Source organism: Streptomyces sulfonofaciens (assembly GCF_014656295.1).
Taxonomy (GTDB): Bacteria; Actinomycetota; Actinomycetes; order Streptomycetales; family Streptomycetaceae; genus Streptomyces; species Streptomyces sulfonofaciens.
Map to the genome: position 1 here is coordinate 405,826 of NZ_BNCD01000003.1, position 57,671 is coordinate 463,496.

Consider the following 57,671-nt stretch of genomic DNA (forward strand, 5'->3'; position numbering starts at 1 on the left):
GCTCACCGCACTCTGACACGAGTCACCAGTACGGAGCGGGAGGCGGAGTTGTCCGGAGGGTCGGCGCGGGGGTAGGTGCCGGGGGCTCCGGCCGGGGCGGCGGTGGCCCCGTCATCGGCTCGGCCGGGCGGCGGCGACGCTTCAAAACGACACTTCAAAAATACCCGATAGTAGGTCTTTCTTCGCGGTCTCGGTGGTGCATACGGTGCGGGTATGACTGACACCACGGGTCGGGACCACGGTGCGTCCGGGACGGGCGCGGGAACGGGTACGGGGCTCGCGGGGCTGCGGGGTGACTGCGCCCGGATGGTGCCGCACTGGGTGACGCCGCCACCCGCCGCACCAGGCCCGGTACCTCCGTCCCGCATCCACCCGATCGTGGTGCCGCCGGGTTCCGCCCGGCTGCTGGACGCGATGTCCGACTACGGCGACTGACCAGGCACTCCACCTCGGGCAGGACGAGGCACCGAGTGCCCCTGCGGGCCCGGCGCGCCCCTCCCCGGCGGCCTGGCGCGCCCCTCCCCGCCGGGCCGTCGGCGCACCCCGCACAGGTCCGCCGCCCGCGGGTGAACGGAGGTCCAAGGGGCCCTGCGCGTCACCCGGTTGGCGGACGCCCGGGAACCGCACGCCCCGCTCCGCCGTCGAATTGCCGTCCCCCGCGAAGGGGCGCGGCCCACGGCCGGGGCCGCGCGACCTGTCGTGGCGGGGGACCGCACGGCAGTCGAAGGAGCGAGGCGTGAGCACCGAGCGATCAGTGAACGACGACGGAGCGAACGAGGCCGCGAAGGACGCCGGGACGGACCCGGCACGCGGCGGTGCGGGCCAGGGCACCGGATCCGGCGGTCCCGGCGGCGCACCGCCCGGCGGCCGCGGCGCGGCGGAGGCGGACGGCCGGAACACGGCGGGGGCGGACGGCACGCGGCCGCGCAGGACCCGGCTCGCCGTCGCCTCCGTGGCCACGGCGGTCCTGTTGGCCGGAGGCGGCGGGGCCTATGTCGCCGCGACCGCGTCCGGCGGGAGCGGTTCCGACTCCCCGGGCGCCGCGTCGGGCGACGGCCATCCCCCGCCGCTCAGGCTCGACGGCTACACCGGGGGCGGCGCTTCCACCGGCAGCGGCGGCTCCTCCGGCGGTGCCGGCATCGCCCCCGGCGAGCCCGATCCGAGCGGCGCGACGTACCGCGCCGAGGGGGCCCTGCCCGACGGCCCGTCCTCGGCACCCGTCTACCACGCCCAGGGATCGGTGACGGCCCGGCAGGTGAAGGACCTGGCCGAGGCGCTCGGCGTCGGCGGCAGTCCCCGTTCCTCGGACGGGAGCTGGCTGGTCGGCTCGGCCAAGGACGGCTCGGGGCCGCTGCTGCGGGTCGCCGAGCAGGCCCCGGGCACCTGGACGTTCACCCGGTACGCGGCGGGCGGCAGCGACGACTGCCCGCGCGGCAAAAAGTGTTCGGGAGCGCCGTCCGGATCCGGGCGGGCGGTGAGCGAGCGGGAGGCGAAGGCGGCGGCCGCGCCGGTGCTGAAGGCGCTCGGCCAGGACGGCGCCGCGCTCGACGCCGGCCAGGTGATGGGCGCCGAGCGGGTCGTGAACGCCGATCCCGAGGTGGGCGGCCTGCCCACCTACGGCTGGTCGACCGGCATCCGGGTCGGCGCGGACGGGACGGTGCTCGGCGGCAGCGGCCGGATGGCGGCGCCCGTGAAGGGCGAGACCTACCCGGTGCTCGGCGCCGACAAGACACTGGACCTGCTGAACAAGTCCCGGCACGGCACGGTCGGACCCGGCGGCCCGGGCGGCTGCGGGACGGTCGTCCCGCAGAAGGGGCGGGCGTCCGCCCAGCACCCGTGCGTACACCTGGACAGCGGCGCCGGGGGCCGTCCGGATCCCGGCTCGGGCCCGGGCACGGCCTCGCGGGTACCGGTGCGGGGTGCCGCGTTCGGGCTCGCCGCGCACCTGGTCGAGGGCCATCAGGCGCTGGTGCCGTCCTGGCTCTTCGAGGTGCGGCCGAAGGGCGCGGGGACCAGCTTCACGGTGACGCAGCCGGCCGTCGACCCCGCTTACCTCACGGGCACCGGCGAGCCCGGCAAGCCGACACAGCCGGGCACCAAGGACGTGCGCGTCTCGTCCTACACGGCGGACGGCCGGTCGCTGACCGTGCGCTTCTGGGGCGGGGTGTGCACCGACTACACGGTGTCCGCGCAGGAGGACGCGGGCAAGGTGGCCGTGACGGTCACCCAGCACCGCAAGGACCCGGACAAGGTCTGCGTGATGATCGCCAAGGAGCTGGAGAAGACCGTCACGCTGCACCAGCCGGTGGGTGACCGGAAGGTCGTGGACAGCACGGGGGCGACCGTCGAGCGGGGCTGAGCCCGACCCGCACGCGCCGAACCGGCGAACCCGGCTGAACCGCTTGAAGCGGCTCCAGCGGCTCCAGCGGTGGTGCGCATTCCCCGGGCTCCAGCGGCTCCAGCGGCTCCAGCCGAGCTGACCGGCGAAGCCGAGCCAACCGACGAAGGCGGTGACCCCGAGGGGTCACCGCCTTCGTCCGTACCGTCCGCCGAACGGGCGCGCCGTGGTCGCCCGTGCGGTCCTCCGCGTCCCTACCGGGCGCGGCGGCGGCTCAGTGGAACGAGTCGCCGCAGGCGCAGGAGCCCGAGGCGTTCGGGTTGTCGATCGTGAAGCCCTGCTTCTCGATGGTGTCGACGAAGTCGATGGACGCGCCGCCCAGGTACGGGGCGCTCATCCGGTCGGTGACGACCTTGACTCCGCCGAACTCCTTGACGACGTCACCGTCGAGGGAGCGCTCGTCGAAGAAGAGCTGGTAGCGCAGGCCGGAGCAGCCACCGGGCTGGACGGCGACGCGGAGCGCCAGGTCGTCGCGGCCTTCCTGGTCGAGCAGGGCCTTCACCTTGGCCGCAGCGGCGTCGGACAGGATGATGCCGTCGGTGGCGGTGGTGGTCTCGTCCGATACGGACATCTACATCTCTCCCGGGTTGTACGGAGACTGCTTGCCGACGGATGCAACCGGCGGGGCCGCGAATTCATTCCGGGGCCGGGTGACCGTCTTCTGTCGCGGTTCTGGTGTCGCCGTTCCTGAGTCGCGGGGTTCTCCGCGCTGCTTGCCCTCCCATGCTCGCACACCGACCCGGGTCGGGTGGAGCGGTGCGGCGCCCCCTCGGATCACGTCACATCGACGCGATGGTCATCGTCAAACTGACATGAAGGGGATATGATAGATAACGTCAAATCGACGAGAAGTCGTGCCCGCCACCGAGAAAGGGTGTGTGCCGTGACCACCGCCCAGCCCCTGGACGTCCAGCCCACGCCGCTGGCCCTGCTGTTGCTCGGACGGGGGTCCGATCCGCGGAGCGAACGCGGTGTCGAGTGCCCCGGCGACCTGCCCGCCCCGTCCGACCCGGACCTGGTGGCGCGGGCCCGCGCCGCCAAGGAGCGCCTCGGGGACCGGGTCTTCGTACTGGGCCACCACTACCAGCGCGACGAGGTCATCCAGTTCGCGGACGTCACGGGCGACTCGTTCAAGCTGGCCAGGGACGCGGCCGCCCGCCCGGAGGCCGAGTACATCGTCTTCTGCGGTGTGCACTTCATGGCCGAGTCGGCGGACATCCTGACGTCCGACTCCCAGCAGGTGGTGCTGCCGGACCTCGCGGCCGGCTGCTCGATGGCGGACATGGCCAGCGCCGAGCAGGTCGCGGAGTGCTGGGACGTGCTGACGGAGGCCGGGGTCGCCGACCAGGTGGTACCGGTCTCGTACATGAACTCGTCGGCCGACATCAAGGCCTTCACCGGGCGGCACGGCGGCACGATCTGCACCTCGTCCAATGCGCAGCGCGCCCTGGAGTGGGCCTTCGGCCGCTCGGCGCCGGGTGCGGGGAAGGTGCTCTTCCTGCCGGACCAGCACCTCGGCAGGAACACCGCGGTGCGGGACATGGGGATGTCGCTCGACGACTGCGTCGTCTACAACCCGCACAAGCCGGGCGGCGGGCTCACCGCCGAGCAACTGCGGGCCGCCAGGATGATCCTGTGGCGGGGCCACTGCTCGGTGCACGGCCGCTTCTCACTGGACTCGGTGGACGAGGTACGGGCCCGCATCCCCGGGGTGCAGGTACTGGTGCACCCCGAGTGCACGCACGAGGTGGTGGCGGCGGCGGACCACGTGGGCTCGACGGAGCGCATCATCAGCATCCTCGAGGACGCGCCGGCCGGCTCGAAGTGGGCGGTGGGCACGGAGCTCAACCTCGTCAGACGTCTGGCGAATCGTTTCGCGGACCAGGGCAAGGAGATCGTCTTCCTCGACCGGACGGTCTGCTTCTGCTCGACGATGAACCGGATCGACCTGCCGCACCTGGTCTGGGCGCTGGAATCGCTGGCCGACGGCAAGGTGGTGGGCCGCATACGGGTCGACGCCGAGACGGAGCACTTCGCCAAGCTGGCGCTGGAGCGGATGCTGGCGCTGCCGTAGCCGCCGGGACGTGCGCCGCACCGCGCCGGCAGGTGCCGGACCACGCCCGCGCCGGCGTGGTCCGGTCAGGCGTGTCCCGTGCCGGCTGCGCAGGCGCGACCTGTGCGACCTGCCCGGGCGCGCCCGGTGCGGCCTGCGAGGCGCAGGGAGCCGTTGCAGATACCGGGCGTGCCCGGGTACGGCGACGCCCCGCGGCCAAAGCGGCCGCGGGGCTTCGTGCGCGGTGGGTCAGACTCCGGACGGCTCCGGAGCGCGGGACTCGCCCGCGCCGTCCCGGTCCGGGGCTCCCTCCGCCTTGCGGGCCCTGCGTGCCGCGCGCTTCGTGCGGCGGCGGTCCTTGCGCAGCTCGATCATCGCGTAGAGCGTCGGCACCAGCAGCAGCGTCAGCAGGGTGGAGGTGATCAGGCCGCCGATCACCACCACGGCCAGCGGCTGGGCTATGAAACCGCCCTCGCCGGTGACGCCGAGGGCCATCGGGAGCAGCGCGAAGACGGTCGCGAGCGCCGTCATCAGGATCGGGCGCAGCCGGTGCCGACCGCCCTCGATGACCGCCTCGATGGTGTCGTAGCCCCTGCTGCGGTACTGGTTGATCAGGTCGATCAGCACGATCGCGTTGGTGACCACGATGCCGATCAGCATCAGCATGCCGATCATCGCGGGCACGCCCATCGGGGTGCCGGTGAGGACCAGCATGCCGATGGCGCCGGTGGCCGCGAAGGGGATCGAGACCAGCAGGATCAACGGCTGCACCAGCGAGCGGAAGGTCGCGACCAGCAGCATGAAGACGATCGCCACGGCCGCCAGCATCGCGAGGCCCAGCGACGAGAACGCGTCGTCCTGGTCCTGCGAGACACCGCCGATGTCCGCCGTGGCGCCCTGCGGGAGTTTCAGCGCGTCGATCTTCCTCTGTAGCGCGGTGCTGACCTGGCCGGTGTTGTCACCGGTCGGCCGGGCGGTGATCGTCGCGGCGCGCTCGCCGTCGATACGGGTCATGGAGACCGGTCCGGCCACCAGCTTGACGTCGGCGATGTCCCCGAGCCGCACCGGGCCGAGCGGCAGCTTCCTGAGCTGGTCCAGCGTGGTCGCGGGCTTGGCCGAGCGCACCACGATGTCGCGCTCGGTGTCGTCGAGGGTCGCCTTGCCCGCCTTGGTGCCGCCGACGGCCTCCGCCACGGCCTGGCCGAGGGTGGCGTCGTTGAACCCGGCCGCGGCCGCCTTGGCGTTGGCCTTGACCGATATCCGGGGCACGGACTGCGAGAGGTCGCTGTGGACGTCACTGACGTGGTCCAGGCTCGCGACGGCGGCCTCGACCCGGTCGGATGCCGTGCGCAGCACCGTCGCGTCGGATGCCTTGACCACCACGCTCAGGTCCTGGCTGCCGAAGCCGTCACCGGCGCTGAGGGTGGTCTTGCCGACCCCGGAGAGCCCGGCGAGCCCGCTCTCGATGCGGTCCTGCGCGGCGTCGTAGTCGGCCGAGTCCTTCAGGGTCACCTGGTACGAGGCCTGGTTGGTGTCCGTGCTGCCGCCGAAGGCCGCGAGGAAGCCGGAGGAGCCCACGGTGACCTGGTAGTCCTTGATGTCGTCGATGCCGTCGAGCAGCTTCTCGACCTTCCCGGCGGCGGCGTCGGTCGTCGCCAGGCTGGTGCCGACCTTCATCTCCTGCTTGATCGAGATGACCTCCTGGTCGCCCTGGTCGAAGAAGTTGGTCTTCAGCAGGGGCGCCATGCCGAAGGTGGCGACCAGCACCACCACCGCGATGACCACGCTGGTGAGGCGCCGCCGGGTGGCGAACCGCAGCACCGGCACGTACACCCGCTGCAGCCGGCTGCGTGCCTCCTTCTCCTCGGCCTTGCGCCGCGCCTCGTCGGGGTCGACGCCGCGCATCGCCTTGGGGGGCCGCACGAACCAGTAGGACAGCACGGGCACGACGGTCAGCGAGACCAGCAGCGAGGCCAGCAGGGCCGCCGTGACGGTCAGCGAGAACGAGCCGAACAGCTCGCCGACGATGCCGCCGACCAGGCCGATCGGCAGGAAGACGGCGACCGTGGTGAGGGTGGAGGAGGTGACGGCTCCCGCGACCTCCTTGACGGCGGCGAGGATCGCGCCGGCGCGCTCCTCGCCGTAGCCGATGTGGCGTTTGATGTTCTCCAGGACGACGATCGAGTCGTCGACGACACGGCCGATCGCGATGGTCAGCGCGCCGAGCGTGAGCACGTTGAGCGACAGGTCCCGGGTCCACAGCACGATCAGCGCGAGGACCACGGAGAGCGGTATGGAGACCGCGGTGACCAGCGTCGAACGCACCGACGCCAGGAAGACCAGGATGATGACCACCGCGAAGAGCAGCCCGAGCCCGCCCTCGGTGGTGAGCCCGTGGATGGACTTGGAGACCGCAGGGCCCTGGTCGCTGACGACCGTGAGGGTGGCGTCGGAGCCGAGGGAGCGCCGGAGGTCGGGCAGCAGGTCGTGCACCGACTTGGAGATGGCGACCGCGCTGCCGTCCCGGTCGGAGGTGATCGACACGGACAGGCTCGGCTTGCCGTTCGTACGGGTGATGGAGTCCGCGGGCGCCTCCTCCTGCTTCACCCGGGCTATGTCGCCGAGGCGCACGGGGTGCTGGACGCCCTCGCCCCCGACCATCAGGTCCTGGATCTGCCGGAGCGAGGTGAAGCCGCCGCCGACCTGTACGGTGCGGTTCCTGCCGCCCTCGTCGAAGGAGCCGGCCGGCACGGTGGCGCCGCCCGCCTGGAGCGCCTGGCCGAGCGCCGTCGGGCTCACACCGGCCCGCGCCATCTTCCGGCTGTCCGGGGTGACGGTGATCTGGATGTCCCGCACACCGTCGACGGAGACACGGCCGACGCCGTCGATGTCCTTCAGGCCGGGCACCACGGCGCGGTCCAGCCGGTCGGCGAGCGCCTGCTGGTCGTTGCCGGGGGCGGTGGCGGCGAGCACCACGCTCGGCAGGTCGTCGGTGGAGCCGGCGATGACCTGGGGGTCGACGTCGGCGGGCAGCCGGGCGCGGTTCACGGCCTGCTGGACGTCGGCGACGATCTGCTTGGTGTCGTTGCCGTAGTCGAACTGCGCCCTGACGACGGCGTTGCCCTCGCTCGCCGTCGAGGTGACGCCGGTGACACCGTCGACCGCCTTGATGGTGTTCTCCAGCGGTTCGACGACCTGCTTGTCGACCACGTCGGGAGACGCCCCCTGGTACGGCGCGAGGACCGACACCATGGGCAGTTCGATGGTGGGCAGCAATTGCTGCTTGAGCTGCGGGATCGCGATCGCGCCGAACACGAGCGCGATGATCGACATCAGCCCGATCAGGGCCCGTTGCGCGAGGCTGAATCTGGACAGCCAGGACATGGGTGACGGTCTCTCTTCTGTGGCGTGCGTCGGTGGCATGCGGTTGTGGCGCCCCGCCGGGCGGGCCCCGCGCCGCGGTGGGCGGCGGGCGTACGGCTTCGCGTACGGGCCTGGCGTACGGACCCGGCGTACGTAACGGGGAAGCGGCAGAGGAGGACGGAATGAACCCCCCTTGCCTATACCCTCCGCCATGCGAAGGCCCCCGTTCGTCGCTCCCAGGTCCCTTTCCTCACCCGGGGCCTACTGCGGCCGTAGTACGCCTCCTACACCTTGGGGTCTAGGGTCTTTCGCTTGGGCCGGGCCGGGCCGGGCCGGATCGGGGAGCGGGGACCGGTGCCTTCGGCCCCGGGGCGGAGGGGGAGTCGGCGGGCGGGGCGTCGGGGACCGACGGCAACGCCGCAGACGCACGTGCCAGGGCTCGCGAGTCCGGCCTGGTCGAAACGACAGGCCCCAGCCGCGGCAGGGGGCACGGCGGGGTGGCGGGCCCCGTGCCCGCCGTGCGTCAGGACGCCCTCGGCCGCACCAGGCCGGTCTCGTAGGCGATGACGACGAGCTGGGCGCGGTCGCGGGCGCCGAGCTTCGCCATGGCGCGGTTGACGTGGGTCTTGACGGTGAGCGGGCTGACCGTCAGGCGCTCGGCGATCTCGTCGTTGGACAGTCCCCCGGCGACCTGGACCAGCACCTCGCGCTCCCGCCCCGTCAGGGTGCCCAGCCGCTCCGAGCCGGCGGTGTCGCGGCCGTCGGTGCCGTCGTGCTGGGCGAGGAACGTGGCGATCAGGCCCTTGGTGGCGGCCGGGGACAGCAGCGCGTCACCCGCGGCGGCCACCCGGATCGCGTTGAGCAGTTCCTCCGGCTCCGAGCCCTTGCCGAGGAACCCGGAGGCGCCGGCCCGCAGGGACTGCACCACGTACTCGTCGACCTCGAAGGTCGTCAGCATCACCACGCGGACGTCCGCCAGCTCCGGATCGGCGCTGATCAGCCGGGTGGCCGCGAGCCCGTCGGTGCCGGGCATCCGGATGTCCATCAGCACGACGTCGGCGTTCCGCTCGCGGGCCAGCCGTACCGCCTGTGCGCCGTCCGACGCCTCGCCGACGACCTCCATGTCGGGCTCGGAGTCGACCAGCACCTTGAAGGCGCTGCGCAGGAGCGCCTGGTCGTCGGCGAGCAGCACCCGGATGGTCATGGCCGCGCCCGCCCTGTCCGACCGCTGCCGACGACCTGTCCGCCGTCCTGTCCGCGTTCCGCGCCCGGCGCACGTGCCGTACCCGTCGCGCGTGCCGCGCCCGCTCCGTGCGCCGTGCCCGTCCTCATGCGCGGTCCCCCGTCGCTTCCCCGGCCCGCTCGGCACGTGCCGTGACCGGCAGGATCGCATGGACGCGGAAGCCGCCGCCGTAGCGGGGGCCCGCGGTGCAGCTACCGCCGAGCGCGGTGGCGCGTTCGCGCATGCCGATCAGACCGTGGCCGCCGCCCCCGGCGCTCTCCTCGGCCACCTCGAAGGCGTCCGGCCCGCCGGGCCCGGCGGCCTCGGCGGGCTCCGCGGGCCTTGGGAGGGCCGGCCAGGCGGGACCGGTGCCGGGACCCGGGCCCGTGTCGAGCACGGTCAGCTCCAGGTGGTCGCCGATCCGGAGCACCGAGACCTCCGCGCCGGCCCCGGCCCCCGCGTGCTTGTGCACGTTGGTCAGCGCCTCCTGGAGTATCCGGTAGGCGGCCAGGTCGACCGCGGCGGGCAGGCCGGGGCCGTGGCCGCTGCGCGCCACCCGCACGGGCAGGCCGGCGCTGCGGAAGGTCTCGACGAGTTCATCGAGGCGGTCCAGGCCCGGCGCCGGCTCTGTGGGGGCCGCGGGGTCGCCGGACTGCCTCAGCAGGCCCACGGTGGCGCGCAGTTCGCCGAGTGCCGTGCGGCTGGCCTCACGGACGTGCGCGAGCGCCTCCTTGGCCTGGTCGGGCCGCTTGTCCATGACGTGGGCCGCGACGCCTGCCTGCACGTTGACCAGGGCGATGTGGTGGGCGACGACGTCGTGCAGGTCCCTGGCTATCCGCAGCCGCTCCTCGGCGACCCTGCGGCGGGCCTCCTCCTCGCGGGTCCGCTCGGCGCGCTCGGCCCGCTCGCGGATGGCGTGCACGAAGGCCCGGCGGCTGCGCACGGCGTCGCCCGCGGCCGCGGCCATGCCCGTCCAGGCGAAGATCGCGATGTTCTCCTGCGCGTACCAGGGCAGCGGCCCGGCGAGCATCGCGGCGGTGGTGAGCACGGTGCCGGTGAGCAGACCGACCCGCCAGGTGGTGGGCCGGTCGGTGGTGGCGGCGACGGTGTAGAGCGCGACCACGGCGCACATGGCCACCGGGACACGGGGCGCCCCGGAGAGCAGTTCGACCAGCGAGACGGCGCCGGTGGCGGCGAGGACGGGCAGGGGGGCGCGGCGCCGGAAGACCAGGGAGGCGGAGCCGAGCACCATCAGGACGATGCTGAGCGCGTCGGGGGTGTGCGAGGCGAGGAGCGGGCCGTGCCTCCCCCGCGGGTCGGCGAGGGAGCCGGCGGTCATGCAGATCAGGACTCCGGTCGCCACGGCGGCGTCCAGCGCCGAGGGATGGGTGCGGAGCCAGGCTTGGCCTGCGGTCAGGGGTCTCACGGTGTCTTCTGGAGCCGATGCATGGAGGAGCCGGAGTCCTGGGGGTGCGCTGCCGTGGTCCCGCCGTCCCGGACGTCAACCCGGGATCAGGCCGTCGTCCGTGAGGAGGGAGCGGACGTCCTCAAGGGTGGCGTCCGGGGCCGGGAGGATCAGTTCCGAGGGTTGCAGGGACTCGTCGGGCACGGGTTCGCCCAGCTCGCGGACCTTGTCGAGGAGTGCGTGCAGGGTCCGGCGGAAACCGGGACCGTCACCGCGCTCCAGCTCGGCGAGCAGATCGTCGTCGAGTGCGTTCAGCTCGTCGACGCGACTGTCGGCCAGCAGCAACTGGCCCTCCCCCATGATCCGGACGATCATGACGCCCTCCTCGGCGTGACCCTGCGTGGGCTACTGCTTGTCGAAGCGCGGGGTGTCCTGGGACTGCTGGGACTGCTCCCCGTTCTGCCTGCGGCCGCCCTCGATGGCCTGCTGCTCGGAGCCGCCGGCCAGCTCCGCCTTCATCCTCTGGAGTTCCAGCTCCACATCCGTACCACCGGAGATCCGGTCCAGCTCGGCGGCGATGTCGTCCTTGGCCATGCCGGACTGGTCGTCGAGCGCGCCGGAGGCAAGCAGCTCGTCGATGGCGCCGGCGCGGGCCTGCATCTGGGCGGTCTTGTCCTCGGCGCGCTGGATCGCCATGCCGACGTCGCCCATCTCCTCGGAGATGCCGGAGAAGGCCTCGCCGATCCTGGTCTGCGCCTGGGCGGCGGTGTAGGTGGCCTTGATCGTCTCCTTCTTGGTGCGGAACGCGTCGACCTTGGCCTGCAGGCGCTGGGCCGCGAGGGTGAGCTTCTCCTCCTCGCCCTGCAGGGTCTGGTGCTGCGACTCCAGGTCGGTGACCTGCTGCTGGAGGGCCGCACGGCGGGAGAGCGCTTCGCGGGCGAGGTCCTCGCGGCCCAGTGCGAGCGCCTTGCGGCCCTGCTCCTCCAGCTTGGTCGACTGGCTCTGCAACTGGCCGAGCTGGAGCTCCAGGCGCTTGCGCGAGGTCGCCACGTCGGCGACACCGCGCCGGACCTTCTGGAGCAGCTCCAACTGCTTCTGGTACGAGTAGTCGAGGGTCTCGCGCGGGTCCTCGGCCCGGTCAAGGGCCTTGTTCGCCTTCGCGCGGAAGATCATCCCCATACGCTTCATGACACCGCTCATGGGCTTCGCGCGCCCCCTTCTGACGGACTTCCGGCTCCAGCTCCAACAGAACCCACAGTACGGGCCCCGCATCCATTACCGCACTGTTCCGGCGTGGATGCGGTCATCCCCAAGGACGACTGCCACCCGCGCCGCTCCGGCGTAAGGAGTAGGTGCCTCCCGGGGAGTCCTGGAAGGGCGGCACGCGGATTACTCGGCTACGTCCGGTCTGCCCTGGTAAGGACGCCCGGTGTTGCCGGATCGTTCCCCAGTCGACCGCGGTCCCGCCTCTCCCCGGCCGCACCCACCCCGTACCCTTGGGTCCTGTGTTCCGTAGCCGTGCCAAGGATGAGAAGGCCGCCGCCGTGCAGGCGCCGGTGACCGACGGTAAGCCGTCCCGTGACCCGCAGGCCCCGAAGGGCCGCCCGACGCCCAAGCGCAGCCAGGCCCAGTCCCAGCGGCGCAGCGTGGCCAACACCCCGCTGACGCGCAAGGACGCCGCCAAGCGCCAGCGCGAGGCGCGCCGGGTGCAGATGGAGAAGCAGCGCCAGGCCCTCGCTGGCGGCGACGAGCGCTATCTGCCCGCGCGCGACAAGGGTCCGGTGCGCAGGTTCGCCCGTGACTTCGTGGACTCCCGCTTCAACGTCGCCGAGTTCTTCCTGCCGCTCGCGGTGGTGATCCTGGTCCTGAGCATGGTGCGGGTGGGCGCGTTGCAGAGCATCGCGCTGCTGCTGTGGCTGGTCGTCATCATCCTGATCGTCTTCGACTCGCTCGCCAGCACCGTCCGGCTGCGCAAGCGCCTGGCGGAGCGGTTCCCGGGCGAGTCCACCCGCGGTGCCGTGGCCTACGCCCTGATGCGCTCGCTCCAGATGCGCCGGCTGCGGATGCCGAAGCCGCAGGTCAAGCGCGGAGAGCGGCCCTGAGCGCAATACTCGACCAGGGTCCCGCCGAGGAGGCGGGAGCCACCGGCTTCACCGGTGGTGCGGATCTCTGGCTGGAGGGTCTCGGCGGCCTTCGCAACGCGGTGCGCCAGGAACTGGTGGCACGGCAGCTCGACGAGCAGATCGCCGGCCGCTTCCCGGTGGGCCGGCGGCTGCGGCTGCTGGACGTGGGCATGGGCCAGGGCACGCAGGCACTGCGGCTGGCCAGGGCCGGACACCAGGTCACCGGCCTGGAGCAGGACGCGGCCATGCTGGCGGCTGCCCGTGCTGCGCTGGACGCCGAGCCGGAGGGCATCCGCAAGCGGGTGCAACTGGTGGAGGCCGACGCCCGGGACACCGGGGCGCACTTCCCGCCCGGCAGCTTCGACGTCGTCCTGTGCCACGGCGTACTGATGTACGTGGCGGATCCGGACGCGCTGCTCGCGGGGCTTGCCCGGGTGATGGCGTCCGGCGGCCTGCTGTCGCTGCTGGTGCGCAACGGCGACGCGCTCGCCATGCGGCCGGGCCTCGCCGGCGACTGGGCGCAGGCCCTGACCGCGTTCGGCACGGACGTGTACACGAACCGGCTCGGGTTGCAGGTGCGCGCCGACCGGCTGGACGCCCTCACGGCGACGCTGGCCGGCATCGGCGCACCGCTGGCCGCCTGGTACGGGGTACGGGTCTTCACGGACACCGCGCCCGACGACGCCGTGCCGCCCGAGGACCCCGAGCGGCTGCTGGCCGCGGAGGAGCGTGCGGGGCGCACCGATCCCTACCGGCGGGTGGCGGCGCTGCTGCACCTGTGCGGGGTCCGGGGCTGACCGCGTCCGCCGCGGGGTCCCGTGGCGGACGGCCATGCCCCGGGGGCCGCGGTCCCCGACCGGCCTTCCCCGGCGGCTTTCCCGACCGGCCTTCCCCGGCGGCTTTCCCTGGTGGGGGACGCCGTCGCGGGCACTTCTCGGGCCGCCGGTGCCCGCACCCCCTGAACGGCCCCGCAGAGCGGGCCCGGCAAGGTGGGCGAAAGGGATACTCCGGGCATGGACCTCTTCTCTGCCCTCCTCCTGCGGCGCGGGGCCCGGGCGCCACGCGCCGTCCGGTCCCCGCGCTCCGGCCGCTCACCGCTGCGAGGGTGGCGGCTGCGCGCGGTGGTCTTCGGGGCGGGCTGCGCGGTGCTGCTCGGCGGCTGTACGGACGGTGCGTCGGGGTCCCGGGCGCCGGGCGCGGACGAGGACCGCGGCACCCCGTCCTCCCGTGCGGCCGACGGCGGGCGGACGGTACCGCTCGCGGCCACCGACCTGCAGAACGCCTACGAGCGGGTGATCAGGCAGGTGCTGCCGTCGGTGGTGCAGATCCAGGGCAGCAGGGCGCTCGGCTCCGGGATCGTCTACGACTCGCAGGGCCACGTCGTCACCAACGCCCATGTGGTCGGCCGTGAGAAGTCGTTCAAGGTCACCACAGCCAACAGCGAGCAGACGCTGACCGCGAGGCTGGTCTACGCCTACGCCGAGCAGGATCTCGCGGTGGTCCGGCTCGACCGGGTGCCGGCCGGGCTCAGGGCGGCCTCGTTCGGCGACTCGTCGTCGGTGGAGGTCGGCCAGATCGTGCTGGCCATGGGGTCGCCGCTCGGGCTGTCGTCCAGCGTCACCCAGGGGATCGTCTCGGCGACGGGAAGAACGGTCACCGAGGGCGGCGGGGGGAACCCGGGCGGAGGCACCGGAGCGACGATCACGGACATGGTGCAGACGTCCGCGGCGATCAACCCGGGCAACAGCGGCGGGGCCCTGGTGGGCCTGGACAGCAAGGTCATCGGCATTCCGACGCTCGCAGCCACCGACCCCGACCTGGGCGGCAGCGCGGCTCCCGGCATCGGCTTCGCGATCCCCTCGCGAACGGTCACCGCCATCGCCGGCCAGATCATCAGGAGCGGCCGGGTCACCGACTCGGGCCGCGCCGCGCTCGGCATCACGGCCCGTACGGTCCTCGGCAACGACTCGGAGCCGGACGGGGTCGCCGTGGTCAGGGTGCGCAAGGGCGGTGCGGCGGACCGGGCGGGCATCGGGGCCGGCGACATCATCACCCGACTGGGCGGCACCAGGGTCACGACCGTCACGTCACTCACCGAGGCCCTGGCCCGCCGAAGACCCGGGGCCGCCGTCCGGGTGACGTACGTGCGCGGCGGTGACGAGAAGACGGTGCGGGTCACCCTGGGCACGCTGTGAGGGCCCGTCCGCGGAGCTGTGAGGCTCACCCGGGCCCGCGGCACGGGCCACCGCACGGGCGACGGGCGCCCTGACGTCCTGTGTGTGCGTCCGGGGCCGGCGTGCACACCCGCTGGGGGCCACGTGTACGGACGCCGCCCGCGTGTACGGCGAGCGGCGGGAGCCGCCGGCCCACCCCGGCCACGGGCGGGCCTAGCCCCGGCCCGAGCCCTGAGCCGGTCCCGATCCCGGGCCCGGTCCCGATCCCGGGCGGGATCGGCTCAGGGCCCGGGGCCGGGTCCGTGTTCAGGCCCTGGTCGGCCCGCCCGGTTCGGGACCTGGCGATCCGGGACCGGGCGGGGCCGTCAGGGGTGCGTCAGGTCCCCGGCGTCTCCTCGGGGTGCAGGCTCATGGGCCCGTACACCTTCGTCCGGTCCTCGAAGAGGGTGGCCTGGTCGGCGCCGCCCTCGGCGATCGGCTTCCAGTACTCGCCGAGCCACGACTCCGCGTCCCCCTGCGTGGTGAAGTCCTCGGGCTGCACGGCCGGCTGCACCTCGGTACCGTCCGACGTCTCGAACCGCCACGTCCATGCCACCATGCGAGTCTCCCGTGGTTCTCTAGCCGCCTGTGTCCGCTGTCCGGACGAGCCGCCTGGTCAGCGGCCCGGGTCCGTGTGAAGCGTAGCCGGACGCGCAGCCCGTGCGGAGGCGCGGGAGGATCTTCCCGTGGAAGTCACTCTGCTCGGCACCGGCGGCCCCGAGGGCCTGCCCCGCCCCGGTTGCCCCTGTGCCGCCTGTGCGATGGCGCGCGGCGAGGACGCGCGCGCCGCGACCTCGGTCCTGGTGGACGGCACCCTGCTGCTCGACCTGACCCCGGGCCTCGCCCTCACCGCCGCCCGCGCGGGCCATTCGCTGGGCGGCGTGCGGCAGGTACTGCTGTCCCATCCGCACGACGGTCCGCAGGTGGAGACGCCCGCGGGCCTGCCCGAGCCCGGCCGGGTGCCCGACGGGCGCGAGCTGGCGCTGCTCACCGGGCACCGGGTGCGCGCGGTCGCCCTGGACGCTCCCGGCACCGGCTACGAGGTGCTGGGCCGCGACGGGGCACGCCTGCTGTACCTGCCGCCGGGCGGTGCGCCCGCGCGGCTCGCCGGGCGGCAGACACCGTACGACGTGGTGCTCGCCGACGTCCTCGGCCGCCCGGACGCCGTGGCGCGGCTGCGGGCCGCCGGTGCGGTGGGCCCGGCCACCGACGTGCTCGCGGCGCACGTGGACCACTCGGTTCCGCCCGGCGCGGAGCTGCGCCGCAGGCTGGCCGCCGCCGGGGCGCGCACGGTGCCGGACGGCACCCGGGTGACCGCGGGGTCGTACCGCATGGGCAACGGCGGCACGGGCCAGGGCACGCCGAACGTGCCGGGTGTGGCTGCCGTGCCCGACGTACCCGACCTGCCGACCGTGCCGCGCCGGACGCTGGTGCTCGGCGGGGCGCGGTCGGGCAAGTCGGCGGAGGCCGAGCGGCGCCTGGAGACGTTCCCCGACGTGCTGTACGTGGCCACCGGGGGTACGCGTGCCGGGGATGCCGAGTGGGCCGCACGGGTCCGGGCGCACCGCGAGCGCCGGCCGGCCACCTGGGACACCGTGGAGAGCTGCGATCTCGTGCCGCTGCTCGCCGGGGACGGCCCGGTGCTGCTGGTCGACTGCCTGTCGCTGTGGCTGACGTCGGTGATGGACGAGGTCGGCGCCTGGGACGACGACGAGTGGGCCGGGGGCGGCGAGCGGGAGCTGCGACGCAGGGTGGCGGAGCTGACGGCCGCGGTGCGGCGCAGCCCCCGCACCCTGGTCGCCGTCTCGAACGAGGTGGGGTCCGGCATCGTCCCCGCCACCGCGTCGGGACGCCGCTACCGGGATGAACTCGGCCGGCTGAACGCGGCGTTCGCCGCCGAGTGCGAGCAGGTGCTGCTGGTGGTGGCGGGCCAGGGCCTGGTACTGCGCGGCTGACGCGCGCCGGGCCCGTGCGCCCGCCGCGTGGCACCGGGCCCGCACGCCGTCGGCCGTGCACGCCGCCGGGCCCGCGGGTCACCGGCCCGCGCGCGGCGCGCACGGCCGGTGGCGCGACCGTGCGGGCGGCCCTGTGCGCGGCCGCGCCGCCTCACGTCCCGTCCTTGCGGGCGATGATCCGGTATGCGTTGGCGAGGCGGGTGCGGCGGGCCGCCGGGGCGAGCAGGTGGTCGGCGGCGCGGGCCGCGGCGACGGCGGGTGCGGTGGCGCGCAGCAGCACGGCACGGCGGGCCCTGCGCAGCGCGCCGCTCCGCTCGGGGCGGCGGCGGGGGCCGGCCGGGGGCAGGCACCGGTCCAGCAGCAGCACCAGCGCGGCCGTGAGGTCGTAGGGCACGTGCGCGGCGCGGCGCTCGGCGGCGACCACCGTGTAGCCGAGGTCCTCGAGTGCCCTGCGGAGATTGCGCAGCGGCACGAGGTGCAGATGCTGCGGCTGGAGGTGCGAGATCCACCAGCGGCCCAGCAGCAGGGCGAAGCGGCTCTCGGGATCGGCCGTCTCGATCAGCAGGTGCCCGCCCGTCCGCAGCACGGTGCGTGCCGCGGCCAGTTCCGCCCGCGGGTCGGGCGTGTGCTCCAGGTGGTGGAACATGCTCAGCGCGTCGTAGCGGCCCGCGAGGCGCGGCGCCAGTTCGGGCAGCGTGCCGCGGTGCGCCTCGTCGATGTGGCCGTCCGCGGCGGCGAGTTCGACGACGGCGCCCGCGTCGAGGCCGTCGAACGCGATGTACGGGTGGTCCTCCTTGGCGACGGCCGGGAAGAGCGCACGGCCGGTGCCGACGTCGAGCCAGCTCTCCGGCTCGCCGAAGCGCAGCAGCGCGTCGGCCGCCGCACGGTGCCGCCGGGCGCTGTGCCGTGCGCCGAGGATCCGTTCCGCCACGGCGGGTCCGAGGCCGTCGAGCAGGTCGCGGCAGTGGAAGTCGCGTCCCGCCGCGGTCAGGCACGGGTTCTGGAAGGTGTGGGCGCAGTCCTGGCAGCGGTCGAGAGCGAACCGGCCGGCCTTGTGCTGGAGCAGGTCGGGGGCGCGCAGCCGGGTGCGCAACCGCCGGGAGCCGCACCAGGGGCAGTCGGTGCGGCGCTGCTCCGTCAGCTCCTGCGCTGCCCCGGCCCGGGCGGCGTGCCCCGCCTCTCTCGCCCGCTGCCGCCCGGTGACGGCCTGCTCGCTGGGGGGCATGGCACCTCCGTGGTCCGCGCCGCGGCCCGGTGGGGCCGGCGCTCCGGTGTCCCGGTGCCCCGGTGTACAACGAGCCGTACAGCAATCCACAATTTCGGATGAATCGGAACGTATGGGATCGGTGCGGTGGACGCAACGAGGTGGACGCTCCGGACTTGCGTGGCGCGCGGGGCGCGGTGGGCCTGCGCCCCCGGCGCGGGGCGCGCCCGTGCGGCGCGCGGCCCCGCGGTACGCGGGGGTGCGATACCGGGCGGGCGCGGGGATGCCGTACCGCGACGGGGCGACGGTACCGCCTGGTGCGCGATGCCAGGGGCGGGCCCCGGGGGGCGGGGACGGCCCGTCGGGAGGTGCACCGGGGGGCTGCGGGTACTGTTCGGCGAATGAGCGCGCCGGGCCGGGCCGCCCGGGGACCGGATGCCCGCCGCCCCGCCGGGCGGGGGCCCGGCGCGGGCGGCCCGGGCACCGCCCCGGTCCCGTTCGCGGCGGTGCACCGGCCTGGGCGCGCCGGCGCGGGGCGGCCGCGGCGGTCAGCACGTCATCCGAGGAGAGGCTGAGTGAATCTCGACGACTTCACCGATCTGATCGAACGCCCCGACGGCGGGGTGCGCCGTGACGCCGAGGAGCGCAGGGCCCGGGTGGCCCTCGCACCGGGTGCACTGGGCCGCCTCGACGAGTTGGGCGAGTGGCTGGCGGCCGCCCAGGCGGCCTCACCGGTGCGGCCGATCGGACGGCCCAAGGTCATCCTCTTCGCGGGCGACCACGGGGTGGCGGAGCTGGGCGTCTCGGCACGCCCGGCGGGCACCGCGGACCGCCTGGTGCGGGCCGTGCTGGCGGGCGAGAGCCCGGTGTCCGTGCTGGCCCGCGGCCAGGAGGTGCCGGTACGCGTGGTGGACGTGTCCCTGGACTGCGATCCGGACACGTTGCCCGAGGACGTGGTGCGCCACCGGGTGCGGCGGGGCAGCGGGCGCATCGACGTCGAGGACGCGCTCAGCGCGGCGGAGGTGGAGGCGGCGCTGCGCGCGGGCGTCGCGATCGCCGACGAGGAGGCCGACTCCGGTACGGACCTGGTGGTACTGGGCGATCTGAGCGTGGGCGGTACGACGGCCGCCGCGACCCTGATCGCCGCGCTGTGCGGCACGGACGCCTCGGTGGTCACGGGCCGGGGCGGGGCGCCCATCGACGACCTGGCCTGGATGCGCAAGTGCGCGGCGGTGCGGGACGCGCTGCGCAGGGCCCGGCTCGTGCTGGGTGACCAGGCGGAGCTGCTGGCTGCGGTCGGCGGTGCGGACCTGGCGGCGGCGACGGGCTTCCTGCTCCAGTGCGCGGTGCGGCACACCCCGGTGATCCTGGACGGCGTGGTCTCCGCGGCCTGTGCGCTGGTGGCGCAGCGGGTGGCGTTCCGTGCGCCCGACTGGTGGCTGCCGGGCCACGCCAGCGGTGAGCCCGCGCAACTGAAGGCGTTCGACCGGATGGCCCTCGAGCCCCTGCTCGACCACGGCGTCACGGTCGGCGAGGGCGTCGGTGCGCTGCTGGCGCTGCCCCTCGTACGGTCCGCCGCGGCCCTGGCGGCGGAACTGCCCGCGTACACGGCCCCGGAGGACGGCGACACCGGGGCCGGGGCTCCCGGGGACGCGACTTCGGGGAGCGAGAACCCGGACGCGGCGGGCCGGTCCGGGGCCGCCGGGACGGCCGGCGCCGCGCCCGCCCCGTCCCCGGACCAGGAGTGACGGCCGGACCGGGGCCGGGCCCCGGAGGCGAGGCGGCCGCGGACGGAGCGACCGCGGGTGAGGCTGCCGTGGACGGAGGGGCCCCGGACGGAGGGGCCCCGGACGGAGCGCCCCCGGACGGAGCGCCCCCGGACGGAGCGCCCGCGGACGGAGCCGCCCAGGCCGAAGCGGCGCGGCGCAGCGGGGAACCGGCGCGGGACACCGTGCGCGCGACCGGCGACGGAACCGCGGCGGGCACCGGGCTCGGCGATGGCGCCGAGGCCGCGGCATCCGCCGAAGCCGCGGCGGACGCCGAGCCCGCGGACACCGCGGCCCGGGCGGGTGGGGGTGCCACGGGCACGGGCACCGCTCCCCCGCCGCCGCTCCCCCCGCCCACCCTCGCCGACGGTCTGCGGTACGCGTTCGGCATGCTCACCGTCGTACCCGTGGCGGTGCCCCGCTGGGACCGGGCCACCGCCGGGGCCGGGATGCGGTGCGCACCGGTCGCCGGGCTGGCCGTGGGGCTCGCCTCCGCCGCACTGGGCGGGCTGCTGCTCATGGCGGGTTCCGGGGCGCTGCTCGCCGCGGTGGCGAGCGCCGCAGTACCGGCCGCGCTGACCCGGGGGCTGCACCTCGACGGGCTCGCGGACACCGCGGACGGGCTGGGCAGCGGCGGCAGCGCCGAGAGTGCGCTGCGCATCATGAAGCAGTCCGACATCGGCCCGTTCGGCGTCCTGACCCTGGTGTTCGTCCTGCTCGCCCAGGTTGCCGCGCTCGCCGGCCTCTACGGCCGCTCGTGGGCCGAGGGGGCCGTCGCCGCGGCGCTCTCCGCGACCACCGCCCGTCTCGTGCTGACCCTGGCAGCGCGCCCCGGCGTGCCGCCCGCCCGCCCCGGGGGCCTGGGCGCCGCGGTGGCCGGGACCGTCTCGGCGCACCGCGGACTGGGCACGGCGGCGGTCACCGCGGTCCTCGCGGCGGCCGCGGGCGCGCTCTTCGGTGCGGCGGGCAGCGCCCGCTGCGCCCTCGCCGTCGTACTGGCCTGCGTCGCCGCCCGGCTGCTGCGGCAGCACTGCGTACGCCGTCTGGGCGGCGTGACGGGCGACGTGTTCGGCGCCCTGGCGGAGACCGCGGCCACCACCGTCCTCGTCGTGCTCACGCTCGGCCCCTGACGGAGCGGCGACCGGCCGCGGCGGCGCGCTGCGGCCGGCACTGCCGTCGCCGCTCCGGCCGCCGCTCCGTCGGATCGCCGGTCGAGCGTATGTGCCCACCCCGTCCCGCCGGGCCCGCGGGGGCGTGCGTACGGCGCCCCGGGCCGCCCGCGGCCGGGGCCGGGCAGGCACCTCCCGACGGGCGGCCGGCCGCGCCGGGTGGCAGGGAGCGTCCGGCCGTCGCGTGCCGGGCGTGCACCATGGCGGAGGCGGCCGGGGGATCCTGCGGTCAGGGGTTGGCGTCACCGAGCGTAGGCTCCTGGGGGTCCGGACCCGCCACCCGACAGGCCCGGCCGCCGTCGGACCCGGTCGGTCCACCCCTCGGCCAAGGAACTCAACGGAAGCGAGAATTCACCACCGTGACTGCTCTCACTCTCAGTACCGCCGCCGCGGCCGGCCTACGTGCCGACGCGATCGTGGTCGGTGTCGCCAAGGGCACCCCCGCCGCATCCGGGGGACCGGTCCTCGCGCCCGGTGCCGAAGCCGTCGACGAGGCGTACGACGGAAAGCTCGCCGCGGTCCTGGAGACCCTGGGCGCGTCCGGGGCGGAGGGCGAGGTGACCAAGCTGCCCGCGCCCGACGGGTTCCGCACCCCGGTGGTGCTCGCGGTCGGCCTCGGTCCGGCCCCGGGCCCCGGCGAGGACTACTCCGCCGAGGCGCTGCGGCACGCGGCGGGCTGCGCGGCACGCGCGCTGGCCGGAGCCAAGAAGGCCGGGATCGCGCTGCCGCTCGCCGACGCCGCCGCGCTCGGCGCCGTCGCGGAGGGCACGCTGCTGGGCGCCTACACCTTCGACGCGTACAAGGCGTCCTCCCGCGCCGGCTCGACCGGGCGGAAGGGGAAGAACGGCAAGAACGGGAAGAACGGCAAGCTGCCGCTCGGCGAGGCCGCGCTGCTCGGCGGCCGGCCCCGTGACAAGGCGCACAAGGCGGCCCTCGAACGCGCCACCGCGGTCTGCGAGGAGCTGAACCGCGCCCGCGACCTCATCAACACCCCGCCGAACGACCTCGACCCGGAGGCGTTCGCCACCCTGGTCGCCGCCGCCGCCAAGGAGCACGGCATCAAGGTGCAGGTGCTCGACGAGAAGGCGCTCGCCAAGGGCGGCTACGGCGGCATCCTCGGCGTGGGCGCCGGCTCCGCGGCACCGCCCCGGCTGGTGAAGCTCTCCTACACGCACCCCAAGGCGAAGAAGTCGCTGGCGTTCGTCGGCAAGGGCATCACCTACGACTCCGGCGGCATCTCCCTGAAGCCCCCGGGCCACAACGAGACGATGAAGTGCGACATGAGCGGTGCCGCCGCGGTGTTCGCCGCCGTCGTGGCCGCCTCCCGGCTCGGTCTGCAGGTCGATGTCAGCGGCTGGCTCGCACTCGCCGAGAACATGCCCTCCGGCTCCGCCGTGCGCCCCGGCGACGTGCTGCGGATGTACAGCGGCATGACGGTGGAGGTGCTCAACACCGACGCCGAGGGCCGGCTGGTGCTGGCCGACGCGATCGCCAAGGCGTCCGAGGACAAGCCGGACGCGATCGTCGACGTGGCCACGCTGACCGGTGCCATGATGCTCGCGCTGGGCAGCCGCACCTTCGGCATCATGGCCAACGACGACGCGTTCCGCACCGCGCTGCACGAGACCGCCGAGGAGACCGGCGAGCCGGCCTGGCCGATGCCGCTGCCCGAGCACCTGCTCAAGGCCATGGACTCGCCGACCGCCGACATCGCCAACATGGGCGAGCGGATGGGCGGCGGCCTGGTCGCCGGACTCTTCCTGCGGGAGTTCGTCGGCGAGGACATCACCTGGGCGCACCTCGACATCGCGGGGCCCGCCTTCAACGAGCAGGGGCCCTTCGGCTACACGCCCAAGGGCGGCACGGGCACCGCGGTGCGCACCCTGGTCAGGCTCGCCGAGCGCGCCGCCGCCGGCGAGGTCCTCTGAGGGGGGCGGTCCACCGCGGGGCGGGCCGCGCGCACGGCCCAGCACCCGCCGACCTCCGCTGCCCCACCGGCCCGGGAGGCACCACCCAGGGCGCGACCCCGGCGGTCCTCCGGCCGGTGAGGCCCTGCCCACCGGCCCCGCCCTCCGGGCCGGGCCGGTGGGCTCCGCCCTCCGGACGGTGGCGGGCCTGCCGCCACGGCAGGGCGCGGCAGGGCGCGCGGTTCCGCGCCCCTGCCGGGCGCACCGTGACCACGCGGTGACAGGCGGTTCCGATCGGCCCCGCCTCCCCGCTTTCGCCCCCGGCGCAATCCCAGGGGCCCCCGTACGCTGCCACGCGGGCGTAATCCTTGGTGAGGGCGTATCGCTCGTCTCAGTCACCGGCCCCGCGTCCCGCCACCCGTCAAGAGGTGCAAAGATGGGTTCCCGGCAGGACAGGGCCCCCACCACAGGGCCGGAGAACGAGCGGCCGAACACCAGCCGAACGGGCGGCCGTCCCGCACAGGCGGGACCCGTCGCACGGCACACATGCATGGAGGACGTGACGTGGCGAACGACGCCAGCACCGTTTTCGACCTAGTGATCCTCGGCGGTGGCAGCGGCGGATACGCCGCGGCGCTGCGCGGGGCTCAGCTGGGTCTGGACGTCGCCCTGATCGAGAAGGGCAAGGTCGGCGGCACCTGCCTGCACCGCGGCTGCATCCCCACCAAGGCCCTGCTGCACGCCGGCGAGCTCGCGGACCAGGCACGGGAGTCCGAGCAGTTCGGGGTCAAGGCCGCCTTCGAGGGCATCGACATGGCGGGGGTCCACAAGTACAAGGACGAGGTGGTCTCCGGGCTCTACAAGGGCTTGCAGGGTCTGATCGCCTCCCGCAAGGTCACCTACGTCGAGGGCGAGGGCCGGCTGTCCTCGCCGACCTCGGTCGACGTGGCAGGCCGCCGCATCCAGGGCCGTCACGTCCTGCTGGCGACCGGTTCCGTGCCGAAGTCGCTGCCGGGCCTGGACATCGACGGCGAGCGCATCATCTCCTCCGACCACGCGCTCACCCTGGACCGCGTCCCGAAGTCCGCGGTCATCCTGGGCGGCGGCGTCATCGGCGTGGAGTTCGCCTCGGCGTGGAAGTCGTTCGGCACCGACGTCACCATCGTCGAGGGCCTCAAGCACCTCGTCCCCGTGGAGGACGAGAACAGCTCCAAGCTGCTGGAGCGCGCGTTCCGCAAGCGCGGCATCAAGTTCAACCTGGGCACCTTCTTCGAGAAGGCGGAGTACACGCAGGACGGCGTGCGGGTCACGCTGGCCGACGGCAAGACCTTCGAGGCCGAGGTGCTGCTGGTCGCCATCGGCCGCGGCCCGGTCTCCCAGGGCCTCGGGTACGAGGAGGCGGGCGTCGCGATGGACCGCGGCTTCGTCCTCGTCGACGAGTACATGCAGACGAACGTCCCGACCGTCTCCGCCGTGGGCGACCTGGTCCCCACCCTCCAGCTCGCCCACGTCGGCTTCGCCGAGGGCATCCTGGTCGCGGAGCGGCTCGCGGGTCTGAAGACCGTGCCGATCGACTACGACGGTGTGCCGCGCGTCACGTACTGCCAGCCGGAGGTCGCCTCGGTGGGCATCACCGAGGAGCGTGCCAAGGAGGTGTACGGCGCGGACAAGGTCGTCACGCTCAAGTACAACCTCGCGGGCAACGGCCGCAGCAAGATCCTGAAGACCGCGGGCGAGATCAAGCTGGTGCAGGTCAAGGACGGCGCCGTGGTCGGCCTCCACATGGTCGGCGACCGGATCGGCGAGCAGGTCGGCGAGGCCCAGCTCATCTACAACTGGGAGGCCCTGCCCTCCGAGGTGGCCCAACTGATCCACGCGCACCCGACGCAGAGCGAGGCACTCGGCGAGGCCCACCTGGCGCTGGCGGGCAAGCCGCTGCACTCCCATGACTAGTCCGGCCGACGCATCCGGCCGGACCTCCTCGCCCGCCCGGCTCCCTGCCGGGCGGGTCTTGCTGCGCGAGCCGGCGTACCACCGGTTCCCCCGGGCGCCACGCCCCCAGACTTCCGCACTTTTCGTAAGGAGCAACTGAAACCATGGCGGTTTCCGTAACCCTTCCGGCGCTCGGGGAGAGCGTCACCGAGGGCACTGTCACCCGCTGGCTGAAGGCCGAGGGCGAGCGCGTGGAGGCCGACGAGCCGCTGCTCGAGGTGTCCACCGACAAGGTCGACACCGAGATCCCGTCGCCCACCTCCGGTGTACTGTCCGCGATCAAGGTCGCCGAGGACGAGACCGTCGAGGTCGGCGCCGAACTGGCGGTCATCGACGACGGCTCCGGTGCGCCGGAGGCGCCCGCCGCGCCGGCCGCCGAGGCCGCGCCCGCGCCCGCCGAGGCCCCCGCGCCCCAGCCCGAGCCGGCCCCGGCTCCTGAGCCCGCCGCCGCGGCTCCTTCGACCGAGACCGCACAGCCCGCTCCGGCGCCCACCGCCGAAGCCGCTGCCGGTGCGGGGTCCGCCGAGGGCACCGACGTGGTGCTGCCCGCACTGGGCGAGAGCGTCACCGAGGGCACCGTCACCCGCTGGCTCAAGGAGGTCGGCGAGTCGGTCGAGGCCGACGAGCCGCTGCTGGAGGTGTCCACCGACAAGGTCGACACCGAGATCCCGTCGCCCACCTCCGGTGTGCTGCTGGAGATCACCGTCGGTGAGGACGAGACCGCCGAGGTGGGTGCCAAGCTCGCGGTGATCGGTGCCCCGGGCTCCGCGCCCGCCGCCGCGCCCGCACCGCAGGCGCCCGCGCCCGCCGCCGAGCCGGCGCCGGCCCCCGCCGCCGAGGCCCCGGCAGCACCGGCCGCACCGGCACCGCAGGCCCCGGCACCGCAGGCCCCGCCGGCGCCCGCCCCCGGGGCCCCGCCCGCGCCGCAGGCCCCCCAGGCCCGGGCCGCCCAGCCCGCGCCGCCGGCTCCGCAGCCCGCGCCCGCCGCTGCCGCGCACGCGGCGCCCGCTCCCGCAGCGGCGCCCGCCCCCGCCGCTGCCGCGCCCAGCCAGGCCGCGGTCTCCGGTGACGAGGGCGCGTACGTGACGCCGCTGGTCCGCAAGCTCGCCGCGGAGAACGGGGTCGACCTGTCCAGCGTCAAGGGCACCGGCGTCGGTGGCCGGATCCGCAAGCAGGACGTCCTCGCCGCCGCCGAGGCCCGCAAGGCGGCCGCCCAGGCACCGGCACCGCAGGCCGCCCCGGCCGCCGCCGCACCGTCGAAGGCGCCGTCCCTGGAGCCGTCGCCGCTGCGCGGCCAGACCGTCAAGATGACCCGCATGCGCAAGGTCATCGGCGACAACATGATGAAGGCCCTGCACGGCCAGGCCCAGCTCTCCTCGGTCGTCGAGGTGGACGTCACCAGGCTGATGCGGCTGCGCGAGCGGGCCAAGGAGTCCTTCGCCGCCCGCGAGGGCGTGAAGCTGTCCCCGATGCCGTTCTACGTGAAGGCGGCCGCCCAGGCGCTGAAGGCCCACCCGGTCATCAACGCCAGGATCAACGAGGCAGAGGGCACCGTCACGTACTTCGACGCGGAGAACATCGGCATCGCCGTGGACTCCGAGCGCGGGCTGATGACGCCGGTCATCAAGAACGCGGGCGACCTGAACATCGCCGGCATCGCCAAGAAGACCGCGGAGCTCGCCGGGGCCGTGCGCTCCAGCAAGATCACTCCGGACGACCTGGCGGGCGCGACGTTCACCATCTCCAACACCGGCTCGCGCGGCGCCCTGTTCGACACGATCATCGTGCCGCCGAACCAGGTCGCCATCCTCGGCATCGGTGCGACGGTCAAGCGGCCGGCTGTCATCGAGACCGCGGAGGGCACCGTCATCGGTGTGCGCGACATGACCTACCTGGTGCTCTCCTACGACCACAGGCTGGTGGACGGCGCCGACGCCGCCCGCTACCTGACGGCCGTCAAGGCGATCCTGGAGGCCGGCGAGTTCGAGGTCGAGCTCGGTCTGTGACCCCCTGACGCCGCCCGCAAGGGCTCGTCCCCCCTGCTCCCCCGCTGTCCAGGGGGGTGGCAGGCCCCCGCGCCCCCGTCCGCAACCCCGGACGGGGGCGCGGCCGTATTGTCTTCAGGTAACCCCTGGGTCGCCCGAAGGAGCTCTCATGACCGCGCCGGTCGTCCACTCGCTGCGCGAGCAGATCCGCGAGCACATCGTGGAAGGGATCGTGAGCGGCCGCTGGCAGCCCGGCGAGCGGATCGTGGAGCGGCGGATCGCGACCGAGCTGGAGGTCAGCCAGACACCGGTCCGCGAGGCACTGCGCGAGCTGGAGTCACTGCGGCTGATCGAGTCGGCGCCCAACAAGGGCGTGCGGGTGCGGAACCTGACCGCCGCCGACCTGGAGGAGAGCTACCCGGTGAGGGCCGGCCTGGAGCAGATCGCGGCGGAGCTGGCCGCCGAACGGCTGGCCGCCGACTGCTCTGCGCTCGAACCGCACGTGAGCGCACTCTACGAGGCGGACCGCAGGGCGGACGGCACGGCCCAGGTGCGGCACACCGTCGCGTTCCACCGCGAGCTGGTGCGCGCCGCAGGCAACAGCGTCCTGCTGCACACCTGGGAGGGGCTGGGCATCGAGGTCTTCACGGCGCTGTCGATCCGCTGGCTGGGCACCGTGCAGCAGTCGTACGCGGAGGAGCACGAGGCGCTGGTCGACGCGTTCCGCAGCCGCGATCCGCGCATCGGCGAACTCGTCAAGATCCACGTCCTGGGCTGCGCCCCCCGCCCTTGACGTCCCCGCCCGCCGCACGGCCCCGCGGCTCCGCCCGACCCCGGCACATACCTGGGGCAACCGCCCGTAAGCATTCCGTACACCGACCGTTCACGCTGGATGACCTTGGAAGCAGAGGCACCGCGTGCACATGGCCGAGGCACGCTGTGCCTACTTTTCCGATTCCCGCAAGTTTTGCACCGGATCCTTTGATCGATCATCGATCAGGGGCTTACAGTCATCCTGGCTTCAACAAAGCCTCATGCCCTGTCCTGCCAAAGATCAAGGGCAAGCCTAACCTCACCGACGAGGACCCCCTTCGACTCCGGAAGGCGGCGACATGACCGACCCGACCCTCCCCCACTCCCGGCCGAGCACCACCGGGAGGATCCCCCACCAGCCGAGTGAGCTGGACCAGCTCCCGGACCGGGACCCGGAGGAGACCGCCGAATGGCAGGCGTCCCTGGACGCCGTCACCGAGGCGGCCGGTCCGCACCGTGCCGCGTATCTGATGCGCCGCACCCTGGAGCGTGCCGAGGGCGCCGGTCTCGCGCTCCCGAAGCTTCTGGAGACCGACTACGTCAACACCATCCCCACCGCCGACGAGCCCGCCGTGGACGGCGACGAGGCGTTGGAGAGCCGGATCACCGCCTGGAACCGGTGGAACGCCGCGGCGATGGTCACCCGCGGCTCGAAGCACGGCGTCGGCGGCCACATCGCCACCTTCGCCTCCGCCGCCTGGCTCTACGAGACCGGCTTCAACCACTTCTTCCGCGGCAAGGAGGGCGACGGCAGCGGGGACCAGCTCTACATACAGGGCCACGCCTCCCCCGGCATCTACGCCCGCGCCTTCCTGGACGGCCGCCTGACCGAGGCGCACCTGGACCACTTCCGCCGCGAGGCGGACGGCCGTGGCCTGCCGTCGTACCCGCACCCGCGCCGACTGCCGTGGCTGTGGGAGTTCCCGACCGTGTCCATGGGCCTCGGCCCGCTCTCCGCGATCTACCAGGCGCGCTTCAACCGCTACCTCACCGCCCGCGGCATCAAGGACACCTCGCGCTCGCACGTCTGGGCGTTCCTCGGCGACGGCGAGATGGACGAGCCGGAGTCGACGGCCGCGCTCGCGCTCGCCGCCCGCGAGGGCCTGGACAACCTGACCTTCGTCATCAACTGCAACCTGCAGCGCCTCGACGGCCCCGTGCGCGCCAACTTCAAGATCGTGCAGGAGCTGGAGGCGCAGTTCCGCGGCGCCGGCTGGAACGTCGTCAAGTCCCTGTGGGGCAGTGCCTGGGACGAGCTGCTGCGGCTCGACACCACCGGGGCGCTGGTCCGCCGGCTGCGCGAGGTGCCGGACGCCCAGGTGCAGACGTACCAGACCCGCGACGCCGCCTACATCCGCCAGGACTTCTTCGGCGCGGACCCGGCGCTCGCCGAGCTGGCGAGGCTGCTGTCGGACGACAAGATCCTGGAGTGCTTCCACCTGTCCCGCGGCGGCCACGAGCCCCGCAAGGTGTACGCGGCCTACCGGGCGGCCCTGGCGCACAAGGGCGCACCGACGGTGATCCTCGCGCAGACCGTCAAGGGCTTCACGCTGGGCGAGGGCTTCGCGTCCAAGAACGCCAACCACCAGATGAAGAAGCTGACGGTGGACGAGTTCAAGACCATGCGCGAGCTGCTCGACCTGCCGATCCCGGACAGCGCCTTCGTGGACGGCCAGGTGCCCTACGCCCACCCGGGCCCCGACTCCCCCGAGGTGCGCTACCTCAAGGAGCGCCGCGCTGCCCTCGGCGGCCCGGCCCCGGCCCGCCGTGTGCAGCCCCTCACGCCGCTGCCCGCGCCGGCCGAGAAGGCGTTCGCCGCCTTCGACAAGGGCTCGGGCTCCCAGTCGGTGGCCACCACCATGGCGTTCGTACGCCTGGTGAAGGACCTGGTCAGGGACAAGGAGACCGGCAGGCGCTGGGTGCCGATCGTGCCGGACGAGGCCCGCACCTTCGGCATGGAGTCGCTCTTCCCTTCCCTCGGCATCTACTCGCCGAAGGGCCAGACGTACGAGCCGGTCGACCGCGACCAACTGATGTACTACCGCGAGGCCGAGAACGGCCAGATCCTCAACGAGGGCATCACCGAGGCCGGCTCCATGGCCGACTTCATCGCCGCGGCGACCTCGTACGCCACGCACGCCGAGGCGATGATCCCGTTCTACATCTTCTACTCGATGTTCGGCTGGCAGCGCACCGCCGACCAGATGTGGCAGCTCGGTGACCAGCTCGGCCGCGGTTTCCTGGTCGGCGCCACCGCGGGCCGCACCACGCTCACCGGCGAGGGCCTCCAGCACGCGGACGGGCAGTCGCCGCTGATCGCCTCGACCAACCCCGCGGCGCTCAGCTACGACCCGGCGTTCGCTTACGAGATCGCGGCCATCGTCAAGGAGGGGCTGCGCCGGATGTACGGCGAGCTGTCCGACGGCGAGAGCGAGGCGGACCGCGACGTCTTCTACTACCTCACGGTCTACAACGAGCCGATGCCGCAGCCCGCGAAGCCGGCCGGTGTGGACGAGGGCATCGTCAAGGGCCTGTACCGCTTCAACACCGCCCGGTCCGCGGGCCTGGCCGTCCCCGAGAACGCACCGCGCATCCAACTGCTGGGGTCGGGGACCGCGATCCACTGGGTGCTCGCGGCGCAGAAGCTGCTGGCCGAGGAGTGGGGCGTGGCCGCCGACGTGTGGTCCGCGACCTCGTGGGGCGAGCTGCGCCGGGACGCCATGGCCGCGGACGCGGCGGTGCTGCGCGGCGAGGAGCAGGTGCCGTACCTGCGCCAGGCCCTGGCAGGCGCGGAAGGTCCCGTACTGGCCGTCAGCGACTACATGCGCCAGGTGCCCGACCAGATCGCGCAGTGGGTCGAGCAGGACTACACCTCCCTGGGCGCGGACGGCTTCGGCCTCTCCGACACCCGGGAGGCGGCCCGGCGCCACTTCGGCGTCGACGCCGAGTCCGTGGTGGTGGCGGCGCTCGCACAGCTCGCACGCCGCGGGGAGGTACCCGCCACGGCCGTCAAGGAGGCCCGCGAGCGCTACGCGGTCTGACCCCCGCGGGCCCGGCCTGGCCGGGCCGGGCAGCCGCCTGGCCGGGCAGCCTGCCCTTCCGTGCCCACCCGCCTTCCCGGTGGGTGGGCACGATCGTTCTCGGGCGGTGCAGGACGGCGGCGTCCTGACCCCATGCCTTCCGCGGACCGCGAGCCGCGAAGGCGCAGGGGCCCGGAGGCCCGGACACGCAGAGGCGCGGAGACGCGAAGGCGCAGAGGCCCGGAGGCGCAGAGGTCCGGAGGTGTAGAGGTCCGGAGGTGTAGAGACGCGGACACGCGAAGGCACAGAGGCCCGAAGGCCCGGTGGCCCGGACCGGCAGGGCGGGGCGGGCGTCATGCGCGCCCCGGTGCCAGGTGGTTTTGGGCTTCATGCGGGTCCAGGGCGTCCTGCGGGTCCAGGGCGTCCTGCGGGTCCTGCGGGTGCGGTGGGTCCTGCCGACGGCGTCCGGGCGGCCCACTCCTCCAGGTAGGCGTGTAGACCCGGTACCCGTGCTCCGTGCGCTCCGCGGGCGGCAGGATGCCCGCCGCCTCGTAGTTCCGCACCGCCTGCGTGGACAGGCCGTGCGTCCGGGCCAGGTCGACCGGCCGCAGCCGCACTGCGCTCATATCGCCCCCTGTCCTTGAGGCTTTCCGGATGGCCTGCCCAGCGTACCGACGCAAAGGCCACGGTAAGTCTCAAGCAGAATTCAATGATGGGTTTGAAGGTGGCACGGCGCCTTGCCGCGACCCTCGGCGACGGCCCGTGCGCACCGGCGCCGCGCACCGGCACCACCGGCCACCACGGCTGCCTCCCGCCGGCCCCCGGTCGGCCGGACGGCACCGGCCGGCGTCCTCCTCCTCGGGAGCACCGCTGGACCGGCCCGCGGCAGACCGCAGAATGGCCCCATGCGCGCAGCCCGCCTGATCAGAATGGTGCTCCTCCTGCAGTCCCGGCCCGCCATGACGGCCGCGGAACTCGCCCGGGAGCTGGGCGTCTCCGAACGCACCGTCACCCGGGACGCCCAGGCACTCTCCGAGGCGGGCGTCCCGGTCTACGCGGACCGCGGCCGCACCGGCGGCTACCGCCTCGTGGACGGTTACCGCACCCGACTGACCGGACTTGCGCGCGGCGAGGCGGAGGCGCTCTTCCTGTCGGGGGTGCCCGGTGCCCTGCGCGAGATGGGCCTTGAGGACGCGGCCTCGACCGCCCGCCTGAAGGTGTCCGCCGCGCTCCTGCCCTCGCTGCGCGACGCCTCCCGGACCGCCGCCCAGCGCTTCCACCTGGACGCGCCCGGCTGGTTCAGGGAGCCGCGGACGCCCGACCTGCTGCCGGTCGTGGCGGACGCGGTCTGGGGCGACCGCCGGATCGCCGCCCGTTACCGCCGCCGCGCGGACGGTGCCGGCGACCACGAGGTCGTCAGAACGCTGGAGCCCTACGGCCTGGTCCTCAAGGCGGGCGTCTGGTACCTGTGCGCCCGAGCGCTCCCGGAGCCCGTCTGCGATGCGGGCCCCGGTACGGTCCCCGGACCCGGCACCGCGTCCGCGCACCGCACCGCCCCGGCCGGTGGTACCGCCGGTGGCACCGGCGGTGCGTCACCCTGGGCGTCGGCCGGCGTGTGCGGTGTTCCCGCCGCGTCCCGCCTTCCGGGCGCCTTCCGTGTCCCGGGCACCACCCCTGCCCCGGACGACGCGTCCGCTGTCCCGGGTACGCCGGGTAGCGCGAGTGCGCCGGGCAGCGCGGATACGCCGGGTAGCGCGGGTGCCTGCGCGGCCCGCGGCGCCCGCGGTTCCTTTCGCGTCTACCGCATCGACCGCTTCTGCTCCGTGGCGCCCACCGGTGACCACTTCGTACGGGACGAGGCGTTCGACCTGCCGGCGTTCTGGGAGGAGCAGGCCGAGCGGTTCGCCCGCGCCCTCCTGCGGACGACGGTGGTGGTGCGGCTCACGCCGGAGGGCGCCCGGCAGCTACCGGGCGCCGTCGACCCGGTGGCCGCCCGGGAGGCACTGGCCGGGGCCACGGGGCCGGACGCCCGCGGCCGGGTCACGGCCACGCTGCCCGTGGAGTCGGAGGCCGTCGCCTACAGCCAGTTGCTGGCGCTCGGCCCGGAGGCGGAGGTGCTGTGCCCGGCCGCACTCCGCGCACGCCTCGCCGAGGCGGCCGAGCGGACGTCCGCGCAGTACCGCGAGCCGCGACCGCCGTCCTACCGGTACTCCTCGGCCGGCCGGCCGGCACCGCCCGCCGCCACCTGAGACAGGTACGCCCAGGCGTCCGGACGCGAGCCGTCGACGTCCGTGAACCCGTACTCCCTGGCGAGCCCCCCGCTGGAGAGCGAGGTGCCGTTGAAGCGTCCCCGGTCGGGGTCGGCCGCCAGGGCGACGAGGGCGCGGGCGACGAAGACGGGGGACTCGGAGATGGCGAAGTGCGGCTCCTCGGCGATGGCGTCCCGCCAGTTCTCCTCGGTGACGCCGAAGTGGTCGAGCATCTGCTCGGAGCGGAGGAAGCCGGGAGTGAGCGAGACGGCGGTGCCTCCTACGCCCGCCAGCTCCGCGCCGAGCGCGAGGGCCATGCGGATGGGTGCGGTCTTGGCGAGGTCGTAGAAGAAGGTGCCGCGGTAGGCGCGGTTGGACTCGGCCGTGCCGTCCGTCATCTCGACGACGAGCCCGCCCGGCCGCCGCACCAGCAGCGGCAGCGCGAGACGGCTGGTGATGATGTGCGCACGGACGCCGAGTTCCAGCATCCGCAGGCCCTTGTCGAGGTCCGCCTCCCACAACTTGCTGTCGAAGTCGACGAGGTGCTCGCCGCCCCAGAGGTCGTTGACGAGGACGTCGAGCCGGCCCTGCTCGTGCTCGATGCGGTCGACGACGGCGCGCACCTGGTCCGGGTGCAGATGGTCGGCGGGCACCGCGATGCCCGCGCCCGGCGTACCGGCCTCGGCCGCCGCGGCGCAGACGAGTTCCGCGGTCTCCTCGATGGTCTCGGTGGTCCTGCCCACCTCGCTGACCCGCTGCCGTGTGGTGCGTCCTGTGGCGTAGACGGTGGCTCCCGCCCGGCCGAGTTCGACGGCCATGGCGCGGCCCGCGCCCCGGGTGGCCCCCGCGACCAGGGCGATACGGCCGCCGAGCGGCTGTGTGTTCTCCATGGGCGCAGCCTGGCAGCGAACACCGACATCTCCTGTCGTGCTTTTCCGGCTCTTCTGGTGTCCGCGGGTGGGTTGGGCGGCCGCGCACGAGCCGCGCACGCCGGCGGTTCGGCGCGGGCCCGCACGGCGCGGGCACCATGTCGTGTGCCTCGGGTGACACAGCCACATGACGAATCGGGGTACATCTGCGGTACTCCGCGTGCATGGCCCAGCCCCAGGGCCGATGCTTGACCCGTGATGGACGAGACCGAGTTCTGGGAGATCGTGGACAGTACCCGCGAGGCCGCCGGGGGCGACCCCGACGACCACGCCGAGCTGCTCGTCGACCGCCTGGTGCAGTACGACCCCGAGTCCGTCCTGGACTTCGCCAGGCACTTCGAGGCGCGCTACACCCGCGCCTACAGTTGGGATCTGTGGGGCGCCGCGTGGCTGCTGCTCGGCGGGGCGAGCGACGACGCGTTCGACTACTTCCGGTGCTGGCTGATCGGCCAGGGCAGGGAGGCATTCGAGGGCGCCGTGCACGAACCGGACGCACTCGCCGAACTGCTGGACGACTTCGACGAGGAGGTCGACGGGGACGGCGAGGAGCTGGGGTACGCGGCGGACGAGGCGTACGAGCAGCTCACCGGGACCGTGGCACCCGATCTGGGCCTGCCGCCCGCGCCCGCGGAGCCGGAGGGCGTCCCGGTCGACTTCGAGGACGAGGTGGCACTCGCCCGGCGCTACCCGAAGCTGTGGGAACGGTTCGGATCATGACGGTTCGGGTCATGACGGTCGGCACCCGCACCGGCCGCCCCCACCCGGCCGCCGTGCCCGGACACGGCCGTCCGCACATGGCCTCCGCGCCCGGACACGGCCGTCCGCGCCCGCACCGGCCGCCCGGCGCACGGTGGTCGCGCCCGGGCCGGCCGTCGCCCCTGACCGTGGCACCGGCATCCGGCCGGCCCCTGCCACCGCCGCGTGCCGCACGGGCCCAGGCCGCCGGAGGGCGGTGAGCGCGCCGGTCACAGGCTCCGGCCCATCAGCACGTCGTCGACGTACTCGCCGTCCAGGTAGAACTCGCCGGGCTGGATGCCCTCGATGACGAAGCCCGCCGACTCGTAGAGCGCACGCGCCGGTGCGTTGTGGCCGAGGACGCGCAGGGTCAGACGCCGCGCGCCCTGGCGGCGCGCCTCCTCCACCGCCGCGTCGAGCAGCGCCCGGCCCACTCCCCTGCCGCGCGCGTCCGCCGCGACCGCGAGCCCCCTGATCTGCCGGACGTGTGCGTTGGCGGCCAGGGATGTGGGGAAGCCGAGCCGGAGGTAGCCCACGAGCCGGCCGTCGAGCTCGGCGACGAGATGGTCCCGGGGCGGGCGGGCCTCGTCGAAGAAGGGCCGGTACGGCGGCTCCTCGCGGGGGTGGACGGCGGACAGCGTGGACCAGGTGTCGCGGTCGAGCCTGCCGAGGAGCGCCTCGTCCTGTGACCGTGCGAAGCGTATGGAGGGGCCGGACAGGTGCGTCATGTGCGCCACTCTACGGCCCGGCCGCCGGGTGGCCCGGCGGAGCGGCAGACTGGGGCCATGGACGGAACCCGTATCGCGGTGGCCGGCGCGTCCGGCCTGATCGGCAGTGCGCTGGTGCGCTCGCTCGTCTCGGACGGGTACGAGGTGGTGCGACTGGTGCGCAGGGCGCCGCGGGGGCCCGGCGAGGTGCGGTGGGACCCGGAGCGTCAGGAGGTCGACGTGGTGGGGCTCACGGGCTGCACGGCCGTCGTCAATCTGGCCGGTGTGGGCATCGGGGACCGCCGCTGGACCGAGGCCCACAAGAGGGCGGTGCGCGACAGCCGCGTGCTGGGCACGGCCGCGCTCGCGGAGGCCGTCGCCTCGCTGGACGAGCCGCCGGGGGTGTTCGTGAACGGCAGCGCGGTCGGCTTCTACGGCGACACGGGCGAACGGGCCGTGGACGAGGACGACCCGCCGGGAGACGGCTTCCTGCCGTCGCTGTGCGTGGAGTGGGAGGAGGCGGCGGCTGCCGCCCAGGAGGCGGGCGTGCGAACCGTGTTCGCCCGCAGCGGTCTGGTCGTGGCCCGCGGAGGCGGTGCGTGGGCGAGGCTGTTCCCCCTGTTCAGGGCCGGGCTCGGCGGGCGTCTCGGCGACGGGCGGCAGTACTGGAGCTGTATCGCGCTGCACGACGAGGTGGCCGCGCTGCGCCATCTCATCGACACCGGGGAACTCTCGGGTCCGGTCAATCTGACGGGCCCCGAGCCCCGTACGAACCGCGAGGTGACCGCCGCGATGGGCCGGGTACTGCACCGCCCCACGCTCCTCCCGGTGCCCGCGCCCGCGCTGCGCCTCGTCCTCGGCGAACTGGCCGACGACACGCTCACCGGCCAGCGCGTGCTGCCCACCAGACTGCTCCAGTCCGGTTTCGCCTTCGCCTTCCCCGACATCGAGGACATGGTGCGCGCGGCGCTGGCCTGAGCCGGAGGGGCGGCAGCCCGCCCGGCGGCGGGCCGCGGGGGCGGGGCCGCGGGGACGGGTTCGGATGTCCGGACCGGCGAGGGGCGGGCCGGGCGGCGGCACGGGCGGCGAAGGGCCGCGGGAGGCGCACGGCGGCGGGCGGGGACGGCGCACGCCCGGCTCCCGGGTCGCCCGGCGCCCGGCCGCACCTGCTTGGCGGGCGGCACCCTCTTGACCGTTTCCGTCGGTATGCGACCACCGTGCGACCGTGCCCGGTTGATGCGCGACTTCCGCCTGACTGATTCGCGCCTACTCTCAACCCGAACTCGGGTAATCCGTACGCCTGTTGGGGGCACCCCCGTCCTCAGCAGCCGCGCCACCTCGGGGAGGGCACGTGCTTGAGCCTGCGCGCCATGCCGACGTCGTCATCGTGGGAGCTTCGGTCGCGGGGCTCTCCGCTGCCCACCAGTTGCTCAGAGCGGGGGTGCAGGCCGTCGTCCTGGAGGCACGCGGCCATCCGGGCGGGCGGATGTCGACGCAGAAGGTGGACGGTTTCCGGCTGGACAGAACGGGCCGGCTGATGCTGGTCTCGCCCCAGGAGCTGCGCCGCGTCCCGGGGCTCGACCGGCTGGTGCTCCGGCCCTTCGCGCCGGGGGCCCTGGTGCACAGCGACGGCCGACTGCATCGTATGGGAGAGCCGCTGAGCGCCCGGCGCACAGTGGGCGCACGCAGCACCGCGCGCGCCCTGGCAGGCGTCCCCCGCGGCCATCGGCCCGGGCAGCTCAGCGGTCCGCTGGAGCAGGCCAGGCTGGATGCGGCGCTCGCCCGGCTCGCCTCGACCCCCGCGCACCGGCTGCTCGCCCGGCCGGAGCGCCCCGCGGCACAGGCACTCACCGCACGCGGCCTGCCCGGGCGCACCGTCGACGGAGTGCTGCGGCCGCTGCTCTCGGCGCTGCTGTGCGACCCCGAGCTGACGACGTCCAGCCGGTGCGCCGATCTGGCACTGGCCGCCTTCGCGCGCGGCAGGCTCTGCCTCACGGAGGGCGGCGCGGAGGCGCTGCCGTGCCGGCTGGCGGCCGCGCTGCCCCCCGGCACGGTGCACACCGGCGTACGGGTCACGGGGGTCTCCACCACCTCGGTGGTCACCGCGGAGCACGGGGAGCTGGGCTGCCGTGCCGTGCTGCTGGCCACGGGCGCCCGTTCCGCGGCCGCACTGCTCCCGGGGCTGCGGGTGCCCGCGTCGCATCCGGTGACGGTGCTCCACCACGGCGCGGTGGAGCCCCCGTCCGCGGGTCCCGCACTGCTGCTGGACGCCGACCGCCGCGGGCCGGTGGCACACACGGCGGTGACCAGCGAGATCGATCCGTCGAGGGCGCCGGAGGGCCGTGCGCTGATCTCGACGACCGTGCTCGGGGTTCCGCCGAGCGACCTGGACCGGCTGGTGCGCAGACAGCTCGCCACGCTGTACGGCACGTCGACGGCGCACTGGGAGCTGCTCGGCGTCCACCACGACCCGGAGGCGGTGGCCGCGATGCCGCCGCCGCACGACATGCAGCGGCCGGTGCGGCTGCTGTTCGGGCTGTACGTGTGCGGGGAGCACCGGGACACCTCCACGGTGCAGGGCGCGCTGCGCTCCGGCAGGCGGGCGGCCCGCGCCCTGCTCGCCGACTTCCGGCCGCTGCCGGGCCGGACCCCGCAGGGCCTGCCCGCGGCGGCCTGACCCCGCCGCACCGGGCCACCGCGCCCCCCTGGCCACGGCACCGTCGCACCCGTACGCCCGTACGAACGGGCGGGCAGGCGAACGTGCGCGTGGGCGCGCGTGCGGGTGCGCCGGCATGCCGCGTCCACGGGCCCCGGCGGCGGGGCCCGTGGACCAGGCCCCGCCCACCGCTGCCCGGCGCCTTATCCCAGTGCCGCGACCCGCTCGCGGTAGCCACGCACCGGTGCCGCGTCGCGGTAGGGCTCCAACCGCCGCTCGAAGTCGCGCACGTATTCGAGCGCACGCACCGAGCGCATGTCGGCCGCCTGCTGGGCCGCCTCGGCACCGAGCAGGCACGCCTGCTCCAGCTCGCCGAGGCCGAGCCGGGCGGTGGCGAGGACCACCCGGCAGAAGAGCCGGCTGCGGGCGAAGCCGGGGGCACGCAGTTGCAGGGAGCGCTCCGCGTGCTGCGCCGCGGCCCGGTACTGCTGGAGGTCGCGGTGGCAGTGGCCGAACTCGTCGGCGAGCTGAGCCTCGTCGAAGAACCGCGCCCAGTGCGGTGCCTCGTCACCGGAACGGGCCGCGTCGAGCGCGCGCTCGGCCCTGGCCAGCGAGGCCGTACAGGCCCGTACCTCGCCGAGCACGCCGTGCCCGCGCGCCTCCGCCGCGTGCAGCAGCGCCTGCACGGTGCCCGGCGCCGAGGACCCGACGCCCTGCTGGGCCACCCGCGCCAACTGCACCGCCTCGCGGCCATGGCCCAGGTAGACAGCCTGGCGGCTCATCGTGACGAGGATGTACGCACCGTAGGTGCGATCGCCCGCGGCCTGGGAGAGCCGGAGCGCCTGGACGAAGTAGCGCTGCGCCAGGCCGTGCGCCGCGATGTCGTACGAGGTCCAGCCGGCCAGCCGGGTCAGCTCGGCCGCGGCCGCGAACAGCTTGCGCCCGATCTGCTCGCCGTACACGCCGCGCAGCATCGGCTCGCCCTCGTGCTCCAGGTACCGCACCAGCGCCTGGCGGGCGTGCCCGCCGCCGTAGGCGTTGTCGAGCGCGCGGAACAGCTCGCTCACCGAGCGCAGTGCGGCGATGTCGCCGGCGGTCACCCGCTGGCCGGGACCGCGTTCGACGCTGCGCCTGCGCTGCTCGGGCAGGGCGTGGCGGAGCGGGTCGGCGGCGTCCGCCCGGCCACGGGCCTGTTCGGGGATGCGGGCGCCCGGCCGGTCGGGCCGGCCCGGCTCCTCGCCCCGGCCACCGGGACCGGGTGGCCGCTCGGAGTCCCGGCCGGGACGCGGCGGCTCGCCGCGGGCCGTGCGGTCCGGGCGGTCCTCGCCGCGGCCCACGCGGTCGTCGGGACGGCCGATCAGCCAGTCGCGGCTCGGTACGACCAGGCCGGCGGGGGTGAAGGCGATCTTGCGCAGCTCGGCATGGCTGCCGGAGTCCTTGCGCCAGAGCCCGCCGACGATGTCGATGGCCTCCTCGGGTGTCGAGGCGAACTCCAGACCGGCGTAGACCGGTGCCGCGGCGTCCAGGCCGAGGTCCTGGGCGCTCAGCCGCCGGCCGAGGCGTCTGGTGAAGACCTCGGCGATCAGCGCGGGTGTGGTGCCCCTGGGCTGCTGACCGCGGAGCCACCGGGTCACCGACGTCTTGTCGTACCGCAGGTCGAGGCCGTGCTCGATGCCGAGCTGGTCGACTCGGCGCGCCAAGCCTGCGTTGGAGAACCCTGCCTCCGCGATCAGAGCGGCGAGCTGGCGGTTGGGGGTGCGCTGCGGAGGTCGTTCCGTCATCAGATGTGCGGTCTCCTGCCTTCCGGGCGTGTCTGAGCAGCCCTTATGGCCTCCATGACGGCGTGAATGTAACGGCCTGAGCTGTCCTCATCGCCACCTTCGCCCCGCATTCATCCGATCGTGTGAGGATTGGCCCGACGACTGACGCGGATGCGGGACCCGTACAGTGAGGTGGGGCGTGCCCGCCACGGTGCGGCGCCGGAGGGCGGCGCGGCGGCGCCCCGCTGAGCTAGGGAGGCACCTGCCGTGAGTGAGCTGCGGTTCGTCCGGCTGGGCTTCGGGAACGACCCCGCCGGAGCCGCTCCGTCCGCGCCGGCCGACCGGGTCGCCGCGGCCCCCGGGACCCCCGGGACCCCCGGAATCACCCGGTCGACGCGGTACGTCGAGTATCAGGAGGCCTGGGACGAGCAGCGGCGGGTGCACGCGGCCCGCTTCGCCGACGAGGTTCCGGACACCTGTCTGCTGCTGGAACACCTGCCCGTCTACACCGCCGGCCGGCGCACCGCCGACGCGGAGCGCCCGCTCGACGGCACTCCGGTGATCGACGTGGACCGCGGCGGCAAGATCACCTGGCACGGCCCGGGACAGTTGGTCGGCTACCCGATCATGAAGCTGCCGCGGCCGGTGGACGTGGTCGCGCACGTCCGCCGCCTGGAGGAGGCCCTCATCCGGGTGTGCGCGGAGTTCGGCCTCGACACCACCCGGGTGGAGGGCCGCAGCGGCGTGTGGGTGCTGGGCGACGCGAAGGACCCGGCCGAGCGGCCGGGGGCGCTCGGCGGGCTCGCGCTCGACTTCGACCCGCGCCTGCGGGACGACGAGTTCGACGCCCGGCTGAACGGCCCGGAGTACGCGCCGTCGAACGCCGGCCAGCGCGGCGAGGACCGCAAGGTCGCCGCGATCGGCATCCGGGTCGCCAAGGGCGTGACCATGCACGGCTTCTCCCTGAACGTGAACCCGGACAACACCTGGTTCGACCGGATCGTGCCGTGCGGCATCCGGGACGCCGGGGTGACGTCCCTGGCGAACGAGCTCGGCCGGGACATCACCGTCGAGGAGGTCCTGCCGGTCGTGGAGAGACACCTGCGGGACGTGCTGGAGCACGCGGAGCCGAAACCGCGGGAGGCCGGACCCGACGGAGGCGCGCCGGCCGGTGCGGGCGCCGCGACCGGTGCCGCCACCGCGACCGCCGTGGCCCCCTAGTCCGCGTGGCCCCGTGGGCCGCCATGGCCCCGTGAGCCTCCTGGGCCCCTCGGCCTCCGTAGTGCCTTGGGTCTCCTCGGCCTCCTCAGCCCCTAAGCCTGCACGGCTCCCCGGGCCGCCGCGGACGCCGGTGACCGGTACCGCCGCCGGAGTCCGCCGAGGGAGCGCCGGGCCGGCGCACGCCCGCTCGGAGCCCCTCGAAGCCCCTCGAAGCCCCTCGGAGCCACCCGGCGCACGCCTGCCACGCCCCCCTGGCGCGCATCTCCCCTGGGCCCCCGGCGCACGCCCCGCTCGAACCCTTTACCCCCTTTACCGCACGCCGGCGGGTGCCACGGGCCGCGAGCGCCCAGGGCTCGTCGCCGGCGTTGCGCCCACCCCGGCGTGCATCCGGGCCGTCCCGGACCACGAGGCCGTGCTCCGGGGGCGCGCGTCCCACGGGAATGCACCCCGCCGGCCGGAGGTTGGGCCGGGGGATGAGCCGTGCACTTGCCGGGCGTACGCTGGGATGCGCCGAGGAATCGAAGACGCATCCCGGTCCGACCGGCCCAAGAACCACCGAAAAACCCAAGTAGCAGGGAGCCGACGTGTCCGCAGTCGCACCGGAAGGGCAGTCAGCGCCAGGGCCTGACGGCCGGCGATTGCTGCGCCTGGAGGTCCGCAACAGCCAGACCCCCATCGAGCGCAAGCCCGACTGGATCAAGACCCGGGCGAAAATGGGTCCCGAGTACCGGCAGATGCAGAGCCTGGTGAAGCGCGAGGGACTGCACACGGTCTGCCAGGAGGCCGGCTGCCCCAACATCTACGAGTGCTGGGAGGACCGCGAGGCCACCTTCCTCATCGGCGGCGACCAGTGCACCCGGCGCTGCGACTTCTGCCAGATCGACACCGGCCGGCCCAAGGCCCTGGACCGCGACGAGCCCCGCCGCGTCGGCGAGTCCGTGGTCACCATGGACCTGAACTACGCCACCATCACCGGCGTCGCCCGTGACGACCTGGAGGACGGCGGCGCCTGGCTGTACGCGGAGACGGTGCGGCAGATCCACGGCATGACGGCCGGACGCGAGGCCGGCCGCACCAAGGTCGAGCTGCTGATCCCGGACTTCAACGCGGAACCCGGCCAGTTGGCCGAGGTCTTCTCGTCCCGCCCCGAGGTGCTGGCCCACAACGTGGAGACCGTGCCCAGGATCTTCAAGCGCATCCGCCCCGGCTTCCGCTACGAGCGCTCGCTGAAGGTGATCACCGAGGCCCGTGCGGCCGGCCTGGTCACCAAGTCCAACCTCATCCTGGGCATGGGCGAGGAGCGCGCGGAGATCAGCGAGGCGCTGCACCAACTGCACGAGGCCGGTTGCGAGCTGATCACCATCACGCAGTACCTGCGCCCGTCGGTGCGCCACCACCCGGTGGAGCGCTGGGTCAAGCCGGAGGAGTTCGTGGAGCTGAAGGAGGAGGCCGAGGAGATCGGCTTCTCCGGTGTGCTCTCGGGGCCCCTGGTCCGCTCCTCCTACCGCGCGGGCCGGCTGTACCGGATGGCCGTAGAGCGCCGGGACGCAGGCACCTCCGCGGTCGCCGGTGCGCTCGGGCGGCACGCGGCCCCGCAGGCGGTCTGAGACGGGGACCGGCACTCGGCGCCCGAATGTGAATCTCCGCACAAGGAATTACCGACCGGTATCGGGCCGATGACCCAGGCCCCGGCGATCACCGCAGGTAGCGGCGCCGCCGGGGCCCCGGGCCCGGATTCCGCGGCTTCCGTCCGGCTTTCACGGCCGTTTGACCGGCTGGTCACGCGCTGGTAACACCGAACCGTGACCGTGTACGTACGCCGTGTACAACCGCGTGCAACCGCGTACGCACCGGCGCGCGCACCACGCACCCACCGCACCTTCCGAGCCATCGCCGCGCTCTCCACGTCCACAGGGGGAACACCCGCCATGCAGGCAGCGCCCGCCCGCAGTACCGCCCTCCCGTCCGTCACCGCCGCGCTGCGCGCCCTGGAGTCGCTGCTGATGGCCCCCGGCCAGCGCACCGCCCGCCGCAACGCATGGAACTCCGTGCTGGAGGACCGCCGCCGCGCCAAGGACCGCATCGAGGCCGAGCGCGTGCTGGACAAACTCGGCGAACTCCACGAGACGCCCGCGAACCCGGTGCGGGCCGCCGTCCGCACCTCGTGACGGTCCCTCCGCTCCTCCCACCGCCCGTCATCGCGGCCCACGGGGGCACGTAGACTTCACGCATGGCGAGGAAGGAACCGGCAGCGGAGGCTGCGAATCCCGGGCGGCTCAAGCAGATCGCCCTGACCTACAAGATGACCAGCAAGGCCGATCCGAAGATCGGCCTTGTGCTCGCGGCTGTCGGAATCGTCACCCTCGGTGTCTTCCTCGCGATCGGCTTCTTGATCGGCCACCCCATCTACCTGGGCGTCGTCGGCCTGCTGTTCGGCCTGCTGGCGACGGCATGGGTGTTCGGACGGCGTGCGGAGCGCGCCGCGTTCGGCCAGATGGAGGGACAGCCCGGCGCCGCGGCGGCCGTGCTCGACAACGTCGGCCGCGGCTGGACGACCACCCCCGCGGTGGCCATGAACCGCAACCAGGACGTGGTCCACCGCACCGTCGGCAGAGCGGGCATCGTACTGGTCGCCGAGGGCAACCCGAACCGCGTCAAGAGCCTGCTGGCCGCCGAGAAGCGGAAGATGTCCCGGGTCGTGGTGGACGTTCCCGTGCACGACGTCATCGTCGGCAACGGCGAGGGCCAGGTGCCGCTCAAGAAGATCCGCACCACCCTGCTGAAGTACCCCCGTGTGCTCACCGGCCCCCAGGTCACGGCGACCAACGACCGGCTGCGCGCCCTGGGCGACCTGATGAGCAACATGCCGTTGCCGAAGGGGCCCATGCCGAAAGGCATGAGGATGCCGCGCGGCGGCCCGCGACTGCGCTGAGGCACCGCGGCCGCGCCGGGGCGGGGCTGGAGCGCCGCGACGAATGACGAATGAGGGGGCGCCCGGAACGAAGAGTTCCGGGCGCCCCCTCTGCAATCGCCGGGCCCCGTGTGTGCCGCCGCCCAGTCCGGGTCCGCAGCCGCCGTGCACCCGGATGCGCACCCGTCCTCGCACGGGCTCAGATCCGTACCGGGCGCGGGCTCGGATCCGTACCCGTACCGGGCGCGGCCTCAGTGCGCAACCGGCCTCAGCCCGTAGCCGTAGCCGTAGCCGCAGGGCGCGGGCTCGGTGCGTACCCCTACCGGGGCGCCGCCTCAGATCCGTACCTGGACCGCACGCGCCAGCCGGTCGTGCAGGCCGCGGGAGTCGCGGTCCCAGATCAGGGCCGGGACCGCGAGGCAGAGCAGTACGCTGCGCAGCAGCACGCGGAGGACACCGAGCCGGCCGCCGCCCTCGGCGACGACCCGCAGCCCGAGGACGCGCTTGCCGGGGGTGCTGCCGACCGTACCCACGGTGAGCAGGCTGAGCACGAAGAAGACGGCCAGGGTCCAGTTGCTCAGCGCCTGGCGGTCACCGTGTGCGAACAGGCCGTATGCGATCAGCATGCACAGGGCCCAGTCGACGGCGAGCGCGCCCACTCGCCGGCCGAGCGGTGCGATCGAGCCGGGCCCGTGCTCGGGCAGCCCGAGCCGCCTGCCCCGGTACCCGAACTCGACGCCCATGCCCTCGGCGGCCGCACGGGGTCCCGAGAGCCACGATCCCACTGCTCGCCTGTTGTCCACCCGACCACGGTACTGCCGCCGCGGAAACGCCCGGGCGCCAGGGTGCAAACCGGCCGCAGGCCGGGAAGGAGCATCCGGGGTGGTTAACTTCCGCGAAACAAATGGGTCACGCTTGAGAAATGCCCTGTCCTTATGGTCAGGTCCAGCGTGTGCCACCGCACTGGCCGCACGAAGGAGCGACAACCCCCGCCCCGCTTCCCGGGCCGGGATAGGAGGAGCTGGATGTTCCAGAACGCCGACGAGGCCAAGAAGTTCATCGCGGACGAGGAGGTCAAGTTCGTCGACGTCCGCTTCTGCGACCTGCCCGGTGTGATGCAGCACTTCACCGTGCCGGCGGAGGTGTTCGACCCCGCGGAGGAGCTTGCCTTCGACGGATCGTCGATCCGCGGCTTCCAGGCCATTCACGAGTCCGACATGGCCCTGCGCGCCGACCTCAGCACGGCGCGTGTCGACCCCTTCCGCGCCGACAAGACGCTGAACATCAACTTCTTCATCCACGACCCGATCACCGGCGAGCAGTACAGCCGTGACCCGCGGAACGTCGCCAAGAAGGCCGAGACCTACCTCGCCTCCACCGGGATCGCCGACACCGCCTACTTCGGTCCCGAGGCCGAGTTCTACATCTTCGACAGCGCCCGCTTCGCCACCCGGGAGAACGAGGCCTTCTACCACATCGACTCCGAGGCGGGCGCCTGGAACACCGGCGCGCTGGAGGACAACCGCGGCTACAAGGTCCGCTACAAGGGCGGCTACTTCCCCGTCCCGCCGGTCGACCACTTCGCCGACCTGCGCGCCGAGATCAGCCTGGAGCTGAACAGGGCCGGCCTGAACGTCGAGCGCCAGCACCACGAGGTCGGCACCGCGGGCCAGGCCGAGATCAACTACCGGTTCAACACGCTGCTGCACGCCGCCGACGACCTCCAGCTCTTCAAGTACATCGTGAAGAACGTCGCCTGGCGCAACGGCAAGACCGCGACCTTCATGCCCAAGCCGATCTTCGGCGACAACGGCTCCGGCATGCACGTCCACCAGTCGCTGTGGCTGGCCGGCGAGCCCCTCTTCTACGACGAGCAGGGCTACGCGGGCCTCTCGGACACCGCGCGCTACTACATCGGCGGCATCCTCAAGCACGCTCCGTCGCTGCTGGCCTTCACCAACCCGACGGTGAACTCCTACCACCGCCTGGTCCCCGGCTTCGAGGCCCCGGTCAACCTGGTGTACTCGCAGCGCAACCGCTCCGCCGCGATCCGCATCCCGATCACCGGTGCCAACCCCAAGGCCAAGCGCCTGGAGTTCCGCGCCCCGGACTCCTCCGGCAACCCGTACCTGGCGTTCGCCGCGCTGGTGCTGGCCGGTATCGACGGCATCAAGAACAAGGTCGAGCCCGCCGAGCCGGTCGACAAGGACCTCTACGAGCTGGCCCCCGAGGAGCACGCCGCGGTCCCCCAGGTCCCCACCTCGCTGCCCGCCGTCCTCGACTCGCTCGAGGCCGACCACGAGTTCCTGCTCCAGGGCGACGTCTTCACGCCGGACCTCATCGAGACGTGGATCGACTACAAGCGCACCAACGAGATCGCGCCCCTGCAGTTGCGTCCGCACCCGCACGAGTTCGAGCTGTACTTCGACGTGTGATCCGCGGGAGCCGGCCGGCTGTGCGGAGCCCGGGAAGCGGGCCGCGGGCCGGTTCCAGGAGGTGACGTCGGGCGCGCAGTGGCGTCGCGCCCGCGGTGAGGGCCGCCATCCGAGCACGGGTGGCGGCCCTCACCCGTCGTGCGGGGCCCCGCGCCCGGACACCGCACCCGGGCCCGTTCGCCCGTCCCCGGCCGCGCCACCGGCACCACGCGCGTCACCCGCATCACCCGCGCCGCCCGTCCCGCCGGAGCCCGACACCACTCCCTGCCAGGCCGCCTCCGCGCCCGAGTCGCCGACCCGGTAGACCTGGGCCACCGAGCCGGCCGCCGCGGCGAAGGCGAGAACGGCGACGAGTACGCGCAGGACGCGCGGGCGCAGGGGGAGCGAGGGCCACAGGTGGGCGGGGAGCCGCCGCTCCGGGCCGCCCTCCGCCGCGGTCGTGCGGCGTGTCTCCGCCACCGTCTCCCTGCGGGTCACCCACCACACCGCCGCCGACACCGCCAGCACCGACACCACCCACGGCAGCAGCCCGTCGCCGAGGTCGGCGTGCCTGTTCACCGGCGGGGTGTGGCCGATGCGGTCCCGCAGCCACTCACCGGCGTTGGTGGTGAACGGCACGAACGCCAGGGTCACCAGGGCGAGCAGCGGCAGGACGAGCCCGAGCCGCCTGGCGCCCTGCGGCCACACCGCGCACACCACCAGCGCGAGCGCGGTGAGCGGTACGAGGACGACGACGAAGTGGACGAGCAGGACATGGGTCGGCAGGCCGTCGAAGACGGTGAGACTCATACGGCGATCCTCCTGGGGACAGGTTCTCCCTGTGGGGGCGGCGGAAGACGGTGCCGGGCGCGGCCCGGCGGATGCGGGGCCGTACCTGCCCGGCGTCGCATCGCGGTCCCTACCGTGTGCGCCCGGTGGGACCGGGCGCCCTGAGCAGTTCCTCCACGTGGTCGAACCGGTCGTGCAGGGAGTGGAGTTCGTGGACCGCCTTCGACTCCGCCCCGTGTTCGAGGCGGTCCGCCTCGGCGGCCATCCTGCGCATGTCGCCGGCGGCGCGGTCCACGAACCAGGTAGCGATGGCCGCCGTGACGATGCTGAACGCGGCGATGCCGACCAGCATCATCAGCGCGGCGATCACCCGGCCGCCCGCCGTGACGGGGAAGAAGTCGCCGTATCCGACGGTGGTGGCGGTCTCGATCGACCACCACAGCGCGCGGGGGAAGGTGGTGAGAGTGGCGCGTGGCGCGCCCTCCTCCACGGGCACGATCGCCCAGGACCCCGCCAGCAGGAACAGGGCCGTGAAACCGGTGGCCCACGCCGCGGCCCGCACATGGCGGCTGCCGCCCCGTGCGGATCTCAGCAGCCGTCTGAGCACGTACAGGAAGGAGGACGGCGGCATGGCGCACCTCGGTCAGGATGGGCGTTTCATTCCCTTTACCCGGGCTTACCCGGGCACGGTACCGCGCCGAACCGGGCCATCCCGTACGACGACACTCAGACGACTCCCGGGTGAGGGCCCACCGCGGGCCCGCCGGCAGCCCACCGGGCTGAGATGGTCCGCGCCGGCACGCAGGGGGCGGCTCACCGGCTCCGGCCGCCGGCGCGGGTGGACCGGTGCCCCGGGCGCCGCTGCCCCAGCACCTGCGCCGCGGGAGCAGGTGCCGCAAGGGCTCGCGCCCTCAGGAGCCCGCGCCTCAAAGAGCCGCACCCCCAGGAGCCCGCGCCCGAAAGAGCCGTGCCCCAGGAGTCCTCACCCCCAGGAGCCCGCGCCTCAGGAGCCGGTGCGCTGTCGGCGGCGGTTGCGGCGGGCCAGCCGGTCGCGCTCGACCTCGTCGAGGCCGCCCCAGATGCCGTACCGCTGGCCCGACTCCAGCGCGAAGCGCAGGCACGCCTCGGCGACCGGGCACCTCCCGCACACCGCCTTCGCCTCCTGGGCCTGCTGCAGTGCGGAGCCCCGGGTACCGATCGGAAAGAAGAACTCGGTGTCCTCGTCCCGGCATGCGGCGTACTGCCGCCAGTCCATGATGGTCACTCCGTCCACGGTCGAGTGGGCACCGGACCGTGTGTCCGGTACCGCTGATACGTCCTCGTGGTCTGGTGGCCGGGATCCCGGGATCGAAACCGGGGGATGCGGGGTTGTGGCGTCAGAGGGGCTTGATCCGGCCATGGGCGGGGCGGGTCGGGCCGGTTCGCCGCCCACCGGACGGCCGTCCGCAACAACGGTGGGCGGCAGCCCGCGGCACTTCGAGCGGCACTCCTGGAGGGCGGCGCCACCCGGCCGGCCGGTGCGGCCGGCCCGACCGCCACGCTGCCGCGGGCGGCGACCGCACGGGCCCGTCACCGCGGGTGGCCAGGTCGGCGACGACTGTGGCGGGGGTGTCCGCGCGTGTCGCGTCAGAACGTCGTCGTCAGCTCGACGAAGCGCTGCTCACGTGCCGACGTCGCGACGCCGATCATTATCTCCAGGGCGTGCCTGGCGTGCTCGGCGGTGAGGACGGGCGGGGCCCCGTCCAGGACGACGTCCGCGAGATGGCCGACCAGCAGTGCACGGCCGTAGGTGTCGCTGCGGGTGTTCCTGGCGAGCGGCGCGGTGGGCTGCACCCAGCCGTCGACGCCGTCGGCGATGTCGGTCCGGTACAGCTCCAGGTCGGGCCCGCCGGGCCTGAAGAGGTTCAGCACGCCGCGGCGGCCGAAGACCTCCACCTTGGGGCTCTTCGCCGCCAGCACGTTGAAGGTGCCGTCCACGACGGCGAAGGTCGACTCGCCGAAGTCCAGCATGAAGAGGCAGTTGTCCTCGGCGGTCACCGGCATCTCCAGGCCGCGGAAGGGCCCGCCGCGCACCACCCGGGTCGGCTCGGTGATCCCGGCGAAGGCCGCCACGCGCTTGGCGGGGCCGAGGAGGCCGGTGATCTCGTGGATGCCGTAGACGCCCATGTCCAGCAGCGGGCCCGAACCCTGCTGGTAGAACCAGGTCGGGTCCGAGGGCCAGCCGTTCGGGCCGCCGCCGGGTCCGGCGTGCGAGCTGCGCACGCGGGCGAAGGCGACCTTGCCGACCGCGCCCTCCCGGACCAGGCGTGCCGCGCGCTCGTAGGGCTCGTGGAGCAGGTCGGGCGGTGCGCACACGATCGTCAGACCGCGCTCGCCGGCCAGCTCGATCAGGGCGTCGGCCTCCGCCATGGTGGTGGCCAGCGGCTTCTCGCTGGCCAGGTGCTTGCCGCTGTCCAGGATGCGCCGCGAGGTGGCGGCGTGCACCGGGATGGGCGTGAGGTTGACGACGGCGTCGAGCTCGGACTTCTCCAGCATGTCGTCGAGGCAGGAGTACGCGGCCGGGATGCCGAACCGGTCGGCGACCGCGCGGGCCTGCTCGTGGGCCACGTCCGCGATCGCGGTGACCGCGACCCGGGACGAGAGGTGGTGGATGTTCGGCAGTACTCCGTACGACGCCGTGGCGATGCCACCGCTGCCGAGTATCCCGACGCGCAGCGGGGCCTTGGGCGCGCCCGGGGTGGGCTGGGTGTCCGTCATTGTCTGCTTGTCTCCCGCCGTCGCGGCCATGACGAAGTGTCACGGGGAAGTGTTACTGGCATGACGAAGTATTACTGGTAAGTTTCTTTCCAGATAGTACAGGCGACCCCGTCATGCACACCAGACCCCCAGCCCGGCGGCCACCCCTCCTCCACCCCACATCTCCAAGCCCCCTGGCGCCCACCCAGAACCACCCAGCCGCCGGGCGACGGACACATCACGCCACCCGTCCCACTTCAGTAAAGAATCTTTCTGGTACGTTCCCGGAACGCACCGGCCGAGCAGGGAAGGGCACCATGGCTGTCAGGGGAACCCCGTCGTGGCTCGGGGACCAGAACGCGGCGAGGGCGCTGCGGCTGCTGCTCGACCACGGCCCGCTGAGCCGCAACGCCCTCGGCGAACTCTCCGGCCTCTCCAGGCCGACCGCGGCGCAGATGATCTCCAGACTTGAGGAGAAGGGCCTGATCGAGGCGGTCGGCGAGGCGTCGGCGGGCCGCGGGCCGAGCGCCGTCCTCTACGACGTCCGCAACGACCTGGCCTACGGGGTGGCCGTCGACATGGACCAGGACGGGGTGCGCTCCACCCTGGTCGACCTGCGCGGCACCTCGTACCCGGTGGTCACGGAGGAGGCGTCGGGGACGGCCGGACGGCGCAGTGCCGCCCGGAACGCGGCGGGCGCGGTGCTGGGCGCCTGCTCCTCGGCGGGCGTCGACGTCGCGGGCGTCCGGCACGTCTGCGTCGGGGTGCCGAGCGGTGCGGGCCCCCGCTCGGGGGAGCCGAGTCCGGTGGCGGCGCTGCCCGGCTGGTCGCGCAGGAGCATCCGGCAGCAGTTGGAGGGGGCGCTGGGCTGCGCGGTCCAGGTCGACAGCGACGTGAACCTCGCCGCGGTCGCGGAGCGGGGCACGGGGGCCGTCGGACCCGACGCGACGTTCGCGCTGCTCTGGGTGGGCTACGGCATCGGCCTCGCGGTGGACGTCGCGGGGACGGTGCTGCGCGGCGCGTCCGGCGGCGCCGGCGGGCTCGGCAACCTCCCGGTGCCCGGCGGTGCCCTCGATCCCGGTTCCCTCGGCCCCGGCGCCGCCGCGACCGACCTCGAAGGGCTGCTCGGCGCGCCGGCACTGGACAGGATCGGGCGCGCGGCGGGCTGCGGCGAGCACACCTTCGAGGAGGCCCTGCGCGGCGCTGCGCTGCCCGCCCGGGTGGTGGAGGCGTTCGCGCCGCGGCTGGCGCAGGGCGTCATCCCGGTGCTGGGCGTGATCGACCCGGAGGCGGTGGTCCTGGGCGGCCCGGTGGGCCGGGCCGGCGGTACCCGGCTCGCCGAGCTGACCCGTACCGCCGTCCGCAGCAGCACGCGCTGGAACCCGGACATCCTGGTGAGCCGGGTGGCGGACGATCCGGTGCTGGCGGGCGCGCGGGCCGTGCTCGGCGGCCGGCTGCGCCAGGACCTCGCCTTGCGGGCCGGCTCCACCGTGTCCGACGAGGACCGGTCGAGGATCGTCGCGGCCAACCTCCGCGGCATCAGTTGAGGTCGACGGCGGCCGGACGGACACGAGCGGTCCGGCGGTCCGGCAGTCCGGCGGTCCGGCAGTCCGGCAGCACGGCAGTCCGGCAGCACGGCAGTCCGGCAGCACGGCAGCACGGCAGTCCGGCAGTCCGGCAGTCCGGCAGTCCGGCAGCACGGCAGTCCGGCAGCCCGGTGCCCCGGCGGACGCCCACGCCGTGGCCGCACGCTTCCACCGGGTGAGGTCGCGCCCGGCGGGGGTGCGGCGGCCGGCCCCCGCCCGGGCCCGCCCCTCAGCCGGCGGGCTCCGCGGGCCGGACGGCGGCGGTGAGGTCCTCCGGTGCGGTGATGCCGAACTCCTCGTGCAGGACCCGGTGCAACTCGTCCCGCCCCAGGACCTCCCGCACCGTGCCGGACGCCCCGGGGGGCGTGCGGGTGAGGGTCGTACCGTTCAGGACGGCCACCGACCCGTCGGGGCCCGTGCGGCAGATGCGCAGGCGGCTGCGGAAGGGCGACCTGGGGTGGGTGGCGATGTGCCAGTTGACGACCTCGATGTCGGACCTCTCGAAGGGCTCCTCCGTGAAGACGTACTGGGTCTCCCAGCCGGCCGCGCCGCGGGCGTCGAGGGCCCACAGGTCCAAGGGGCCCGTGCCCCGGGTGCGGGTCAGGCGGTGGCTGCGGCCGGCTGCCGTCCGCACGGCGTCCGCGACGAACGGGAGGGGTTCGACGAGGGCGCCCGGCGCACCGAAGCCGACATCCGCCAGGTGGCGTCGCCGGTCGCCCGGCACGTCGACGAGGAGCGCCATGTGGGTGCGCGGCCGCGTCTCGTGGCGTTCGGCGCCGACGACCACGCGCGCGGTCAGGCGCCGCACGCCGAAGCCGAGCGCCCCCAACGCGGCGCCGAGCAGGGTGTTGTGCTCGTAGCAGTAGCCGCCGCGGCCCGAGTGGACGAGCTTGGCCAGCAGGTCGGCCTCGGCCAGCGAGGGCACCCTGCCGAGCACGGGGTCGATGTTCTCGAAGGGGATCGCCGTGAGGTGGGCCCGATGCACCTCCCGAAGGGACGTCACATCCGCAGCGGGGCGGCCGGTGACGCCGATGCGGTGGAGGTAGGCATCGAGGTCGAAGCCGGGGTCGCCGTTCGCCATGCGTGGTCCTGATCGTGTGCGGGGGCGGGTGCCGCCCATGGTCCACCAGGGGCCGGTCCGGCCGTCGCCCGGGGGTGTCCGCGCCGGCCGGGCGCGGTGCCGGTGTCAGGCGGCGCTCCCGGAGACCGCCGCGCCCGGTGCCGCGGCCCGCCGCCGCTCCCCCGGGTCGCTGGCGTCCTTCAGCCGCGTCGACACCACCGCCACGGCCAGGTACAGCACGCTGAAGACGACGGTCACCCCGCCACCGCCGATGACCGGGTGGAAGACGGTGACCAGCGCGGGTCCGACGAACGCCGCACCGCCCGCACCGAAGTTGAGGACCGCGAGCGCGGCCCCCTTGTCCTTGTGGCGCACCATGGACGGCATCAGGGCGGACAGCGGGACGAAGCCGGCGAGCAGGACGCAGTAGACACAGCCGAGGACGACCGTGACGGCGAAGCTCTCGCTGGCCAGCGAGGCGAAGTACCACAGCGGGGTGGCGACGGCGCAGCCGACGCAGCCGAAGACGGTGACGGTGCGGCGCCAGCCGAAGCGGTCGCCGAACACGCCGAAGGCGAGGTTGGCCGCGATGTTCGCGCCGTACATGATCGCCGTGAGCGTGGAGATCTGGGCGGCGGTGAGGAAGCCGTCGTGGTGGTGCGCGGTGCCGAAGGTGAACGGCAGCATGGCGAAGAAGCCGAACTCGGGTGCCGTGTTGACGATGCGCACCACGGCTCCGGCCAGGGTGCGCTTGTCGCGCCAGAGGATGTCCACGCCCTCGGCGAGCCTGCGGTAGCTGCGCGGGCGGGCCATCCCGGGGTCGGCGATGGGCCGCAGTCCCTGGGGCTCGCGGACCGCGAACGACCCGATGGCGCCGCCCACCGCCACCAGGACGAGGGAGAGCACCAGGGTGGCGTACAGGCTCATGCCGAGCGGACCGATGGCGAGGGCGGCGATACCGGCGCCGAGGGTGGGCAGGCCGCCGGTGAAGGCGAACCAGAACCAGCCCGCCACCGAACCGCGCATCCGCTCCGGGCTGACCGTCTGGGCCCACACCAGGAACGCGAAGGCGAACAGCGGGTAGGCGAAGCCCCGCACGCCGTAGACGGTGGCGATGAAGGCCAGGCTGTGGCTGGGGACGGCGAGGAAGAGGAAGACCGCCTCGAAGACGACCCACCATCCCGCGCCCAGCCACATCACGCGCCGCGGCCCCCAGATCGCGGACAGGGTGCCCGAGAACCAGGAGGCGATCATCACCGCGATGCCGTAGGCGGTCACGGTGGCGAAGGATGCCTGGTCGTCGGCGAGGCCGCCGCCGTCCGGGCGTTGCAGGTAGTCGGTGAGGTAGCTGATCTCGACGCCGTCGCCGACCATGTAGACGAAGACGGCGACGAATCCCCACAGCAGGGGGCGCGGAATGCCGACGCGCTCGACTCCGCGCAGCGGGGCGGCGGTCGACGGCCCCCGGTACGGGCCTGCCTGGGCGGGTGTGCCACCTCCGGCGGCGGGGGTCTTCGGCTCGTTCATGGCTCTCTCCTCGGCGGAGTACGGCTCTTTCCCGGGGCGCCGGTGGGGCGGGGCGCGGTCGCCCGGGGAACTGGCTGGTACACCCGCCTGCGAGATGTACCGCAGGCAGCCTTGATGGGGATGACCATAGAGGGCGTGTTTTTCACATGCAATACGTGAGGAGGGGACACCACGTGCCACGTGCGTGTCCACCGCCTCGCAGGACCGTGCGGGGCGGTGAGGGCGCTCGGTACTCACATGACTTGCGTTACGTTCACGCCGGAACTGTCGGGAGTTAACACCGCCCGGCGAAGCGGGCGAGAGCGGTCAGCGTGGGCCGGATGTTGCGCACCGCGGACAGCCGCCCGAGGGGACGGGTGACAGCACGCCGCGGTAGAAGCCGCGGCCGCGCGGCGGGCGCGGTGCGCGCACCTCGGCGATGCCCGGGTGGGCGGCGCGGATCCCGCGCAGCCCGCCGGCGTCCAGGCCCCAGGGCGTCGGGGGTGTGGTGCAGCCCTGCGGTACGCATCGCGCCGCTCAGGGTGCGGGCGCTGCACCATTTCGGGACCGCCTCGAAGACCAGCGCCCCGCCGGGGAAGCGCTCGGCGCAGCCGGCGATCAACCGGTGCGCCTCCGCGGGCTCCAGGCACATCAGCAGCCCCTGGGCCGTGATGAGTACGTTCTTGCCGGGGCCGACGGCGTCCTGCCAGGTCAGGTCGAGCGCGGGCTGCGCGAGGGTGGTGCGCCGCTGCTCGTCCTGCAGCAGTGCCGTGCGCAGGTCGGCGACCTCGGGCAGCTCCACGCCCAGCCGGCGCGCCCGTCCGTTGTCCGCCCGCCAGAACTGGGTCTCCAGCCCCTCGGCGAGGTCGACCGCGGTGCCTTGCGGGCGCCTTTGCGAGGAAGTCGCGCACCGCGGCGTCGAAGGTGCGCACGCGCAGTGCCTGGGCCTGGGTGAGCAGCGGGTCGGGCGGGCCGAAGGTCGCCGCGAAGGGGTGGCCGAGGTCGCCGACCCGCCCGACCGGTTCCACCGCCTTGGGGTCGTCGAGGACCGTACGCGGCGAACGGGCCTCGAACGCCCGCCGGGAGAGGTTCCACAGCAGGGTCTCGGACACCCCGCCCAGGGTGATCCGCCGCCCGTTCCCGTCCGCCGCGTCCATACCGCCGCCCCCGTGCCGCCGCTGCCCGTGTGCCGGTGCCCGCCCGAGGACATGCAGCACCGGGCGCGGCGCGGGGCCGTGCTACAGGCGGCTGCGGTAGTCCAGTGCGTAGGCCAGCTTGCCGGGCTCGTCGTCGGACAGCGGCTTGCCCAGCTTGTCGAACTCGCCGTCGTCCGCGTCCTCGCCGCCGTTCCAGTCGTCGAGCCTGCCGAGGTCCTCGGCGGTGCGGCCGTCGGCGATGACGGTGTCCTCGTCCGTGTCGGTCATCGCCTCGGAGGCGTCCCGCACCGCGTCGAGGTACGACGCCCGGTCGGTGAGGTCGTAGTCGTCGAGGTCCACCTGGCCGCGCAGCCAGCTACCCCACAGGAACTCCAGGAACTCGGCGGCGTCGTCGGGGGCGGTGTAGCCGATGTCGCGGGTGAAGTACACGAGGCTGCGGTACCGGTCGTCGTGGAAGCCGGCCAGGCCCAGGTGCTGCGGGAGCTGGGCGGGCGTGATGGGGTTGTCGTTCTCGTCGCGCAGCCAGACCCAGTCGTGGTCCTGCATGGCGGCCCAGAACTGGTCCTGGGTGAGGGAGCTGAGGTTCGCGGCCACCTTCAGCCGGATGTGCATGCCGGGTCCGCCGTCGGGCGTTTCGAGGAACGACGTCAGCGAGTGGTGGCCGTCGGTGAGGTACAGCGCGCCGCCGGGGCCTATGACGACGGTCTTCATCGCGGCGAGGGTGTCGTCGCTCTCCTGCCCGACCGGCACCTCGCAGGTGAAGCTGGCCGGGTCGGCCAGGGTCGCCCCGGACGGCACCTTGTCGGCCTTGTCCTGGCCGTTCGTCTCGCAGTAGTCGTCGAAGCGCTTGTTGACGTCGCCGTTCTGCTCGTCCTTGTCGCTGCCGTAACGGTCGAGCTTGTAGTAGATCTGGTCGAAGCCCAACGTCGACTGGGTGGGGTGCAGTTCGCCGAGCGTGGCGTCGACGAGGTCGCCCGCCGCACACAGCCGTGCGCCCGCGCCGTCCGTGCAGGCGCTCGTGCGGCCGCTCGCCGCGGCGGCGCCCGGGGTGGACGTGCCGCCGAGCACCAGCGCGCCCGCGGCCAGCGGACCGGCGAGGCGCAGGGCGCGGCGGTAGGTGCGGGGGCGGGGGGTCCTGGACGCCTCGGGGGTCTGCTCGCTCGTCCGGGCCGTACGGGTCATCCGGGTCTCCTGGAGGTGGGGGGTCGCGGCGCCCCTGCCCGGGGCGCCGTACACGGGCGCCCGCAGAATTACCCGCGCGCACGGGGCGCGCGGTGGCGCCGGGGCGTCGCTCCGGGAGCGTACCGGTGAACTTCGCGTGCCGACCCCGTGGCGGAGGCGGGTAGCGGTGAAGGCCGGGTGCCGCTCGCGGGCACGAGCGGCACCCGGCCTTCGGGGTGCTCCGGTCAGCGGCTGTAGCGCATCAGCGCACGCACCATGTGGCAGGTGGTGTCCGACGGCGGGTGGACGCCGATCCGGGCGGCGATGGTGCGGATACGGGTGTTGTGGGCCTGGCCGGGCACGTGGACGCCGGAGTCGAGCAGCGCGATGGCCAGGCGCATCGCCTTCAGGCGCCGGTTGTGGGTGATGTACCACTCGCGGGGGCGGCCCGCGGGCAGCGGCTTCTTCCTCAGCGGTGTGTACGGCAGGTCGAAGAGGGTGGGCACGGACGTGGCTGCGGCAGCGGGCACAGACATCCTCCTGTCGCCATCAAGGGCTCCGCCATTCGATCGGAACCCCTCGAACACTCCCCCAATTCTACTGCCGAGCACTGACAAAAGCCGCTGGCCACAAGGGGAGTTGTACAGTTCCCCGCCGTTCGAACACAGAGGTTCGGGCGACGCCTTGCCTCAAGGGGTGCGTATCAGTGGGTGACGAGACGCCGTATCGAGGTGTGAGACCTTGGGCGGGCTCCCTGATGCTCCCGGACGTCATCTGATTCAATGGGCGCATGACAGGCTTCCGGGACACCACGGCGGGTCGCGACGACCTGGAGCCCTTCTGGCCGTCCCGTCAGGACCACGACTTCGACCGGGTGTGTTGCCGCGCGTGGAACGCGCGGGCCCTCTAAAGCCGTTCACCCCCGGCCTTCGGCCAGCGCGCACGACGTATGTCCTTCGACGACCTCTCGCGCGAAAGAGCTGACCTCCATGGCACACACCCGCACCTTCTCCAGCGCCGTCCCGTCCTCTCCCGCCGCTCCTGCCACGTCCAACTCCGCACGTCACCGGCTTCGAGCCGTCGACAGGGACGAGGTCGTGGACGTCACCGACTTCCTGCCCCCGGGCGCCACCTGGCTGCCCGCCCCGCCGCACACCCTGCCGGCCCTGCCCGGCCGGCCCCCCATGGTCGGCTACCTGGTGCTCGTGCCCGCCGACCAGCACCCCGCACTGCCCGGCCCGACCACCGCCGTACCCGCCGCGGGCGAGCCCGCGGGCGACACCGGCACCGGCGGCGCGGGCGACGCGCTCGTGCGCATCGACCCCGTGCGGCGCACCGCCGACGTCGAAGGCCGCGCCCTTGACCTCACCTACCTGGAGTTCGAGCTCCTCGCCCATCTGGTGGCGCACCCGCACCGGGTGCACACCCGCGACCAGTTGGTCACCACCGTCTGGGGCTACGGCCACGTCGGCGACGGGCGCACGGTCGACGTCCACATCGCCCGTC

General features: G+C 73.9%; 46 protein-coding genes and 1 pseudogene (1 of these 47 running past the window's edge). 25 read left to right on the plus strand and 22 right to left on the minus strand.

The window, feature by feature from the left end; genetic code table 11:
• Window positions 1-213 precede the first annotated feature (213 nt).
• Complete coding sequence (locus tag IE313_RS07535; RefSeq protein WP_189930296.1) at window positions 214-435, plus strand: hypothetical protein; 222 nt, start codon at window positions 214-216, stop codon at window positions 433-435.
• A 301-nt stretch (window positions 436-736) separates the two neighbouring features.
• Window positions 737-2,359 (plus strand): hypothetical protein, encoded by a 1,623-nt coding sequence (locus IE313_RS07540; RefSeq protein WP_189930155.1) that lies wholly within the window; start codon window positions 737-739, stop codon window positions 2,357-2,359.
• 253 nt (window positions 2,360-2,612) lie between these two features.
• On the opposite strand, the gene IE313_RS07545 is transcribed toward IE313_RS07540, so the two are convergent.
• Window positions 2,613-2,969: an iron-sulfur cluster assembly accessory protein gene (locus tag IE313_RS07545; RefSeq protein ID WP_189930156.1), complete on the minus strand. Its 357-nt coding sequence runs from the start codon at window positions 2,967-2,969 to the stop codon at window positions 2,613-2,615.
• Window positions 2,970-3,281: 312 nt separating this feature from the next.
• Between IE313_RS07545 and nadA the strand changes: the two genes are divergently transcribed.
• Window positions 3,282-4,472 (plus strand): quinolinate synthase NadA, encoded by a 1,191-nt coding sequence (gene nadA / locus IE313_RS07550; RefSeq protein WP_189930157.1) that lies wholly within the window; start codon window positions 3,282-3,284, stop codon window positions 4,470-4,472.
• A gap of 228 nt (window positions 4,473-4,700) precedes the next feature.
• Here the strand turns inward: nadA and IE313_RS07555 are convergent, their stop codons facing one another.
• The 5 genes from IE313_RS07555 to IE313_RS07575 all read right to left on the minus strand — a co-directional run bounded on the left by IE313_RS07555 (window position 4,701) and on the right by IE313_RS07575 (window position 11,641).
• Complete coding sequence (locus IE313_RS07555; protein WP_189930158.1) at window positions 4,701-7,835, minus strand: efflux RND transporter permease subunit; 3,135 nt, start codon at window positions 7,833-7,835, stop codon at window positions 4,701-4,703.
• Between the two features lie 502 nt (window positions 7,836-8,337).
• Window positions 8,338-9,018, minus strand: coding sequence for a response regulator (locus tag IE313_RS07560; protein ID WP_189930159.1), 681 nt, complete (start codon window positions 9,016-9,018; stop codon window positions 8,338-8,340).
• A 124-nt stretch (window positions 9,019-9,142) separates the two neighbouring features.
• Complete coding sequence (locus tag IE313_RS07565; RefSeq protein ID WP_229924443.1) at window positions 9,143-10,462, minus strand: sensor histidine kinase; 1,320 nt, start codon at window positions 10,460-10,462, stop codon at window positions 9,143-9,145.
• Window positions 10,463-10,537: 75 nt separating this feature from the next.
• A complete protein-coding gene (gene pspAA, locus IE313_RS07570; RefSeq protein ID WP_189930160.1) occupies window positions 10,538-10,816 on the minus strand; it encodes a PspA-associated protein PspAA in 279 nt (92 codons plus the stop codon).
• Between the two features lie 30 nt (window positions 10,817-10,846).
• Window positions 10,847-11,641, minus strand: coding sequence for a PspA/IM30 family protein (locus IE313_RS07575; protein WP_189930161.1), 795 nt, complete (start codon window positions 11,639-11,641; stop codon window positions 10,847-10,849).
• Window positions 11,642-11,946: 305 nt separating this feature from the next.
• Here IE313_RS07575 and IE313_RS07580 point away from each other — a divergent pair, with 305 nt between their 5' ends.
• The 3 genes from IE313_RS07580 (at window position 11,947) to IE313_RS07590 (ending at window position 14,759) form a co-directional block, all read left to right on the plus strand.
• Window positions 11,947-12,543, plus strand: coding sequence for a DUF3043 domain-containing protein (locus tag IE313_RS07580; RefSeq protein WP_229924444.1), 597 nt, complete (start codon window positions 11,947-11,949; stop codon window positions 12,541-12,543).
• A 116-nt stretch (window positions 12,544-12,659) separates the two neighbouring features.
• Window positions 12,660-13,361, plus strand: a complete 702-nt coding sequence (locus IE313_RS07585) for a class I SAM-dependent methyltransferase (protein ID WP_189930162.1) — start codon at window positions 12,660-12,662, stop codon at window positions 13,359-13,361.
• Window positions 13,362-13,577: 216 nt separating this feature from the next.
• Window positions 13,578-14,759 carry a S1C family serine protease gene (locus IE313_RS07590; protein WP_189930163.1) on the plus strand — a complete coding sequence of 394 codons (1,182 nt, stop codon included), beginning with the start codon at window positions 13,578-13,580 and terminating at the stop codon, window positions 14,757-14,759.
• A 355-nt stretch (window positions 14,760-15,114) separates the two neighbouring features.
• On the opposite strand, the gene IE313_RS07595 is transcribed toward IE313_RS07590, so the two are convergent.
• Window positions 15,115-15,336, minus strand: a complete 222-nt coding sequence (locus IE313_RS07595; RefSeq protein WP_189930164.1) for a hypothetical protein — start codon at window positions 15,334-15,336, stop codon at window positions 15,115-15,117.
• Window positions 15,337-15,463: 127 nt separating this feature from the next.
• Between IE313_RS07595 and IE313_RS07600 the strand changes: the two genes are divergently transcribed.
• Window positions 15,464-16,732 carry a bifunctional adenosylcobinamide kinase/adenosylcobinamide-phosphate guanylyltransferase gene (locus tag IE313_RS07600; RefSeq protein ID WP_189930165.1) on the plus strand — a complete coding sequence of 423 codons (1,269 nt, stop codon included), beginning with the start codon at window positions 15,464-15,466 and terminating at the stop codon, window positions 16,730-16,732.
• Between the two features lie 151 nt (window positions 16,733-16,883).
• Here IE313_RS07600 and IE313_RS07605 read toward each other — a convergent pair whose 3' ends face one another.
• Window positions 16,884-17,957 (minus strand): class I SAM-dependent methyltransferase, encoded by a 1,074-nt coding sequence (locus IE313_RS07605; RefSeq protein ID WP_189930166.1) that lies wholly within the window; start codon window positions 17,955-17,957, stop codon window positions 16,884-16,886.
• A 554-nt stretch (window positions 17,958-18,511) separates the two neighbouring features.
• On the opposite strand from IE313_RS07605, the gene cobT reads away from it, so the two are divergent.
• The 7 genes from cobT to aceE all read left to right on the plus strand — a co-directional run bounded on the left by cobT (window position 18,512) and on the right by aceE (window position 30,609).
• Window positions 18,512-19,684 carry a nicotinate-nucleotide--dimethylbenzimidazole phosphoribosyltransferase gene (gene cobT / locus IE313_RS07610; RefSeq protein WP_189930167.1) on the plus strand — a complete coding sequence of 391 codons (1,173 nt, stop codon included), beginning with the start codon at window positions 18,512-18,514 and terminating at the stop codon, window positions 19,682-19,684.
• Window positions 19,685-20,091: 407 nt separating this feature from the next.
• Complete coding sequence (locus IE313_RS07615; RefSeq protein WP_189930285.1) at window positions 20,092-20,832, plus strand: adenosylcobinamide-GDP ribazoletransferase; 741 nt, start codon at window positions 20,092-20,094, stop codon at window positions 20,830-20,832.
• 398 nt (window positions 20,833-21,230) lie between these two features.
• Window positions 21,231-22,799 (plus strand): leucyl aminopeptidase, encoded by a 1,569-nt coding sequence (locus IE313_RS07620; protein ID WP_189930168.1) that lies wholly within the window; start codon window positions 21,231-21,233, stop codon window positions 22,797-22,799.
• 543 nt (window positions 22,800-23,342) lie between these two features.
• Entirely contained in the window at window positions 23,343-24,731 is a 1,389-nt protein-coding gene (gene lpdA, locus IE313_RS07625; RefSeq protein ID WP_189930169.1) for a dihydrolipoyl dehydrogenase, read from the plus strand.
• Between the two features lie 143 nt (window positions 24,732-24,874).
• Window positions 24,875-26,776, plus strand: a complete 1,902-nt coding sequence (gene sucB / locus IE313_RS07630) for a 2-oxoglutarate dehydrogenase, E2 component, dihydrolipoamide succinyltransferase (RefSeq protein ID WP_189930170.1) — start codon at window positions 24,875-24,877, stop codon at window positions 26,774-26,776.
• Window positions 26,777-26,924: 148 nt separating this feature from the next.
• Window positions 26,925-27,548, plus strand: coding sequence for a GntR family transcriptional regulator (locus IE313_RS07635; protein WP_189930171.1), 624 nt, complete (start codon window positions 26,925-26,927; stop codon window positions 27,546-27,548).
• Between the two features lie 319 nt (window positions 27,549-27,867).
• Complete coding sequence (gene aceE, locus IE313_RS07640) at window positions 27,868-30,609, plus strand: pyruvate dehydrogenase (acetyl-transferring), homodimeric type (RefSeq protein ID WP_189930172.1); 2,742 nt, start codon at window positions 27,868-27,870, stop codon at window positions 30,607-30,609.
• A gap of 467 nt (window positions 30,610-31,076) precedes the next feature.
• Here the strand turns inward: aceE and IE313_RS07645 are convergent.
• Window positions 31,077-31,214: pseudogene (locus tag IE313_RS07645) on the minus strand (MerR family DNA-binding transcriptional regulator); the annotation flags it as partial.
• Window positions 31,215-31,493: 279 nt separating this feature from the next.
• Here IE313_RS07645 and IE313_RS35010 point away from each other — a divergent pair.
• Entirely contained in the window at window positions 31,494-32,837 is a 1,344-nt protein-coding gene (locus IE313_RS35010; protein ID WP_229924445.1) for a helix-turn-helix transcriptional regulator, read from the plus strand.
• Here the strand turns inward: IE313_RS35010 and IE313_RS07655 are convergent.
• Window positions 32,789-33,727 carry an SDR family oxidoreductase gene (locus IE313_RS07655; protein WP_189930173.1) on the minus strand — a complete coding sequence of 313 codons (939 nt, stop codon included), beginning with the start codon at window positions 33,725-33,727 and terminating at the stop codon, window positions 32,789-32,791. The two genes, IE313_RS35010 and IE313_RS07655, sit on opposite strands and share 49 nt — an antisense overlap.
• Before the next feature lie 237 nt (window positions 33,728-33,964).
• Between IE313_RS07655 and IE313_RS07660 the strand changes: the two genes are divergently transcribed.
• Window positions 33,965-34,483, plus strand: coding sequence for a DUF4240 domain-containing protein (locus IE313_RS07660; protein ID WP_189930286.1), 519 nt, complete (start codon window positions 33,965-33,967; stop codon window positions 34,481-34,483).
• Between the two features lie 248 nt (window positions 34,484-34,731).
• Here IE313_RS07660 and IE313_RS07665 read toward each other — a convergent pair whose 3' ends face one another.
• Window positions 34,732-35,220, minus strand: a complete 489-nt coding sequence (locus tag IE313_RS07665) for a GNAT family N-acetyltransferase (RefSeq protein WP_373316946.1) — start codon at window positions 35,218-35,220, stop codon at window positions 34,732-34,734.
• Between the two features lie 66 nt (window positions 35,221-35,286).
• Here IE313_RS07665 and IE313_RS07670 point away from each other — a divergent pair, with 66 nt between their 5' ends.
• Both IE313_RS07670 and IE313_RS07675 read left to right on the plus strand, forming a co-directional pair.
• Window positions 35,287-36,186 (plus strand): TIGR01777 family oxidoreductase, encoded by a 900-nt coding sequence (locus IE313_RS07670; RefSeq protein WP_189930175.1) that lies wholly within the window; start codon window positions 35,287-35,289, stop codon window positions 36,184-36,186.
• 373 nt (window positions 36,187-36,559) lie between these two features.
• Complete coding sequence (locus tag IE313_RS07675; RefSeq protein WP_189930176.1) at window positions 36,560-37,885, plus strand: NAD(P)/FAD-dependent oxidoreductase; 1,326 nt, start codon at window positions 36,560-36,562, stop codon at window positions 37,883-37,885.
• Window positions 37,886-38,067: 182 nt separating this feature from the next.
• Here the strand turns inward: IE313_RS07675 and IE313_RS07680 are convergent, their stop codons facing one another.
• Window positions 38,068-39,645, minus strand: coding sequence for an NsdA family TPR-like regulatory protein (locus IE313_RS07680; protein ID WP_189930177.1), 1,578 nt, complete (start codon window positions 39,643-39,645; stop codon window positions 38,068-38,070).
• Window positions 39,646-39,891: 246 nt separating this feature from the next.
• Between IE313_RS07680 and lipB the strand changes: the two genes are divergently transcribed.
• From lipB to IE313_RS07700, 4 genes are all read left to right on the plus strand, one after another.
• Window positions 39,892-40,845: a lipoyl(octanoyl) transferase LipB gene (lipB, locus tag IE313_RS07685; RefSeq protein ID WP_373316937.1), complete on the plus strand. Its 954-nt coding sequence runs from the start codon at window positions 39,892-39,894 to the stop codon at window positions 40,843-40,845.
• A gap of 584 nt (window positions 40,846-41,429) precedes the next feature.
• Window positions 41,430-42,452 (plus strand): lipoyl synthase, encoded by a 1,023-nt coding sequence (locus IE313_RS07690; RefSeq protein ID WP_189930178.1) that lies wholly within the window; start codon window positions 41,430-41,432, stop codon window positions 42,450-42,452.
• A 321-nt stretch (window positions 42,453-42,773) separates the two neighbouring features.
• Entirely contained in the window at window positions 42,774-43,013 is a 240-nt protein-coding gene (locus IE313_RS07695; RefSeq protein WP_189930179.1) for an SCO2195 family GlnR-regulated protein, read from the plus strand.
• 62 nt (window positions 43,014-43,075) lie between these two features.
• Entirely contained in the window at window positions 43,076-43,777 is a 702-nt protein-coding gene (locus IE313_RS07700; protein ID WP_189930180.1) for a DUF4191 domain-containing protein, read from the plus strand.
• A gap of 314 nt (window positions 43,778-44,091) precedes the next feature.
• On the opposite strand, the gene IE313_RS07705 is transcribed toward IE313_RS07700, so the two are convergent.
• Window positions 44,092-44,559, minus strand: a complete 468-nt coding sequence (locus IE313_RS07705) for an RDD family protein (RefSeq protein ID WP_189930181.1) — start codon at window positions 44,557-44,559, stop codon at window positions 44,092-44,094.
• 222 nt (window positions 44,560-44,781) lie between these two features.
• On the opposite strand from IE313_RS07705, the gene glnA reads away from it, so the two are divergent.
• On the plus strand, window positions 44,782-46,191 hold the full coding sequence (gene glnA / locus IE313_RS07710; protein ID WP_189930182.1) for a type I glutamate--ammonia ligase: 1,410 nt from the start codon (window positions 44,782-44,784) through the stop codon (window positions 46,189-46,191).
• A gap of 129 nt (window positions 46,192-46,320) precedes the next feature.
• On the opposite strand, the gene IE313_RS07715 is transcribed toward glnA, so the two are convergent.
• The 4 genes from IE313_RS07715 to IE313_RS07730 all read right to left on the minus strand — a co-directional run bounded on the left by IE313_RS07715 (window position 46,321) and on the right by IE313_RS07730 (window position 49,716).
• Window positions 46,321-46,980 (minus strand): DUF2231 domain-containing protein, encoded by a 660-nt coding sequence (locus IE313_RS07715; RefSeq protein ID WP_229924446.1) that lies wholly within the window; start codon window positions 46,978-46,980, stop codon window positions 46,321-46,323.
• A 109-nt stretch (window positions 46,981-47,089) separates the two neighbouring features.
• Window positions 47,090-47,590, minus strand: coding sequence for a potassium channel family protein (locus tag IE313_RS07720; protein ID WP_189930183.1), 501 nt, complete (start codon window positions 47,588-47,590; stop codon window positions 47,090-47,092).
• Between the two features lie 372 nt (window positions 47,591-47,962).
• Window positions 47,963-48,214 (minus strand): WhiB family transcriptional regulator, encoded by a 252-nt coding sequence (locus IE313_RS07725; protein ID WP_189930288.1) that lies wholly within the window; start codon window positions 48,212-48,214, stop codon window positions 47,963-47,965.
• Window positions 48,215-48,585: 371 nt separating this feature from the next.
• The gene (locus IE313_RS07730; RefSeq protein WP_189930184.1) at window positions 48,586-49,716 is read right to left on the minus strand and encodes a Gfo/Idh/MocA family protein; all 1,131 of its coding nucleotides are present in this window, start codon (window positions 49,714-49,716) and stop codon (window positions 48,586-48,588) included.
• Window positions 49,717-50,012: 296 nt separating this feature from the next.
• Between IE313_RS07730 and IE313_RS07735 the strand changes: the two genes are divergently transcribed.
• Entirely contained in the window at window positions 50,013-51,242 is a 1,230-nt protein-coding gene (locus IE313_RS07735; protein WP_189930185.1) for an ROK family transcriptional regulator, read from the plus strand.
• Between the two features lie 268 nt (window positions 51,243-51,510).
• Here IE313_RS07735 and IE313_RS07740 read toward each other — a convergent pair whose 3' ends face one another.
• From IE313_RS07740 to IE313_RS07760, 5 genes are all read right to left on the minus strand, one after another.
• A complete protein-coding gene (locus IE313_RS07740) occupies window positions 51,511-52,362 on the minus strand; it encodes an arylamine N-acetyltransferase family protein (protein WP_189930186.1) in 852 nt (283 codons plus the stop codon).
• A 105-nt stretch (window positions 52,363-52,467) separates the two neighbouring features.
• On the minus strand, window positions 52,468-53,868 hold the full coding sequence (locus IE313_RS07745; RefSeq protein ID WP_189930187.1) for an RbtT/DalT/CsbX family MFS transporter: 1,401 nt from the start codon (window positions 53,866-53,868) through the stop codon (window positions 52,468-52,470).
• A gap of 274 nt (window positions 53,869-54,142) precedes the next feature.
• Window positions 54,143-54,649 (minus strand): hypothetical protein, encoded by a 507-nt coding sequence (locus IE313_RS35015; protein ID WP_229924447.1) that lies wholly within the window; start codon window positions 54,647-54,649, stop codon window positions 54,143-54,145.
• Window positions 54,650-55,085: 436 nt separating this feature from the next.
• Entirely contained in the window at window positions 55,086-56,186 is a 1,101-nt protein-coding gene (locus IE313_RS07755; protein ID WP_189930188.1) for a ParB/Srx family N-terminal domain-containing protein, read from the minus strand.
• A gap of 224 nt (window positions 56,187-56,410) precedes the next feature.
• A complete protein-coding gene (locus IE313_RS07760) occupies window positions 56,411-56,701 on the minus strand; it encodes a hypothetical protein (protein ID WP_189930189.1) in 291 nt (96 codons plus the stop codon).
• Window positions 56,702-57,154: 453 nt separating this feature from the next.
• On the opposite strand from IE313_RS07760, the gene IE313_RS07765 reads away from it, so the two are divergent.
• On the plus strand, window positions 57,155-57,671 hold the 5' portion of the coding sequence (locus tag IE313_RS07765) for a winged helix-turn-helix domain-containing protein (RefSeq protein WP_189930190.1). It continues 89 nt past the right edge of the window; only the first 517 of its 606 coding nucleotides appear in the window; the start codon lies at window positions 57,155-57,157; its stop codon lies off the right edge, out of view.

What these genes read in the sequence shown, in the direction of transcription:
- IE313_RS07535 (WP_189930296.1), top strand. Translation starts at nt 214, where the DNA reads ATGACTGACACCACGGGTCGGGACCACGGTGCGTCCGGGACGGGCGCG.
- IE313_RS07545 (WP_189930156.1), bottom strand. Translation starts at nt 2,969, where the DNA reads ATGTCCGTATCGGACGAGACCACCACCGCCACCGACGGCATCATCCTG.
- IE313_RS07555 (WP_189930158.1), bottom strand. Translation starts at nt 7,835, where the DNA reads ATGTCCTGGCTGTCCAGATTCAGCCTCGCGCAACGGGCCCTGATCGGG.
- IE313_RS07560 (WP_189930159.1), bottom strand. Translation starts at nt 9,018, where the DNA reads ATGACCATCCGGGTGCTGCTCGCCGACGACCAGGCGCTCCTGCGCAGC.
- pspAA (WP_189930160.1), bottom strand. Translation starts at nt 10,816, where the DNA reads ATGATCGTCCGGATCATGGGGGAGGGCCAGTTGCTGCTGGCCGACAGT.
- IE313_RS07575 (WP_189930161.1), bottom strand. Translation starts at nt 11,641, where the DNA reads ATGAGCGGTGTCATGAAGCGTATGGGGATGATCTTCCGCGCGAAGGCG.
- IE313_RS07590 (WP_189930163.1), top strand. Translation starts at nt 13,578, where the DNA reads ATGGACCTCTTCTCTGCCCTCCTCCTGCGGCGCGGGGCCCGGGCGCCA.
- IE313_RS07595 (WP_189930164.1), bottom strand. Translation starts at nt 15,336, where the DNA reads ATGGTGGCATGGACGTGGCGGTTCGAGACGTCGGACGGTACCGAGGTG.
- IE313_RS07605 (WP_189930166.1), bottom strand. Translation starts at nt 17,957, where the DNA reads ATGCCCCCCAGCGAGCAGGCCGTCACCGGGCGGCAGCGGGCGAGAGAG.
- IE313_RS07615 (WP_189930285.1), top strand. Translation starts at nt 20,092, where the DNA reads ATGCTCACCGTCGTACCCGTGGCGGTGCCCCGCTGGGACCGGGCCACC.
- sucB (WP_189930170.1), top strand. Translation starts at nt 24,875, where the DNA reads ATGGCGGTTTCCGTAACCCTTCCGGCGCTCGGGGAGAGCGTCACCGAG.
- IE313_RS07635 (WP_189930171.1), top strand. Translation starts at nt 26,925, where the DNA reads ATGACCGCGCCGGTCGTCCACTCGCTGCGCGAGCAGATCCGCGAGCAC.
- aceE (WP_189930172.1), top strand. Translation starts at nt 27,868, where the DNA reads ATGACCGACCCGACCCTCCCCCACTCCCGGCCGAGCACCACCGGGAGG.
- IE313_RS35010 (WP_229924445.1), top strand. Translation starts at nt 31,494, where the DNA reads ATGCGCGCAGCCCGCCTGATCAGAATGGTGCTCCTCCTGCAGTCCCGG.
- IE313_RS07655 (WP_189930173.1), bottom strand. Translation starts at nt 33,727, where the DNA reads ATGGAGAACACACAGCCGCTCGGCGGCCGTATCGCCCTGGTCGCGGGG.
- IE313_RS07660 (WP_189930286.1), top strand. Translation starts at nt 33,965, where the DNA reads ATGGACGAGACCGAGTTCTGGGAGATCGTGGACAGTACCCGCGAGGCC.
- IE313_RS07670 (WP_189930175.1), top strand. Translation starts at nt 35,287, where the DNA reads ATGGACGGAACCCGTATCGCGGTGGCCGGCGCGTCCGGCCTGATCGGC.
- IE313_RS07680 (WP_189930177.1), bottom strand. Translation starts at nt 39,645, where the DNA reads ATGACGGAACGACCTCCGCAGCGCACCCCCAACCGCCAGCTCGCCGCT.
- IE313_RS07695 (WP_189930179.1), top strand. Translation starts at nt 42,774, where the DNA reads ATGCAGGCAGCGCCCGCCCGCAGTACCGCCCTCCCGTCCGTCACCGCC.
- IE313_RS07700 (WP_189930180.1), top strand. Translation starts at nt 43,076, where the DNA reads ATGGCGAGGAAGGAACCGGCAGCGGAGGCTGCGAATCCCGGGCGGCTC.
- glnA (WP_189930182.1), top strand. Translation starts at nt 44,782, where the DNA reads ATGTTCCAGAACGCCGACGAGGCCAAGAAGTTCATCGCGGACGAGGAG.
- IE313_RS07715 (WP_229924446.1), bottom strand. Translation starts at nt 46,980, where the DNA reads ATGAGTCTCACCGTCTTCGACGGCCTGCCGACCCATGTCCTGCTCGTC.
- IE313_RS07720 (WP_189930183.1), bottom strand. Translation starts at nt 47,590, where the DNA reads ATGCCGCCGTCCTCCTTCCTGTACGTGCTCAGACGGCTGCTGAGATCC.
- IE313_RS07725 (WP_189930288.1), bottom strand. Translation starts at nt 48,214, where the DNA reads ATGGACTGGCGGCAGTACGCCGCATGCCGGGACGAGGACACCGAGTTC.
- IE313_RS07730 (WP_189930184.1), bottom strand. Translation starts at nt 49,716, where the DNA reads ATGACGGACACCCAGCCCACCCCGGGCGCGCCCAAGGCCCCGCTGCGC.
- IE313_RS07735 (WP_189930185.1), top strand. Translation starts at nt 50,013, where the DNA reads ATGGCTGTCAGGGGAACCCCGTCGTGGCTCGGGGACCAGAACGCGGCG.
- IE313_RS07740 (WP_189930186.1), bottom strand. Translation starts at nt 52,362, where the DNA reads ATGGCGAACGGCGACCCCGGCTTCGACCTCGATGCCTACCTCCACCGC.
- IE313_RS07745 (WP_189930187.1), bottom strand. Translation starts at nt 53,868, where the DNA reads ATGAACGAGCCGAAGACCCCCGCCGCCGGAGGTGGCACACCCGCCCAG.
- IE313_RS07755 (WP_189930188.1), bottom strand. Translation starts at nt 56,186, where the DNA reads ATGACCCGTACGGCCCGGACGAGCGAGCAGACCCCCGAGGCGTCCAGG.
- IE313_RS07760 (WP_189930189.1), bottom strand. Translation starts at nt 56,701, where the DNA reads ATGTCTGTGCCCGCTGCCGCAGCCACGTCCGTGCCCACCCTCTTCGAC.